The 41,354-nt window shown below is 43.1% G+C and carries 33 protein-coding genes; 32 read left to right on the forward strand and 1 reads right to left on the reverse strand.

The genetic code is table 11. The features are described from left to right. Nucleotides 1-87: 87 nt before the first annotated feature. A complete protein-coding gene (locus J6I68_RS08125) occupies nucleotides 88-870 on the reverse strand; it encodes a formate/nitrite transporter family protein (RefSeq protein WP_292219397.1) in 783 nt (260 codons plus the stop codon). A gap of 152 nt (nucleotides 871-1,022) precedes the next feature. On the opposite strand from J6I68_RS08125, the gene J6I68_RS08130 reads away from it, so the two are divergent. The 32 genes from J6I68_RS08130 to J6I68_RS08285 all read left to right on the forward strand — a co-directional run bounded on the left by J6I68_RS08130 (nucleotide 1,023) and on the right by J6I68_RS08285 (nucleotide 41,272). Next, entirely contained in the window at nucleotides 1,023-3,185 is a 2,163-nt protein-coding gene (locus tag J6I68_RS08130) for an NHLP family bacteriocin export ABC transporter peptidase/permease/ATPase subunit (protein ID WP_292219400.1), read from the forward strand. A 63-nt stretch (nucleotides 3,186-3,248) separates the two neighbouring features. Next, nucleotides 3,249-5,381, forward strand: coding sequence for an ATP-binding cassette domain-containing protein (locus J6I68_RS08135; protein ID WP_292219403.1), 2,133 nt, complete (start codon nucleotides 3,249-3,251; stop codon nucleotides 5,379-5,381). A gap of 4 nt (nucleotides 5,382-5,385) precedes the next feature. Beyond that, nucleotides 5,386-6,330 (forward strand): hypothetical protein, encoded by a 945-nt coding sequence (locus J6I68_RS08140; protein ID WP_292219406.1) that lies wholly within the window; start codon nucleotides 5,386-5,388, stop codon nucleotides 6,328-6,330. A 22-nt stretch (nucleotides 6,331-6,352) separates the two neighbouring features. Then, a complete protein-coding gene (locus J6I68_RS08145) occupies nucleotides 6,353-7,246 on the forward strand; it encodes a hypothetical protein (RefSeq protein ID WP_292219409.1) in 894 nt (297 codons plus the stop codon). Continuing rightward, complete coding sequence (locus J6I68_RS08150) at nucleotides 7,246-8,466, forward strand: adenylosuccinate synthetase (protein WP_292219412.1); 1,221 nt, start codon at nucleotides 7,246-7,248, stop codon at nucleotides 8,464-8,466. Before J6I68_RS08145 ends, J6I68_RS08150 begins: the two co-directional genes overlap by 1 nt. A gap of 101 nt (nucleotides 8,467-8,567) precedes the next feature. Further along, complete coding sequence (locus J6I68_RS08155) at nucleotides 8,568-9,272, forward strand: ABC transporter ATP-binding protein (RefSeq protein WP_292219414.1); 705 nt, start codon at nucleotides 8,568-8,570, stop codon at nucleotides 9,270-9,272. A 40-nt stretch (nucleotides 9,273-9,312) separates the two neighbouring features. Next, the gene (locus J6I68_RS08160) at nucleotides 9,313-10,989 is read left to right on the forward strand and encodes an efflux RND transporter periplasmic adaptor subunit (RefSeq protein ID WP_292219416.1); all 1,677 of its coding nucleotides are present in this window, start codon (nucleotides 9,313-9,315) and stop codon (nucleotides 10,987-10,989) included. 1 nt (nucleotide 10,990) lies between these two features. Further along, a complete protein-coding gene (locus tag J6I68_RS08165; protein WP_292219419.1) occupies nucleotides 10,991-12,199 on the forward strand; it encodes an ABC transporter permease in 1,209 nt (402 codons plus the stop codon). 55 nt (nucleotides 12,200-12,254) lie between these two features. Further along, nucleotides 12,255-15,845, forward strand: a complete 3,591-nt coding sequence (locus J6I68_RS08170; RefSeq protein ID WP_292219422.1) for a DUF5717 family protein — start codon at nucleotides 12,255-12,257, stop codon at nucleotides 15,843-15,845. A gap of 6 nt (nucleotides 15,846-15,851) precedes the next feature. Further along, nucleotides 15,852-17,150: a DUF5716 family protein gene (locus J6I68_RS08175; RefSeq protein ID WP_292219425.1), complete on the forward strand. Its 1,299-nt coding sequence runs from the start codon at nucleotides 15,852-15,854 to the stop codon at nucleotides 17,148-17,150. Nucleotides 17,151-17,154: 4 nt separating this feature from the next. Continuing rightward, on the forward strand, nucleotides 17,155-17,997 hold the full coding sequence (locus J6I68_RS08180) for a hypothetical protein (RefSeq protein ID WP_292219427.1): 843 nt from the start codon (nucleotides 17,155-17,157) through the stop codon (nucleotides 17,995-17,997). Further along, nucleotides 17,998-19,191 carry a hypothetical protein gene (locus J6I68_RS08185; protein ID WP_292219430.1) on the forward strand — a complete coding sequence of 398 codons (1,194 nt, stop codon included), beginning with the start codon at nucleotides 17,998-18,000 and terminating at the stop codon, nucleotides 19,189-19,191. It abuts the gene before it with no gap. Between the two features lie 139 nt (nucleotides 19,192-19,330). After that, nucleotides 19,331-20,764, forward strand: a complete 1,434-nt coding sequence (gene purB, locus J6I68_RS08190; RefSeq protein WP_292219432.1) for an adenylosuccinate lyase — start codon at nucleotides 19,331-19,333, stop codon at nucleotides 20,762-20,764. Nucleotides 20,765-20,937: 173 nt separating this feature from the next. Then, nucleotides 20,938-21,801 carry a methylenetetrahydrofolate reductase [NAD(P)H] gene (metF, locus tag J6I68_RS08195; RefSeq protein WP_292219434.1) on the forward strand — a complete coding sequence of 288 codons (864 nt, stop codon included), beginning with the start codon at nucleotides 20,938-20,940 and terminating at the stop codon, nucleotides 21,799-21,801. Nucleotides 21,802-21,879: 78 nt separating this feature from the next. Continuing rightward, nucleotides 21,880-22,884, forward strand: coding sequence for an AAA family ATPase (locus J6I68_RS08200; protein ID WP_292219437.1), 1,005 nt, complete (start codon nucleotides 21,880-21,882; stop codon nucleotides 22,882-22,884). Further along, nucleotides 22,884-23,765 carry a DUF58 domain-containing protein gene (locus J6I68_RS08205; RefSeq protein ID WP_292219440.1) on the forward strand — a complete coding sequence of 294 codons (882 nt, stop codon included), beginning with the start codon at nucleotides 22,884-22,886 and terminating at the stop codon, nucleotides 23,763-23,765. Before J6I68_RS08200 ends, J6I68_RS08205 begins: the two co-directional genes overlap by 1 nt. Beyond that, nucleotides 23,749-24,246: a hypothetical protein gene (locus J6I68_RS08210; RefSeq protein ID WP_292219443.1), complete on the forward strand. Its 498-nt coding sequence runs from the start codon at nucleotides 23,749-23,751 to the stop codon at nucleotides 24,244-24,246. The genes J6I68_RS08205 and J6I68_RS08210 overlap by 17 nt, the downstream gene beginning before the upstream one ends. Nucleotides 24,247-24,251: 5 nt before the next feature. Beyond that, on the forward strand, nucleotides 24,252-25,352 hold the full coding sequence (locus J6I68_RS08215) for a vWA domain-containing protein (protein ID WP_292219444.1): 1,101 nt from the start codon (nucleotides 24,252-24,254) through the stop codon (nucleotides 25,350-25,352). After that, nucleotides 25,349-26,314: a vWA domain-containing protein gene (locus J6I68_RS08220; protein ID WP_292219447.1), complete on the forward strand. Its 966-nt coding sequence runs from the start codon at nucleotides 25,349-25,351 to the stop codon at nucleotides 26,312-26,314. Before J6I68_RS08215 ends, J6I68_RS08220 begins: the two co-directional genes overlap by 4 nt. 2 nt (nucleotides 26,315-26,316) lie before the next feature. Then, entirely contained in the window at nucleotides 26,317-27,123 is an 807-nt protein-coding gene (locus J6I68_RS08225) for a tetratricopeptide repeat protein (protein WP_292219450.1), read from the forward strand. Nucleotides 27,124-27,323: 200 nt separating this feature from the next. Further along, complete coding sequence (locus J6I68_RS08230; protein WP_292219453.1) at nucleotides 27,324-27,836, forward strand: hypothetical protein; 513 nt, start codon at nucleotides 27,324-27,326, stop codon at nucleotides 27,834-27,836. Between the two features lie 21 nt (nucleotides 27,837-27,857). After that, the gene (locus J6I68_RS08235; protein ID WP_292219455.1) at nucleotides 27,858-28,247 is read left to right on the forward strand and encodes a response regulator; all 390 of its coding nucleotides are present in this window, start codon (nucleotides 27,858-27,860) and stop codon (nucleotides 28,245-28,247) included. Between the two features lies 1 nt (nucleotide 28,248). After that, nucleotides 28,249-29,289, forward strand: a complete 1,041-nt coding sequence (locus tag J6I68_RS08240; RefSeq protein ID WP_292219457.1) for a hypothetical protein — start codon at nucleotides 28,249-28,251, stop codon at nucleotides 29,287-29,289. A 76-nt stretch (nucleotides 29,290-29,365) separates the two neighbouring features. Further along, a complete protein-coding gene (locus J6I68_RS08245; protein WP_292219458.1) occupies nucleotides 29,366-30,346 on the forward strand; it encodes a sensor domain-containing diguanylate cyclase in 981 nt (326 codons plus the stop codon). A 63-nt stretch (nucleotides 30,347-30,409) separates the two neighbouring features. Beyond that, nucleotides 30,410-31,687, forward strand: a complete 1,278-nt coding sequence (locus J6I68_RS08250; protein WP_292219461.1) for a DUF4145 domain-containing protein — start codon at nucleotides 30,410-30,412, stop codon at nucleotides 31,685-31,687. Continuing rightward, nucleotides 31,674-32,537 (forward strand): protein kinase domain-containing protein, encoded by an 864-nt coding sequence (locus J6I68_RS08255; protein ID WP_292219464.1) that lies wholly within the window; start codon nucleotides 31,674-31,676, stop codon nucleotides 32,535-32,537. Before J6I68_RS08250 ends, J6I68_RS08255 begins: the two co-directional genes overlap by 14 nt. Before the next feature lie 13 nt (nucleotides 32,538-32,550). Continuing rightward, nucleotides 32,551-32,694, forward strand: a complete 144-nt coding sequence (locus J6I68_RS08260; protein ID WP_292219467.1) for a hypothetical protein — start codon at nucleotides 32,551-32,553, stop codon at nucleotides 32,692-32,694. A 393-nt stretch (nucleotides 32,695-33,087) separates the two neighbouring features. Beyond that, a complete protein-coding gene (locus J6I68_RS08265) occupies nucleotides 33,088-36,018 on the forward strand; it encodes a DEAD/DEAH box helicase (RefSeq protein ID WP_292219470.1) in 2,931 nt (976 codons plus the stop codon). Further along, nucleotides 36,019-37,026: a hypothetical protein gene (locus J6I68_RS08270; protein WP_292219473.1), complete on the forward strand. Its 1,008-nt coding sequence runs from the start codon at nucleotides 36,019-36,021 to the stop codon at nucleotides 37,024-37,026. Further along, nucleotides 36,995-37,642, forward strand: a complete 648-nt coding sequence (locus J6I68_RS08275; RefSeq protein WP_292219476.1) for a hypothetical protein — start codon at nucleotides 36,995-36,997, stop codon at nucleotides 37,640-37,642. The genes J6I68_RS08270 and J6I68_RS08275 overlap by 32 nt, the downstream gene beginning before the upstream one ends. A 19-nt stretch (nucleotides 37,643-37,661) precedes the next feature. Next, nucleotides 37,662-40,958 carry a tetratricopeptide repeat protein gene (locus tag J6I68_RS08280; protein WP_292219478.1) on the forward strand — a complete coding sequence of 1,099 codons (3,297 nt, stop codon included), beginning with the start codon at nucleotides 37,662-37,664 and terminating at the stop codon, nucleotides 40,956-40,958. Between the two features lie 32 nt (nucleotides 40,959-40,990). Further along, the gene (locus tag J6I68_RS08285; protein WP_292219481.1) at nucleotides 40,991-41,272 is read left to right on the forward strand and encodes a hypothetical protein; all 282 of its coding nucleotides are present in this window, start codon (nucleotides 40,991-40,993) and stop codon (nucleotides 41,270-41,272) included. Nucleotides 41,273-41,354 lie beyond the last annotated feature (82 nt).

Consider the following 41,354-nt stretch of genomic DNA (forward strand, 5'->3'; position numbering starts at 1 on the left):
GACGGTTCTGTTGTCTGCTCCGCTGTCGGTGCCCCAAAGGGGGCGCTGACAGCGGAGCAGACAACAGAACCGTCCCCGTGTCTTGTTTTAGTTCTTGAGATATGCTGCGAAATAGGTGGCGCCTACACAAAGGCTGCCGCCTATTATATTGCCTATAGTTACAGGAATGAGGTTGGTTACCAAAAATCCAAAGATTGAGAGGCCTTCAGCTGGAATGCCATAAACACCGGAAGCTATCATGCCTGCAGGAATGAAGTACATGTTGGCGACGCAGTGCTCGAATCCGCCAATGATAAAGAGCATTACAGGAAACCAAAGGGTAAGGACCTTACCGGCGGCTTCTTCTGCAGCAAAGGAACACCAGACAGCCATGCACACCAGGATATTACACAGGATTCCCTTTAAAAGGCCGTCCATAAAGGAGATATTTGATTTGGCAACTGCAGTGGCTACAACAGCCTGCGCAAGCTTTCCATCTGCAAAGGCGTAGGTGTGGGAGAAATTGGCAAGAAGAGCAATGATAAGTCCCCCTACCATGTTTCCCAGGTAGACAATGCCAAGGTTACGAGCCATTCCTTTTATAGTAGCTTTTCCTGATAAAACAGGAACTATGATAAGGCAGTTGCCGGTAAAGAGCTCAGCTCCGCCAATAATTACCATAAAAAGTCCGATGGGAAAAACAATGGAACTTATGAGTCTTCCTGTTGACGGATCAGGCGCACAGACAGATGCTATCTGGCTTCCAAGGCCGCCCAAGGCAATAAATGCTCCTGCCATGATCCCCAAGATAAAAGTCTTTCCAAAAGAAAGTTTAGTCTTGGCTGTACCTGCTGTTTCATAAGCTGCTGCAATCTGAGCTGGTGATTTCATATAAATACCCCCTCCTGATAAAAATCATATACCCCATATACATAATATAGTATCCCTCAAGACTTAAAAACACAAGATATAGTTTTTGCTATCGCGTTAATATTTAATGTATAATTGAATAAAAGTCTAAACGACAGGGGACTATTAATCATATGAATAAAGTAGTTTCTAATGGTGTAGCAAAAGTACCGGTAGTTATGCAGATGGAAGCCTTGGAGTGCGGAGCTGCGTGCCTTTCAATGATACTTGCCTATTATGGAAGGTGGGTCGCTCTTGAGCAAATGAGGCTTGATTGCGGCGTTTCAAGGGATGGCTCCAATGCCAAGAACATCCTTAAAGCTGCCAGAAAATATGGCCTTGCAGCAAACGGATACAGGCTTGAACTTGATGCCCTCAGAGAAAAGGGCATGTTCCCTTGTATTATTCACTGGGACTACAATCACTTTATTGTGCTGTGTGGATTTAAGGGCAATAAGGCCTATGTAAATGACCCCTCAAGGGGAAATGTGGCAATGCCGATAGAGGACTTTGCCAAGGGCTTTACCGGGATCGCTCTTATGTTTGATACTACTGAAGAATTTGAACAGGGTGGAAAGAGAAAGAGCGTGCTTGAATTCGCCGGAAAAAGACTTAAGGATGCCAGGACTGCAGTTATCTTCACTGTGGCCATGACAATCTTTTCATATGTATTTAGCGTAGTTAATCCATTTATGTCTGAGTACTTTATGGATAACCTTCTTACGAAAAAAGCAAGCGAAAGCGCTCAGCCTTTCCTGATCCTTCTTGGGTGTCTTGCCCTTGTGCAGATCATCGTATCCTGGATATCTGCAGTTCATTCACTTCGAATTGACGGAAAACTGGCTATAAACGGTAGTACTTCCTTTATGTGGAAAGTACTAAGGCTCCCTATGGAGTTCTTTTCCCAGAGAATGTCTGGTGACCTGATGATGCGTCAGACCACCAACGAGGAAATCGCCAGTGCCATCGTTAATACCTTTGCACCTCTGTGCCTGAATACAGCAATGATGCTGTTTTACCTGGTGGTTCTTATCAGGTATTCGATCCCTCTTACGGTTCTTGGTGTGACCACGGTTTTGATAAACCTTATCCTCTCCAAGATAATTTCAGACCACAGGATAAACGTTACCCGTGGGCTTCTCATAGACAGCGGTAAGCTTCAGACCACAACTCTTTCAGGCATCAGCATGATCGAGACTATAAAGGCAAGTGGCGCTGAAAACGGATTCTATGAGAATTGGGTGGAGTTAAAGGCCAAGGTTGATGAAAAAGAAGTTCAGTTCATGAGGGAAAATACTTACCTTGGGGCTCTGCCAAATATGATAAGCAAGCTGGCCAACTACGGAATCACCTTCGCCGGCGTATTCCTTGCAATGAACGGACATTTCACCATCGGTATGATCACAGCCTTCCAGGGAATCCTTACATCCTTCATGGAACCTGCAACCACTCTTACAAACGCCGGGCAGACCCTGCTTGAGATGCGCACAGAGATGGAGCGAGTTGAGGACGTTATGGAGTACCCGACTGACGAGTACGCCGACAGAGAGGACGACGACAGCCACGAGTTCAAGAAGCTTTCAGGAAACGTTGAGATCAAGAACGTTACCTTTGGATATTCGATCCTGGACGAGCCATTTATCAAGGACTTCTCCATGAACCTTACAACTGGTAAAAGAGTGGCCATCGTAGGCGGAAGCGGATGCGGCAAATCCACCATGAGTAAGCTTATTTCAGGACTGTACAAGCCCTGGAGCGGAGAGATCTTATTTGATGGGAAGAGCATTTCAGAGATCGACAGAAGTACCTTTACGGGCTCAGTTGCAGTTGTTGACCAGGATATCATCCTCTTTGAGGACACCATAGAAAACAATATCAAGATGTGGGATGAATCCATTGAGGACTTCGAGGTGATACTGGCGGCTAGAGATGCCCAGATCCACGACGACATCATCGCCAAGCCTTCAGGATATCAGTACAGGCTCTCCGAGGGCGGAAAAGACCTATCGGGTGGCCAGAGACAGCGCCTTGAGATCGCAAGAGTCCTTGCTATGGATCCTTCAATCATCATCCTTGATGAGGCAACCAGTGCTCTTGATGCCAAGACAGAGTACGAAGTTGTAAAGGCCATCAAGGACAGAGGTATAACACTTATCATCATCGCCCACAGGCTCTCAACAATAAGAGACAGCGATGAGATCATCGTTCTTGATAAGGGAGAGATCGTGGAGAGAGGAACCCACGATGAGCTCCTTAAGCAGGGAGGATACTACACTGCACTGGTAACAAATGACTAACTACTTACACTTAGGAGCATGCAATTGGGCTGGTTTGACGAACAAATAAGACAAAGAAAAAGAATGGATGACGAACTTTTCAGGGATTCCTATGACAATATTGCTCATAGGGTGCTTGGAGAGCCTGTTAAGCGAAAAGATCTAAAGACCAATATCAAAAACGCCATTGACGAGATCTTTTACTACTACAACTATCCAAGGATCGAAGTGCCTCACGGCATTTCAGAGCCTTTGGATCAGATTGAGTATGCAGCCAATAGCGTAGGTATGATGAAGGCAAATATTAAACTTGAGGGCAAGTGGTTTACTGACTGCTTTGGACCAATTATCTGCTTCTTTAAAGAGGATAATATGCCAATAGCTCTTTTCCCTCAGGGGTTTGGCAAATACTTCTACTATGACCCTGATACCGGGAAAAAGACCAGGGTAGGCAAGAAACAGACCCTTCTTTTTAAGGACGAAGCAGTGGCCTTCTATGAGCCTCTTCCCCTTAAGCCACTTGGGATCCCTGATCTTATTGGCTTTATGAAGAGACGCCTTACGGCTTTTGATTACCTGTCGGTTGCAGTTCTCTCACTGGCGCTTGTTCTGGTTACCATGATCCTGCCATATGCTTCTCAGATGCTGACAGGCACAGTCCTTGATACCAAAGACTACGGGCTTTTCTGGGCCCTTGTTGTTACCATCATAGTGACGATCTTCTTTACCAGTGCCTTTGATGCCCTCAACAATGCAGTTATCGCAAGGATAAAGTGGAAGGTTACAATACCTGTTGAGCAGGCTGTAATGCAAAGGATCCTTACTCTGCCAGCTCCATTTTTCAGGAAGTACTCAGCCGGTGAACTTTCCAGCAGGTCAAGCAGTGTCAACGAAATCTGTGAGATCATTATAGAAGATTTCTTTTCACTGGGCTTTTCATCGATCTTTTCGCTGGTTTATATGGTGCAGATCTTTAAGTTTGCGCCAAAGCTGGTTGTTCCATCCCTGGTGATCATGCTTCTTACGGTGCTGTTTTCAACCATATCCATCCTGATGCAGGTTGGAATCTCCAAAAGGCGCATGGAGCTCCTTGCCAAGGAGAGCGGTCTTACCTTTGCCATCATTAACGGCATTCAGAAGATCAAGCTTGCAGGAGCAGAGAAAAGAATCTTTGCAAAGTGGGCCAATCAGTACGCAGAAGGGGCTGCCCTTCAGTATAACCCGCCATTTTTCCTTAAGATAAGCGGCGTTATCAATACTGCTATTTCCCTTATTGGAACAGTAGTGCTTTATGGACTGGCCATAAATTCAGGGGTTTCCACTTCAGAATACTTTGCTTTTAACATTGCCTATGCAACTATGTTTGCAGCTTTTTCAGAGCTGTCCATGGCATCTCTTTCAGTTGCCAAGATAAAGCCGGTTCTTGATATGGCAGAGCCAATCCTTAAGGCAGAACCTGAAAAGACCTTAAGAAAAGACATCGCCACAAGAATAAGCGGCGGAATTGAGATGAACGGTGTCTACTTCAGATACAACGAGCAGGCTCCATATATCCTTGAGAATTTCTCATTGAAGATCAAAGCCGGCGAGTACGTTGCCATTGTAGGTAAGACAGGATGCGGTAAGTCCACTTTAGTAAGGCTTCTTCTTGGATTTGAAAAGCCTGAAAAGGGTGCAGTTTTCTATGACGGAAAAGACCTTGAGAGGATCGATCTTAAGTCTCTTCGCCGCAAGATCGGTTCAGTAATTCAGGATGGAAAGCTCTTTTACGGAGACATATTCCACAACATCGCCATTGCCTCTGAAAAGCTCACTCAGGATGAGGCCTGGGAAGCAGCAGAACTTGCAGGTATCGCAGATGATATTAAGGCAATGCCTATGGGCATGCACACCATAATTGCAGAGGGACAGGGAGGTATCTCCGGTGGTCAGAAGCAGAGGATCCTCATTGCCAGGGCTGTTGCAAGTAAGCCCAAGATCCTCATATTTGACGAAGCTACCAGCGCCCTTGATAATATAACCCAGAGACAGATTTCTGAAGCCCTTGATGGCCTTAAGTGCACAAGGATCGTAATTGCCCACAGACTCTCAACTATCAAAAACTGCGACAGGATCCTTGTTATGGACGGCGGAAAGATAGTGGAACAGGGCACCTATGACGAGCTTATTGCAAATAAGGGCTATTTTAGCGAATTAGTAGAAAGGCAGCAATTGTAAGAATATGATAAGTTATAAATGTCCAAACTGCAGCGCCGAGATGGTGGTGCATTCATCCGGGGACCTGGTATGTCCCTACTGCGGAGCAAAAGAGAATTTCTCTGACGCAGAACTTGCTGGTTATAAGGCCTTCAGGATCCACATGCTTGAGTATCTGAAAGCCTGTGCTGACGCAGATCCTGATCCTGACAAGACAGACAGGATGTGGGATAGGGCTGAGCACCTTTCCCTTAAGTCAAAAGATGGAGAAGACGTGGTTATAAGTTACCTCTACAAGGCAAAAGAGGGACAGGTGACATCTTACTTTACCAGGTATAATGTCATTTACCACTTCCCAAAAACTTTCAATAACCACACTGATATCACGGATGAAAGGGCTCTTCATGGAAACCTGACATCCAGGGCGATAAATGGCCTTTCCAAGCTCAATTATCCGCAGGCGGATCTTAAGCACCTTGAAAAGTGCTTTCCTCAGTACCAGGGCACAATTGACCTTGATGATAAGAGCCTGCTTCTGATATTTAAAAAGCCGGAGGAGTTTTATCCCCTTGAGCTTTTTGGAGCTCTTTCAAAAGAGCATGTGGCCTGGATAATATCAAGACTTGAAAATATCTGCTGCGTTCTTGAATACAGCGGACTTGTTCACGGTGACATAAAGCCTGACAGCATCTGCATCAACCCAAGAACTCACGAAGCCATGCTCTTTGGGGCCTGGTGGGATATATCCGAGAAAAAGAAATCTCTTTTGCCAGGAGCAAATAAAGACCTTGTAGATCTTCGGAAAACTGCTAAGATGATACTTGGCTATGATGCTGATCTAAAAAAGGACAGCTTTGAGAGATTTCTTTCTGAAAAGCCAACTCATGACGCCTACAAGGATTTTGAGAATTGGGATAAAGTGATTGAAGACGCCTTTGGGGGAAGACGTTTTACAAAAATGAATTTTTAAGTTTATGGAGGAGTAATTACAAATGGGATACGGAAGTTATACAAGTGCAGACTGGTCTAAACTTAGGGACTCAGCAGGAATTTCAGAAAAATCAACTGCTTCCCAGATCTTTAAGAAGCAGGGAATGGAGGAGAAGTTCAACCCTAAGTTTGTAAATATGCGTGAAGCAATGGATTCTGAGGATCACCCAAATTCAACACCTATCATCATCGGCCTTGATGTTACAGGTTCCATGGGATATCTGTCTGAGGAGATCGCCAAGAACTCCCTTCATGAGACAATGATGAAGCTCTATTCAACCAAGCCTGTGGATGATCCACAGCTTCTTTTTGCTGCCATCGGGGATGTTTCTGACAGGGCACCTCTTCAGGTTACTCAGTTTGAGTCAGACATCCGTATAGCAGAGCAGCTCCTTGATCTCTGGCTTGAGGGAAGGGGCGGAGACTCACCTGAGGACTTTGAGCTTTTGTGGTACTTTGCTGCAAAGCACACCAAGATCGATTCCTATGAAAAGAGAGGCAAGAAGGGATTTCTTTTCACCATTGGAGACGCAGACTGCCATCCAGAGGTAAGGGGAGCTGATATTGCAAACATCTTCGGAGATGACCCTGAGAGATTCACATCAAGAAAGCTTGCTGATATGGCAGGTGAGAAGTACGAGATCTTCCACATCGACCTTTCTGGAAACTTCACAAAGCCCTTCCACTTTAATGGAACTATCCCTGGAAGGATCATTACATTAAGTAAGCAGGACGTATCTGTAATTCCTGAAGTCATCATCACAGTAATGCAGATGGTTAACGGCATGAGCCTTGAAGACGCTGTAGCGCAGTGGAGCAGCTACGCTCAGCCTGTAGTTAGAAACGCAGTTGAAGGTCTTGTTCTTAAGACCAAGAAAAAAGGATTCTTCTTTTAATGCCCACAAAATTTTTCGTGGTTATTGGTAAAAACTTCGGTGATGAGGGTAAGGGGCGAGTGACCCATATACTTTCAGACAGACCTGGTAAGAGCCTTGTGATCCGCCATAACGGCGGCGCTCAGTCAGGTCACACCGTAGTCATAGCTTCCGATACGGACACAGATGATAAACTGCCACTTGAAGGCCCACATGAAAAGAGATTTATCTTTCACGAGGTCGGATCTGGCAGTTTTTGTGGTGCTGACACTTTGTGGATAGATACTTTTTTTCCGGACCTTTTTAAACTGAGGGATGAGTATGATTCTTTTTGTGAGGTATCAGGGCAGGCTCCAAGGATATACGCACTTCCTGACACCAATGTGACTATAGTCTGCGATGTTCTCTTTAACATGGCCCTTGAATCCTCAAGGGGCAGTAAGCGCCATGGCAGCTGCGGAATGGGTATCTATGAGGCGTTTCTTAGAGCTGGGCAGGGCTTTGGGCTTACCATAAAAGAGGTCAAGACATTAAGCGAAAAAGACCTGGCAGAGAAGCTTATACATATCAGAAACTATTATTACAGGCCAAGGATCGGGGAAATCTTTGGCGATGTGGGGGATTCCCAGTATCTTAAGGACATTCTTGACAATGTGGTCCTTAGAAATGCAGCCGCTGTGATGAAGAGAAATTCTGAGCTTGTGGAAATAGTATCAGGAGATGTGAGAACTTTTCTCAATAAGTATGACAATGTCATATTTGAAACAGGGCAGGGCCTGCTTCTTGATGCTGAGAATAAAAAATATGCTCCAAACGTCACAGGTTCAAGGACTGGACTTACTAATCCAGGAGCTTTTCTTGATGGCCTTGGCCTTGCCATAGATGAGGTGGTCTATGTGACAAGAAGCTACGTCACAAGACACGGAGCGGGAGAACTTTCCTTTGAGTGCGAAAGGCAGGAGCTTGGAGATGTGGAGGCTGATTCCACCAATGTGACCAATACATGGCAGGGATCCTTTAGATATGCGCCACATGCCTCTGTATATGACTTTATTGACCCTGTGATATCAGATCTTAAGCAGCTAAGTTACAGACCTAAGGTCACCTTAGTGGTAACCCACCTTTCGGAAACTGGCGGCAAAGTTGTTTTTCAGGACAGAGAAAGCGACATGACTGTCAAGGAACTTGGCATGATCAAGGAAGTTTCCATGGTGTTTGATGGTTTTTGGGAACTATCCTGATGAGTTCACAAAAAGTTTCTTTGATTTTATGTATAAAATGGCATAGAATATAGGGAAGTTGTGTGCAATGTATTTGGTAATTTGTTGTTTTGAGGAATGTTATGAAAAAACTGGTAGAAATAAAGGATGTAAGTAAGATCTACAATCCTGGGGAAAACGAGGTCAGAGCCCTTAATCATGTTTCTCTGACCATCGGAGAAGGGGAATTCGTAGCAATTATCGGACAGTCTGGTTCCGGTAAGTCTACTCTTATGAATATGCTTGGCTGTCTTGATACGCCAACTTCTGGCAAGTATTATCTGCACGGACAGGATGTATCACATATGACAGACGATGAGCAGTCTGAAGTCAGAAACAGAGAAATTGGCTTTATTTTCCAGGGCTTTAACTTAATACCGTCACTGACAGCTCTTGAGAACGTTGAGCTTCCTCTTATATATAGAGGAGTTGGTAAAAAAGAGAGGGAGAGGCTTGCAAATGCCGCCCTTAACAGTGTAGGCCTTGAAAAGCGTAAGACCCACAAGCCCAACGAGATGTCCGGAGGTCAGCAGCAGAGAGTTGCCATAGCAAGGGCCATAGCCCAGGCTCCGCCAATACTTTTGGCTGACGAGCCCACAGGTAACCTGGATACTGCATCTACAAAAGAAATCATCAGGATCATCAAAAGGCTCTACTTTGAGGGCAGAACAGTTATCATAATCACCCATGATCCCGGCATTGCAGCACAGGCCAAGAGGATCATTACTATATCAGATGGAAAGATAACCAGCGATATTATGAACCCCGATTATAAAGATGAGATTTAATGGGGCTTGAGGGCAATAGGTCCAAAGTATGGAGGATGTTATGGAAGAGAACAAGAACTTAGAGGAGAAGGTAGTAACCACGGAAACTTCTTCGACTGATGAAACAGTTAAAGCTAAAGAAGCAGAAAAGAATGAGCCTATTGTGGATACTGCTTCTGAGCAGAATGTGATTAAAGAGACAACCGGTTCAAATGTAGAAATCTACGATGAGGACGACAGCGTTGATCTTTCAGATTCAACAAAAAAGAAGAAAAGGAAGTTCAAGAAGAGATATATTCTTTTTGGAATATTGGCTCTTGGAGTTGTCGGCTTTATCATTGGAAGGATCAATGCCAGCAAGAATTCAATTGTAACAGTTGAGACTCATGAAGTTGCACTTGGAAACATTGAGAATATCCTTTCAATCTCAGGTACTGTTGAGAGTGCTGAGAACAAGAACTACTTCACAGAGATCACAGCTCCCCTTGATACAGTCAACGTCAAGGTTGGAGATAAGGTTAAGGCTGGAGATGTTCTTTGTACTTATGATGCAGATAACCTTGAGATCCAAAAGAAGGGCGCAGAGCTTGCAATTCAGCAGGCAAAGGGCAATTACAGCGCACTGTACAGCCCTGTTGGATCAGCAGACAGGAAGTATGCAGAGGGCATGACTGCTCAACAGATCAACGACAGGCTCGATGCAATAACTGCAGAGATCAAGGCTCTTCAGGATAAGATCACAGAAAAGACAAACAGAGTTAATCAGACTATAAAAGATATACGCAAAGCTCAGAGCGATGTCAACCAGAACGGAATAAGTGATTCTGCAGAAGGCCTCTTTGAAAACGGAAGTGACAGTTATATTTATAGAAATGAGAGTGGAAATAAGAATGACGAAGGTCAATACACAGAACCTACAGAGCAAGACAGACAGATGAGTCTTGCTATGTCTCAGACACTGCTTGATGTTCAGTATGCACTTGAGACAGATGCAGAGATCAAGAGCTGGAACGATCAGATCACTACTTTAAAGGAAGAGCAGTCACACCTTTCAAGCGCCAAGGCAGCCCAGGTAAATCCAGGTTCAGCTTCAGCATCCAAGGCTTCAATGGAAGCTACTGAGCTTACACAGGAAGATACTCTTTCTAAGATCGAGGCAGCCAAGGAAGGCATCAAGGCTGACTTTAACGGCGTTATCACAGCTATGCCTGCTACAGTTGTTGAAGGAGCTACAGTGGCAAGCGGCTCACAGCTCTTTACTATAGCCAACCTTGACGATGTACAGGTTTCTATTTCGGTATCAAAGAGTGACCTTCCTAAGGTTTCAGTTGGTGAGAAGGTAGATATCACAATTAACGGCAAACAGTATCAGGGAGAGGTTACCAAGGTTTCAGGTACTGCAACCAAGAATGCCAACGGCGTTGCAGTAGTAGCAACCACCATCAAAGTTACCAATCCTGATTCAGATATCATCCTTGGAGTAGAAGCGAACAACAAGATCCATGCTCAGAAGGCTGATGATACAATAGTTCTTCCTTACGAGCTGATCCAGACAGATTCTACTGGAGATTTCGTATATGTTCTTGAGAACGGCGTTGTAACAAGAAAAGACGTTACAATCGGTATCTCAACCAGCACAGATGCTCAGATCATAGAAGGTCTTTCAGTTGGAGACCAGGTTATTTCTTCAGATGTATCTCTCCTTACAGAGGGAATGGCAGTAGTAGCGGCACAGTAAAATGGGAAAATTCGGCGAGTATTTAAAAAGCGCAATCAAACAGATCCTTGGTAATGGCTACAGGACAGCTATGACCATGCTTGGAATAGTCATAGGAATTGCTGCGGTTATCGCGGTTGTGGCTCTTGGTAACGGAATGAGTGCATATGTTACCAACTCCCTAAACGACCTTGCTGGTAACTACGGCATATTTATCATGGATACCAGTAAGACCTCTGAACGCTTTAACCAGGACGACATAGATCTTGTACAGGAGTATCTTCCTGATATCAAGGGAATGTCCCCGAACATAGAGAGCTACGCCAAGGTCAAAGGCAGGAAGGAAACTTTTGAGTGCTATATAAACGGCGGAACCCAGGCTTTTGAGTACGCTTTCAGCAATGGAATAGTTAAGGGAAGTTACTTCACTTCCCAGCAGGTAGAGACAGGTTCAAGGGTATGCGTAATGCTCCTTGATGATGCAAAAAAGATCTTTGGAACTGAGGACGCTGTGGGCAGAGAGGTTGACATTACCGCCAATGGCAAGACTGCAACCTACACTGTAGTTGGTCTTCGTGACCACATGAACGATATGTATCAGTTCATTATGGAAGGCCAGGATTACTTCGCTCAGATAGAGGTTCCTTACACCGCCATGGGTGCTGACTTTGACATGAAGACCGATGAGTTTACCCAGCTCATCCTCTTTGATGATCAGTCCACATTGGATGAATCTGTTACCAAGGCAAAAGAGATCCTGACCAACAAGCACGGTCTTCGTGGTACCACAGCTCTTTCCGGTTACAGTATGGCAGACTTTTCTGATCAGCTTGATAAGATCCTTGGCTACGCTCAGGATTTCCTTTTACTTGTATCAGTAATATCCCTGATCGTTGGTGGTATCGGTGTTATGAACATCATGCTGGTATCAGTAACAGAAAGAACCAGGGAGATTGGTATACGAAAGTCCATCGGAGCCAGCACTGGAGCTATCCTGACCCAGTTCCTTGCTGAATCAGCCATCCTGACACTTCTTGGAGGAATAGTCGGTATCATTCTGGGAATCATCCTGGCCGTTGTCATCTGCTCCGCCATAGGCTTTGATGTTATCATCACACCTACATCAGTTCTTGGCGCAGCTCTATTTTCCATCCTTATCGGTCTGTTTTTCGGAATCTACCCTGCCAGAAAAGCAGCCCTCATGAAACCAATCGACGCACTGAGACTATAATGAGATGCCATTGTGTGGTATAATATTGTAGATTAATTGTTTTTTGGGGTGTGTCGTGAGAGAGATTATAGATCAGCTTCTACAGGGAAAATATGTTTATACGCAGAGAAATTTGGATTTTTCTACTGCCCGTATAGAGATAGGTCTTGGACCCGGTGAGGCAGCTACTGGTTCTTTTACGATTTTTGGACCTGAGAATGCTCTGTTAGAGGGCAAGGTGACTTCATCTGATCTTAGGATGGAGGTCATTACGCCAGAGGTTTCAGGTTCTCCTTATGAAGTATCCTACAGATTTAATGCCCTTGGAATGTCACATGGTGACGTTCTTAAGGGGGATTTTCGCATAATATCTAATCAGGGAGAGTATGTTCTTCCCTTCGTTGTCACTGTAAGGTCGCAGGTTGTTGCAAGTAGCCTTGGTGATATCAAAAATCTATTTCATTTTGCAAATTTAGCCAAGACAGATTGGGATGAGGCGGTAAACCTCTTTTATTCTGCTGACTTCATATCGGTACTTAAGGGCAATGACGCCCAGTACGAGAGCCTCTACAGGGGCCTTTCTGAAAATCCTGACAACGAGCAGAACGTTGAGGAGTTCCTTATTTCCATCAACAAGAAACAGCCTGTGTCTTTCGTTATAGACCAGGAGTCTTTGCAGATAGACTTTACCGGCCTTAATGGCGACCACGGCATTATCATAACCAAGAACGGATGGGGATATACTCATTTGTTTGCAGATGTAGATGGTGATTTTATTAGCCTCGACAGATATGAGATCGGAGAGGATGACTTTACCGGCGCAACAGCCAGGGTCAAAATGCACCTTATTTATGAGAAGCTCCATGAGGGCAACAATTACGGCCGCATCCGCTTCTACAATAACTTTACAGAGGTCATATTCCCTGTAACTGTGGCAGTTCACTTATCTGATAATCACTTGACCGGGGACTATCAGGAGATGAAGAGGCTCACAGTAGACCTTGTGAGAGTCTATGAGAACTTCAGCTGCAAAAAGATAACTTCAAGGGCGTGGCTTTCTGAGACAGGCAAGATCATCTCCAAGATGAACGCCATCGACGACAAGAACCTGGAAGTAAGGCTCTATACCGCCCAGTATTACATAACAGCAGGCAGAGTCAATGAGGGCAAGTGGATCCTTGATCAGGCGGAAAAAGAGGCCCTGGATACCGATGGTGATACTCTTTACAGCTACTATCTGTACCTGTCCACACTTTGCAGCAGAGAGGATGCTTACATAAACGACATCGCTGAAAGGCTTGAGGGGATATTCAGGCGAAACCCTGATAACTGGCGCATTGCATGGCTTCTTTTATATATTTCAGAGGAGTACACCACAAGTACGTCCCGCAAATGGATGATGCTTGAAGAGCAGTTCTCCTATGGCTGCAGAAGTCCGATCCTGTACTTGGAGGCCATGAATCTTTTAAATGATTCGCCTTCAATACTTACACATCTTGATAACTATGAGCTTTTTGTCCTTGAGTACGGGGCTAAAAAGCAGATCATATCTCTTAACCTCATAGACCAGATAGTATATCTGTCCATGAGAGTAAGAAACTTTGACATGAGGCTATTTAGGATCTTAAAGGCCTGCTATGAGATAAGGGAAAACAGCGATGTGCTTGAGGCAATCGTATCTCTCCTTATCAAGGGCGGCAAGACAGCACCCTTTGCCTTTGAGTGGTACCAGAAGGGCGTTGAGAGTGAGCTTCGCATAACAAGACTCTATGAGTACTACATGATGAGCATCTACACCGATGAAAACGGGCTTTTGCCTTGCGACATCAACAAGATGGTCCTTATGTACTTCTCATATCAGAGTGACCTTGAATACGACAAAAATGCAATACTTTACAGATACATCCATGAGCACAAAGAGGACTATCCTGAGCTCTATGATTCCTATGTTCCACAGATAGAGAAGTTCCTTATGGCCCAGCTTGACAAGGGCAGGGTTACCAGGGATCTTGGCTATCTTTACAAGAACATGCTCACAAGGCAGATGGTTGATGCAGCCAATGCCTCCAAGGTTTTGTCAGTTCTTTATACCTCAGAGATCAGGGTTTCGGATCCAAGGGTAAACGGCGTCTGTGTTGTGTATGACAAGTGCGAGGGCGCCATGAGATTCCCTGTCATCGACGGAGTCTGCTACGTGCCACTATATGGCAGTGATTACACAGTTCTTTTAACTGACCACGATGACAACAGGTATGCGGGAAGTATCCCTTACACCAACACCAAGCTGATGCTTCCGGGTAAGCTCGCTTCCTATGCGATCCCTTATATCCAGAAGGGAAAAGAGAACCTGGATCTGTTTTTGTGTGATCTTGGAAAGAACGCTTACACCATCGACATGGACAATGTGGGCAGATACAGAGATCTTGCCGCTTCTGAGCTTGTAAGAAAGAGCTTCAGGAACGAGATATCAGGAAACCTCATCAGGTACTACTACGACAACGATTTTACAAGGCAGCTTTCAGAGTATCTTGTAAACATTGACCCTACGGACCTTGACAGCCAGAAGAGGGCGGAGATCCTTGAGATCATGGTAATGTCAGGCCTCTACGACAATGCCATGGAGTGGGTCAAGACCTTTGGATGCTTCTCAATAGATGCAAGGGTAATACTTAAGCTATGCGTAAGACTCCTTGACAAGGGCACCCTGGAGCCAGGGGAAAAAGAGCTTGAGATAGCAGGGTATGCCTTCAGATCAGGCAAGTACGATGAGCAGCTCCTTAATTTCCTCATTGCTCACTACAACGGAACCCTTAAGGAAATGAGGGATATCTGGAGGGCGGCAGAGTCCTTTGGACTTGATACCTATGCCCTTTCGGAGAGGATCATCATTCAGGGGCTTTACAGTGGCTCCTATATTGGCGAGAAGATGGAAGTCTTCAAAAACTACGTAAAGAGCGGTGGAGTAGCTGACGTTGAGATGGCCTTCCTGTCCCAGAGTTCCTATGACAGCTTTGTAAAGGGAACAGTGACAGACAGGTTTGTCTTTGACAGGATTGAGAAGCTCTCCCTTGAAAACATGCCACTTTCTGAGGTGTGCGAGCTTGCATACCTGCGCTACTATGCTACAGACAGGAAATCGGAAGAAGAGGTCAACGAGGAGGTTGCGGCAAGGTTCCTTCGCCGCCTTCTTTCAAAGGACGTGTACTTTTCTTTCTTCCAGGAATATTCTGGCATTTTGCCAGATATGGTGCAGTTTATAGACAAGACTATGCTGGAGTACAGGACCCGTCCTGATGCAAACTGCAAGGTGCACTACAGACTTGATAACGACGAAGGCAATGAGTACAAGGTGGTTACCATGCGCCAGATGTACGATGGTATCTACGTTTCAGATTTTGTTCTGTTCTTTGGCGAGCAGATGCAGTACTACATCACTGAGCAAAGCGGCGAGGAGGAGATCCTTACTGAGAGCGGAACCATTCAAAAGAGTGACATCATTGGCGGTCAGCTCCCTGGAAGGTTTAGCCTTATCAACGACATTATGATCGGGGAGACGCTGCAGGACTACGATACAGTGGACAACCTTATTGGCGAGTACTACAAGAAAAAGTTTATTTGCGACAAGCTCTTTTCCGAGATGGATATGGAAGACAGCAAGGAAGGATGATAGACAATGCTTTTTGGTAATTCTGACTCAAGGCGATTTGTCCTGGGGTATGATCTGGGTGAAAAGGTATCTCAGATCAGCTACCTGGCGTCAGATGCAGATATGCCTGAAACTCTGTCAGTTCTGGCAGGGAGTGAACTTTATAATATCCCTACTGTCCTGTGTAAAAGAAAGGACGTCAATCAGTGGTTTTACGGCAAGGAAGCTGTAAGACACATTGAGGACGGCGATGGCACCAGGGTGGACGGGCTTATTGCTGCCGCCAAGGAAGGTAAGCCTGTAGTGGTTGGAGAGACAGAGTACGACCCCATAGCACTTCTTACACTGTTTGTGAAAAGAAGCTTATCCCTCCTTTCACTTGAGGTTTCCATGGACAACGTGGACGCCATAATGTTTACAACAAGAAGCCTTGATCACCGCATGGTACAGGTACTTAACGCAGTGACAGCGGCTCTTGAGCTTAAGACTTCAAATATCTTTTATCAGAGCCACGAGGAGAGTTTTTACAACTACATGCTCTACCAGCCGGATGACCTGGCCCGTCACACAGTCCTTGCCTGCGACTATGATCTTGAGGAGCTCTCCGTGTTTAAGATGACACTTAACACCAACACCAAGCCTGTTGTTGCGACGATAAACGTTGAGAATTTTGATGACCTTATGCTTCCAACTGGTTTTCCTAAGGATGCAGCTCTTTTCCACAAGACCTGTGAGAGACTTGATGACGAGTTTCTGACCATCATGCAGAAGGTCTGCGAGGAAAAGATAATCTCAACGGTATTCCTTCTTGGAGATGGCTTCCATGAGAAGTGGACCAAGAGGTCCCTTGAGTTTTTGTGCAGGACAAGGCGCGTGTTCCAGGGCAACAATCTCTTTAGCAAGGGCGCAAGCATTGCAGCAAGAGAGAGGGTGGCTCCCACAGAAAATGGCAGCAGGTTTGTATTTCTTGGAGAGGACAAGCTTAAGGCCAATCTTGGAATGAAGCTTTTAAAGTGTGGAACCGAGGTTTATCATGCACTTTTAGATGCAGGTGTCAATTGGTACGAGGCAGAGACAGGTCTTGATATCATCATGGACCCCAGCGGAATACTTAATATCGAGGTTACGCCGCTTACCGGCGGCCGCCCAAAGATTGTTCAGCTCTATCTTGACGGCCTTGTGAAAAGACCTGCAGGCACCACGAGACTTCACATATCCATGAGCATGAGCAGTGTAAATGAAGTTAACGTCAAGGTGACAGACAAGGGCTTTGGAGAATTGTTCCCGGCTACTGGCAAGGTGTGGGAGCAGACTATAGAGGTATAGACCAATGAGTAAACCGATTTTGTGCATAGGAAGCTATGCTGAAAATCCATATCACATAGAGAAGATAGGCAGAAACGTCTATTGCATCGAGGAGCTGTGCTACTGCATAGTCAAAAACGCATTTCTCCTTGATGAGGAGAGCTTTGGCAGTTCGCTCTTTGACTGGATCGAGGAGGAGTGCAGCCTTGTTAAGCTCTCAGACGAACTAAGGAGCATGTACGCAAAGAAGTGCTCCATGGCTGCTCTTGCAGGAACTATCCTTGATTATGTTGGCTACAACACCAGAAAGGAAGTGGACAAGACTGAGGAGATTCTTCGTGGAAATGCCGGAATGGACGTTTACCAGAAAAAGCTAGCAAGGGCAAACTTCCTTCTTAAGAATGGAAGATATGCCATGGCTTTCAGGGAGTACGAGTTCCTTCTTGCCAACACTCCTTCAATTGACAGGCAGCTTCGAGGAAGGATCGAGCACAACGAAGGTGTCATGTATGCAAGGCTCTTTTTGTTTGACAAGGCAGCAAAAATGTTCCTTAAGGCCTATGAAGACAGCGGAGATAAGGAGTCTTACTACCAGTACTTATCTGCTGTCAGGATGGATCTTTCAAACAAGGAGTATGTTTCTTTTATAGCTGATAATGACGAGGCCTACGAGGCTTCCATGGAAATAGAAAAGAGAATGAAGGAAGCTGAAGATCTCTATGCTTCCAGCGATGAAAACCACAGGCTCGGTACTCTTTCTGTCTACAAGGCAGAGGGCAAGATGCACGAGTACTACGAGCAGGTGAGCGAGATAACTGACAAGATGAAGCAGACATACAGAGAGCTTGTAAAAGACAGGGTGAAATAAATGGGCTTTTTAGACATCTTTTCAAACAATCACAGAGACGAGGACTGGGCGGAGCAGACAAGGCTCCAGGACTGGAACGACATTGTCTACACCAGAAAAGACGTGGACATGGACGACCCCGTCCAGAGAAGAGAGTACATAGGCAGCTGCCTTCTTCAGATGCAGGAGGCTGCCAGGGAACTTGACGCCCTGGAGTTTGAATACAACGATGTCACAAGCCACCTTCGTGACATGGAGGAGATCGATGCTCTGCCACCGGAGCAGAGGGCTGAGATTGATGAGTGCGCCCAGAAGATTGTAGACTCTCAGGTAGCCAAGGAGAAGTTTGGCAAAAGAAAAAGCAAGATGACCGATGCTGAATTTGAACGCATGGAGAGACTCCAAAAGGATGCAAGGTCAGGAGCTGGTAAGCTCGCTGAGGCTGAGAGCTATCAAAAGAAGATCCGAAACGACTTAAAGCGCCTTGACAGTGAGCATGAAGCTTACATGTTCCAGGAAGAGGAGCTTCTTGGAACCATAGAAAATACAAAGAGACTGATAATTGCAATTGGTGTAGCACTTGTGGTGATACTGATATTTCTTTTGTCACTGCAGTTTGCCCTTGGGCTTAACGTGGTATATGGCTACATGGTGACGATCCTGTTGTCTGCCATTGCCATTACGGTTTTGTATGTTCAGAATTCCAATGCAGCAGTTGAACTTAAAACAGTGACAAAGTCCATCTCAAGGCTTATAATGCTTCAAAACCAGGTTAAGATAAGATACGTAAACAACACCAACCTTATTGATTACCTGTGTATCAAATACGGCGTAAACTCTTCAAAAGAACTGACAGATCTGTACGAGCGCTACGAGCAGGAAGTAAAAGAAAGGGCTAAGTTCGAGGATGCAAGAAAGCTTCTTGATTCCAACGAAAAAGACCTTATCTACATGCTGCGCCACTACAGAGTCAAGGACCCTGATATCTGGATCCACCAGGTTGAGGCTCTTTTAAATCACAACGAAGAGGTAGAGATAAGGCACAGCCTCAATGTCCGCAGGCAGTCCCTTAGAAAGCGCATGGAGTACAACAGGGATGTGGTTGCTGGAAATGCCAAGCTTGAGATCGAGGATATGGCTAGGCAGTATCCCAAGTACACCCAGGAAATTCTTGATATGGTTTCAAAATATGAGGACAAGTACCCTAATGTTTGATATAGTATTGGGTAAAAGTCCGGCTCGGTGGTTTAAAAATCGCAAAATATTGTGCATTTTTGCCATGCAGGCCACCGAGCCGGACTTTTACCCCTATATACATATGTGAATATATTCAAGAAAGAGGAGATTGTGAAAAATGAGTACAGACCGCTATGTAAGCCCATTGTCAGAGAGGTATGCAAGTAAGGAGATGCAGTATATTTTTTCTCCTGATATGAAATTCAGGACCTGGAGGAGACTTTGGATCGCCCTTGCAGAGATAGAGCAGGAACTTGGACTTCCTATTACAGATGAGCAGATTGAAGAACTCAAGGCTCACAAGGACGACATCAACTACGATGTTGCCAAGGCCAGGGAGAAGGAAGTTCGCCACGATGTAATGAGCCATGTTTACGCTTATGGAACCCAGTGCCCTAAGGCTAAGGGAATCATCCATCTTGGCGCAACAAGCTGCTACGTTGGTGACAATACAGATATCATCGTGATGACAGAGGCTCTTAAGCTTGTTCGTAAAAAGCTCATCAATGTCATTGCTTCTCTTTCTAAATTTGCTGAAGAGTACAAGGATCAGCCGACTCTTGGATTTACACATTTCCAGCCCGCACAGCCTACAACAGTTGGAAAAAGAGCGTGTCTGTGGCTTCAGGACTTTACCATGGATCTTGAGGATCTTGACTACGTCCTTGATAACATGAAGCTCCTTGGATCCAAGGGAACAACAGGAACTCAGGCTTCCTTCCTTGAGCTCTTTGACGGAGACCTATCTAAGGTTGATAAGCTTGATCCAATGCTTGCAGAAAAGATGGGCTTTAAGGGATGCATGGCAGTTTCAGGACAGACCTACAGCCGCAAGGTGGACATGAAGGTTATCAACGTCCTTGCAGGCATCTGCTCATCAGCAACCAAGATGGCTCAGGACATCAGACTTCTTCAGCATCTCAAAGAGGTTGAGGAGCCATTTGAAAAGAGCCAGATCGGTTCTTCAGCTATGGCATATAAGAGAAATCCTATGAGAAGTGAGAGGATCTGCTCACTTTCAAGATATGTCATCATAGATACACTTAACCCTGCTATCACAGAGGTTTCCCAGTGGTTTGAGAGAACTCTTGATGATTCAGCCAATAAGCGCCTTTCAATCCCTGAGGGATTCCTTGCTACAGACGGCGTTTTAGACCTTTGCCTAAACGTTGTTGACGGACTTGTGGTTTATCCTAAGGTTATTGAAAAGCACATGCTTTCTGAGCTTCCATTCATGGCAACTGAGAACATCATGATGGATGCAGTTAAGGCAGGGGGCGACAGACAGGAGCTCCATGAAAAGATCAGAGAGCTCTCTATGGAAGCTGGCAAGACTGTCAAGGTAGAAGGTAAGGACAACAACCTTCTTGAGCTTATTGCAGAGGACCCTGCATTTCCACTTACCCTTGAGGAGCTCAAGGCATCAATGGATCCTAAAAAGTACGTTGGATGCTCTGCTCACCAGGTAGAGAAGTTCCTTTCAGAAGTGGTGGGGCCTATCCTTGATGCTAACAAGGAAGACCTTGGAATGTCAGCAGAGATAAACGTGTAAGATATAGGGATTCAAAGTCAGACAGATTTCATGCTTGCATGATAATCTGCCTGACCTTGAAGACCGAACGAACATGAGGAAGTAGCACGATAGTGCGGATTCCGAATGGGCGAGGATTGCGCGAGCATAAGCGGAGCAATCCGCATATCTTACAAAATAAAAGGAGTGACAGCATGAAGATTACTGATATATTCAAAAATAAAGAAGTGACCCTGTCCTTTGAGGTATTTCCTCCAAAGACTGACGCCGGATATGCTGCAGTTGAGCAGGCAGCAGCTGAGATAGCAGCTCTTAAACCTGATTTCATGAGCGTAACCTATGGCGCAGGCGGCGGAACCAGCAAGAACACAGCTGCCATTTCTTCAGACCTTCAGGACAAGTATGGCGTAACTGTTTTATCACACTTAACCTGTGTATCCTCCACCAAGGATACAGTAAAGGCCATGATCTCTGAGTACAAGGAGAGGGGCATTGAAAACATCATGGCGCTTCGCGGCGATATCCCAAAAGAGGGCCGCATATGCTATGACTACGACCATGCTACAGAGCTTATCTACGACATTAAGTCCATAGATGAGAGCTTCTGCATCGGCGGAGCCTGCTATCCAGAGGGCCACGTTGAGTGTGCTCGCCAGTCTGAGGACATTCAGCATTTAAAAGAGAAGGTTGATGCAGGATGCGATTTCCTTACAACCCAGATGTTTTTTGACAACTCAACTCTCTATCAGTTCCTGTACAGAATAAGAGAAAAGGGCATTGAAGTACCTGTTCTTCCAGGCATCATGCCAATAACCAATGCCAAACAGGTTTCAAGGAGCGTTGCTCTTTCAGGCTCTACCATTCCTCAGAAGATGAAGATCATGGTGGACCGTTTTGCTGACGACCCAGAGAAGATGAAGGAAGCAGGCATCATCTACGCCAGCGACCAGATCATCGATCTTATCTCTAACGGTGTAAGCCACATCCACGTTTACTCCATGAACAAGCCTGACATCGCTGCAGGCATCATGAGAAACCTGGCAACCATAATCAGATAAAACCAATGAAGTGGTAGGAGTCGGCAGATCATCTGACTCCTGCCGTTTTTAAAAGACTCTAAAAAATGGAGAAATACTATGGAAGTAACAAGTGCTAATAATAACATCACCGAAGAGGAGTTTACCTACTCCCAGGAGGTTTTAAAAAAGCTCTCTGACTATTTTGAAAAGAAAGTGGTTGGTCAGTCACAGCTTAAGTTTTCCCTGGTGGGAGCCATTGTGGCAGATGGCCACATCCTTATTGAGTCAGTTCCTGGTCTTGCCAAGACAACTGCAGCCAAGGCTATTTCTGATGCTGTTGATGGCAAGTTTGCAAGGATCCAGTGTACTCCGGACCTTCTTCCTGGAGATATCATTGGAACACAGATCTACAACCAGGCTACAGGCAAGTTTGAGAACATACTTGGACCTGTCTTTGCAAACTTCGTTCTTCTTGATGAGGTCAACAGGTCAAGTGCCAAGACTCAGTCAGCCATGCTGGAAGCCATGCAGGAGAAGCAGGTAACTATCGGCGGAAAGAGCTATCACATGCCTGAGGATATCTTCATCGTTATCGCAACTCAAAACCCAATTGAGCAGGAGGGAACCTATCCTCTTTCAGAGGCACAGACCGACAGATTCCTTATAAAGGAAGTCATCACCTATCCAACAGCTGGGGATGAAGTAGAGATCTTAAACAGGATCGAGTCCGGAGCAATTTCAAAGGTTGATCCTCCAGTGCTTACCATCAAAGATGTCGACAGGCTTCAGGATATCGCAGAGAGAGTCTATGTTGATGACGCCATCAAGTGGTATATCTCAAGCATAGTTGTGGCATCAAGAAGAGCTAATCAGATACAGGGAATGGAACTTGCCAAGTACATCAGGATCGGAGCAAGCCCAAGAGCTTCCATATCTTTCCTTAAGATGGCCAAGGCAGCAGCTCTTATCCAGGGCAGAACTTATGTAACTCCTGAGGACGTCAAGCAGGTCAGCCACCAGGTACTTAGGCACCGTATAGGTCTTAACTATCTGGCAGTAGCTGACAACGTGCCTGTAGAGGCAGTTATAGACGCCCTTGTTAATTCTGTGAAGGCACCATAATGAAGATCGATTACGAGTATCTGTCAAAAATAAGAAGGGCAGTAGCCCTTTATACAAAGAGAAAGACGTCAAATATCCTTGACGGTGATTTCCACTCTGTTCACAGAGGCCGCAGTATGGAGTTTGATGATCTTAAGGAATATACCTATGGGGATGATGTCCACGACATCGACTGGAAGAGTTCATCCCGCATGGGCTCTATTCTTGTGCGCAGATATGAGACATCCCGCCGCCACAACGTGATGTTCATCTGCGACAGAGGCCTTAAGATGCTTGGAGACACCACTTCTGGTGAGAGCAAGGCGGAGCTTATGATGATGACCTTTGGAACCCTTGCTTATATAGTGGGCAGGAACGGCGCTGATTTTGCTCTGTCCTATTCAGGAAGCACCCACGCCACCACCAGTATCTTCAAGTCAGGAACGGACCACCTGGAGAGCCTTCTTTATGACTATGAAAAGAGTGTGGACTCTGACAGCACTGTTTCCCTGACGGACACCATAAAAGAAGTCCTTAACACAGTCCATAAGAGGATGATCATTTTTATCCTCACAGACATAGAGGGACTTAGCGAGCTTGACCCAGGCATAGTCAGGAGTATCACTGACAATAATGACCTCATGATCATAAACATTGAAGATGCCTTTCTTACTGGAGACCAGGTCTTTGACAGTGACCTTAAGGTCTACGAGAGATTCTTTTTATCCCACTCAAAGGCTCTCCATGAGGAAGAAGTAAGACAGAGACAGGAGATAATTGATGGAGTGTCCCATACCTGCAAACAGCTGCGGGCAGCCATGACAACAATCTCCAAACAGGAAGATATTATTGAGAGCGTGATCGCGCTCCTTGAAAGGTATAGAAATGGTTACTACGGTTAAACTTCAGGCGCCATTTGAATACAGCTGGATCGTCACACTAGCCACCATCGTTCTTGGAATTATCGCTGCGGTGATCCTTGTGTATGTGGTAAAAAAGCTTTTGGACCTTAGGGAAAAAGCTACCGCCAAACGGCCAAGATATCACAAGATACACCTTACCCCTGAAAACCTTGCCAAGATGAAAAAGGACTACATCGGAAGGGTTTCTGTGCTGCTTAATGGCTATCTGTCAGGGAAGCTGTCAAAGAGAGATGGCTACCAGAAGCTGAGCGGTATCATCAGGAGCTTTGTCCATGAGGTAACCGGCATAAATGTTGAGTCCTTTACTGTCAAGGAAGTTAAGGCTCTTGGCATAAGAAAGCTGGACGAACTTATGGAAGAGTACTACGTTCCTGAGTTTGCCGAGGATGAGAAGGCTGAGAACAAAGATTTTGCTGCTTCCTGCAGAGTAGCAATGGGAGTGATAAATTCATGGAGCTGATGCTGATGTATAAAGAGGTTGTCATAGTAGGCGTATGTGCCCTGTTGGCAGCTCTTTTGATAATCTATTTGGTTCATAAGAAGAGGACTGAGAGCTTTGAGGGTGGTCTAAAGGCAGCCAACACCGCTAGGATCAGAAATTCCAAGCTCTATAAGTCCTTAAATACCAGGTACAGGATCCTGCTTTCCATTTTTATGGCAGGAATGGTCCTTGCGTCTGTGGCAGCTCTTTTCCTGGCTGCCAGGCCATACAAGACCGACGATGTGGTAAGCGGTGTTAAGAAAAGAGATATCATACTGTGTCTTGACGTTTCCTACTCGCTCTACGACCTTAACGCTGAGATCGTTGACTACTACAAGGGCGTTGTGGCGGGCCTTGACGGAGACAGGTTTGGAATAAATATCTTCAACACCTCATCTGTAACTTACGTGCCTCTGACTGATGACTACGACTACATCCTGGACAGATTGGATGAGCTGGATGTTTATTTTGCCATGCAAAAAGAGTACTTCGAGGAGTATTACACTGTCTATGACAGCTTTACATACATGCCTGATGACAAGTATGCAAGGTACGCTGAGCTTCAGGATAAGCTTGATTACTTCGAGGCAGGGACACTGTATGAGAACTGGTACAGAGGATCTTCCCTTATCGGAGAAGGCCTTGGCACCGCTCTTTACTCTTTTCCATACCTGGGCAATTCCGAGAGGACAAGAGTTATCATCATGAGCACCGACAATGAGAATAACTCTTTCGTCAGAGAGGTTCTCAACTTAAAGGAAGCAGCTAATTACTGCAAAAAGAACAAGGTCACTGTCTTTGGCATCTTCCCATCGGAAGAGAAGTTCTATCTGCCAGAGGAGTACGACTATTCATCCTGCCTTGCTGGCTTTAAGGAGGCAGTCGAGACAACAGGGGGCAAGTTCTACATAAGGACCAGGTCCCAGACTGTTGAAGAGATCGTCAAGGATATCCAGAAGCAGGAGGCCATGCTTGTTAAGGTTGTTATGACAAGACAAACAATCGACCTTCCAAGGGTTCCATTTATCATAATGCTGGGGTGCCTCGTTGCTGGGTGCCTTGCGGGATTGGTATTACAAAAATGAGCATTAAACCTATACTTCCAATTGGAGTGCTGCTCCTTGTTATAGCTGCACTATTTGGCGTTACAGCACTTCTTATTATCAGGAATAAATTTAATACAAAAGAAAAGATAACGTCCCTCCTTAGGATGAGCGCTATCTACGTGCTGATCCTGGTCATTGGCCTTCGCCCTGTGATCCCTGAAACTCAGTATGAGTTTGCAACCAAGAACCTGGATGTTTTGTTTATCGTGGACAATACCATCAGTATGTGGGCTCAGGACTACAACGGCAAAAGGGAGAGGATGAGCGGCGTTATAAAGGACGCAAACTCCATCATCAATGAGCTTGCAGGCAGTAACTTTGGCCTTGTGACCTTTGATGACACTGCTCATGTGTTGTCGCCTTTTACCCAGGATATGCAGTACATCAAGGATCTGTTTGACACTTTCAAATCTCCTGACAGCGACTACGCCAAGGGAAGCAATCTGTCTATTCCCTATCAGGACATTGACGCACTGCTACGTTCTTCAGCAAGAAAAGAGAACCGCAAGACCATTGTGTTTTTCATAAGCGATGGTGAGATCACCAATGGAAAAGAGCTTGTGGACTACTCGGAGCTTGCCCAGTACATCGATGCTGGTGCTGTGCTTGGATATGGAAGTGAAAATGGCGGCAAAATGAAAGAGGACTTTGGCTATGGGTATATCTACGACTATAGCACCCACAAGGATGCCATCTCCAGGATTGATGAGGAGAACCTTAATAAGATCGCCACGGACTTGGGTCTACAGTACCTTAACATGAACAGCGGCAGTTCCGCCCTTGACGGCGCTGTTGAGATCATAAAAGAGAGCAGCAAGACCATCATTGAATCAGGAAACGGTGCAGAGATAGAAAGAGATATCTATTTCTTCTTTGCGTATCCGCTGATCTTTATGCTGGTGCTTGAGATCGTGCTATTTGTAAGAAGAGGGAGGCTGTGATAATGAAAAAGATTCCTCTGAGAGTAATATTTGCGGCGGTTTGCGGGCTGTTTTTGCTGGCCGTTACGGTGGTGATGGCAAGGCGCCTTATAATAAACCACAGTTTTGTAAGTGCCTATGAACAAGGGGATTATCAGGTTGATAAAGTGAAATCTCTTTTGACCATGAATTTCCCTGAGAGCTATGTGCCACTTTACAACCTGGGAAATGCATCCTACAAGCTTGGGGACTACAACTCAGCCATATCCTATTACACCAAGGCCCTTGAGATGTATCCTCCTGAGGCTAAGGAGTGCGACATCAGGGTTAACCTGGCGCTTTCTCTTTGCGATACCATAGACTTTTATCACCTGGATTCACAGGACAAGATAGACACAGCTCTTTTCATCCTGTACAAGGCAAGAGACGTGCTGACAGAAAAGGGGTGCGCTGCAGAGGCAGAAGGAGAGAAGGGCCATGACCCTGAGGCTCAGCAGCTTAAAGAAGACATCGATGAGATGATCAAAAAGCTCCAGAACCCTGACCAGAACGGCTCTAATGGGCAGCAGGAGCAAAACAGCTCATCTGATGATAGCGATAGTAGCTCCGGCGGCGGCTCAGGCCCTTCCGAGAGAGAAAAGAAAGTCCAGGGCGAACTTGAAGGCAAGAAGAAGGACGCTATGGAGGACCGCAAGGACCAGCAGGGCACACTAGAAAAGTACTCCGACTTTATCGGCGGCGATGAGGAAGGCGGCGGAAACGGCGATCAGAGTAGTGATGGCTCCGGCGATGGTGAAGGGGGCTCCGGCCAGCAGGTTAACCCCTGGTGATGGGGACTAAACCGTAGGTTTATTGTACTATCTTCCGAAAAATATATAATTAGCTCATAAGACAAGAAACAAAAGAATAACAGATTGAAATTTATAACAGGTTGAACATATTGAATGGCAATAGCGGCGCTATCACTATGTCCAACCTGTTTCTTTGTCTTATGAACCTTGAAAATAACATATTTACGGAGGGTAAGTACATGAAAAAGATTGTAAAAACCTACACAGAAATAAAGCTAGAAGACGGAAAGGGACTTGATAAGTTCTACGTTGATCCCATGACCAAAACTTACCAGTATGAACATGCGCTCCTTACCATAGTTTCAGACCTCTTTAAGGAAACAGAAACCTCATCTCTTTTGCCTGACAGGCTAAAGCTCTTCTTCAATGAACTTCCAATCAGAAAGGAAGTTCAGGAGGAGGCAAGAAAGCAGAAGGAGGCCATGGGGCAGGCTTCTGATGGGAAGGAACCCTGCCATAAGAAAACCCGTGACAGCGTCATGGAAGATGTGAGGGCTCTGGTAGAAAGAGACGTTGTGGGAAACGTAGACTTTCCCATGATGCACCAGTGCAGAGCCCAGGTAAGGGCCCTTCCAAGACAGGACGGATCTCACACTTTTCTTTTTACAGATGGTGTGTACAGCTTCTCAGTAAGGCTGGACTTTGGAGCGAAACCCAAGGGCCAGAAGCCAAAGAAAGTCGTTGTGATATAATCCAGAGAGGGGGTAAACAAAATGAGAGTACTAAACATCGAAGATACACCAACTAAACACAGAGCCATAAGGGATGTGCTTGAGAGCTGCAGGATAACTGACATTGATTGCGAACGCAACCTTGCAGATGGCGTTGCAAGATATAAAGAGGCCCTGGCAGCAGGCAATCCCTATGACCTGCTCATCACAGACATGTGGTACCCACCCGAGAAGGGCGTTGGGGAAGATCGGTGCGGCGACAAGCTGGTTGAGATGGCCATCAGGGAGCACTGGGATGTGCCGATCCTTGTGTGTTCAAACCAAAACTACAACTACCCAGAAATCCTGGGGACGCTGTTCTATTCAGAAAATGTAGATTGGGAAGGGCAGCTGCGGGGATATGTTGAGCAGATAAAGAAGGAAAAGAGCTAAAATGATTATAAGTGAGGATGAAAAGAGTCTTATAGAAATGTTTAGGGCGTCAGATGATGTTCAGAGAGTAATGATTCTGACCTATGTTAGAAATCTGGCGCCTAAAAATGAACATGATATTATTGAAAGGCCCACTGAGAACTCAGGCAAGCAATATGATGACAATCTAAAAAACAAGAAAATGCTCTGTAAGAGATTGCGGAGACTTGCGAGACTGGACAGAATAAGACTTGATGAGTCGGAACATACATCTGCGCTTAACCGGCATCTTTCTAAGTACTTTGACTATCTTGGCGTAGATAAACTGGAGTATGTCAAAAAATATCTTGAGCATATTCAGCCTTTTATGATAAAGGAGGTTAAAAGCCAGGAGAAATTCGACAATGCAATATATGTTCTTGATGAGTATTACAGGATAGCTGTGTACATCAAGGCAGATGCCACTCGCGGAGAAGAAATGATCATCTCTTTCCACGAGAACAATAAAAATGGCATTGCCAAAAGAGAACCAGTAAGAAAGAGTACCAGTGAAGTGTATGTATTTCCTGAGACTATTAGCGCTCACGTTTCCGGTACTGATCTGTATGATATCAATCTCTTTATTACAAGAGGAGTGACAAGTCTGCCCATTAGCGTGTCTGCAAGGCGGTGCGACGACGAGGGATTTTGGGTGAGGCTTGGTGATATTGAGAGAGCACTGGTGGAAACTGCCAATAGCTACTTACAGGATCTATATACGGCAGATCTGGACTATTCGGAGGTTGAGCCCTTTTACTCCCTTCAGCAGATATCGTTTACTTCATATGGCACAGATGTCTTTTCCAGCATATCGCTGCTGATTGACAGCCTTCTGCTTCAGATGAGTCCCATAAGCAAGCAGGTCGCAGATTCTGCACTTTGTATATACTGCAGTACAATTGAACTACCTGATAAGTCCAGAAAAGAACTGATTGAAACCATGAAGGAGAGATATAAGGTAAACTCTGTCAGGATACTGCCAGAGATATTGAAGAGGGTTGAGATGAATCTTGGACAGTGTTAAACCAATGAAATGATATATTTAGGGAAAATAGCGTGATATAATTGATATATCGATTATTTTCATATTGAGGGGGTCTATGGATAGCTATTTGACTGGGGCTAAAAAGGCTTCGATTGGCAATGCTATAAAAAGCCTCTATCAGCTTATCGTTTTAGTTGAAGAGGGGAGTTTATCATGCCATTTGGTTGACTGTAACAAAGAACTTGATACTCTTAATGCTTCAAACGTCAGAGTCTATGACGATTTGTTTTCCTCGTTATATAAGAATACTCATCCGGAAGACAGGAATAGTCTGTTATTGCTTAGTAATATCGATGATCTTAATAAAGCTCTTTCTGGGGAGGTTTACATATCTTGTGAGTGCCGCATCAGGCATACTGATCTGGGATATTATTGGTCAAGGATAACAATATGTAATGCTAAGGTGGAAGATAGTCCAACAGGCCACGAATATCTGATCTTATTAGAGGATGTCCATACTCAGAAGAATGTTCTTTTAGCTGATCGTAACGAACTTCTTAAAACTATCAGTACGCTGGAAGATAAGTACAACAAGCTCTTTATCGAGAACATGACTGATGCCCAGACTGGCTGCTATAACAGAAAAGGCCTTAAGTATTCTGAGAATATTGCACTTCAGGATACCCGTGATAACAACAAGGATATCTTTGTATGTGTCCTGGACCTTAACGGTCTTAAGTACATGAATGATACCTTTGGACACAGCGCAGGAGATACCGCCATAGCAACAGTTGCTGATGCACTCCAAAAAGCTGCTCCCAAGGGCTCAAGCATAATCAGGACTGGCGGAGATGAGTTCCTGGTTTTCTGTCCACTGGAAAAGGACAGTACTGAATATGAAAGCTTTGGAACTGTTCTTGAGTCAGAGCTTAATGATTATAACGCTAGTCACGACAATCCCTTTGAAGTATCTGCAAGCTATGGATATGTCTTTTTACCACTAAAAGAGGGAATGGATACACTGGATGAATACATTGAGGTTGCTGATGAGAAGATGTATCGGATGAAAGAGGAAACGGATCCGCATAAGAGGTAGATGTATCATTAAATCATCTTTAAAGCATTACATACACTGAACGATGACAACTGGAGTATTCTTATGAATTTTGATGTTTTTGATGATATTGAATTTGATAGGAAAGATCAGCTTCTTAGAAATTGTAAGGCTGCGGAGCGATATATTATAGTATCGCCTTTTATTTCTGTAGCGCATGCAAGAGCCGCTCTTGAAATACTGTGCAAAGGGATGATAAAGGAACATGCTGTGAAGCAGATTATACCATCGGGAGATGGTAAGCCAGGGAATCCAAACCTGGCAACAATGATAGCTACTTGTGTTAAAAATGGAATAATTACAAAGACTGAAGATGCCGCAGTGATCAGAAAGAATGGCAATGATGCTCTGCATATCAATAAAGGATCGCAAAAGATACAAGTGGTAAATGAAAAGAGCGTAAAGAAAGCCATGGACTCAGTGGAGGCTCTTTTTCATGTTTTTCAGGATGTGTTTCATACTCATACAGATATTGATTTTGATAAGTTGAAGGTTCCATTTGGCTTTTTTGAAATTGTGCGTGCAGTGCCAAAAGCCCCTAATGAAGTTATTTTTGGTGAATTTAATTATTTTGTGAAAGATCCACAAGAAAACTATTATTATCTCCAGATATATCACAGAAACAGTGAAGAGGAGATAGGAAATACTCTTGGTGAAAGGGGAATGCTGGCTGGTAATAGAATTAAAGGAAACAAAGGTAGAACGAGTTATCTTTTGGATGTTTACTATCCAAGTAATTTACTTGCAGAGTCTGATAGGGAGTACATAGCATATTCTGTATATAACGATTCGTGCTTGCTTTCAGAGATGCAAGGAGGTCAATTAACAGACAAACAGGTAGTTATGATAGCTTTGGATATTACCAATGCTCTTTTGGAATTAGAGTCAATTGGTGAGGGAATTCATTTAAGAAATCTCCAGCCTGGAAATGTTATCATTACGCCAAATGCTGACGGTTACATGGCAGGAGTAGTCAATATGGAAACTGCCAAGATCACTGGGTACGAAGCAACTGTAATTGGAAGCATGAGAGAACTAATTACACAAAATCCATATATGCCCAGAGAACTAAGAAATTTCGCTGAAAATGGACCACTTGATATAAACTGGGAAAAAGTTGACGTGTATTCTCTTGGTAAAATAATGGTTTATTGCAAGGACCCGTCACTGGTTAAGGAAGAAATAGACGATTCAGTGCTATATGATATTTTCCCCGATGAAATAGCAGACATTCTTTATGACATATTTACAAGCTCAATTAACATGATATACAGTCCCATGGAGTTAAAGGAGAAACTGCAGGATGTTGTTGACCAGTATTAACACTGGAAAAGAGTATAACGTAGAGGGACCAATTTATAGTAATGAGCTCTCAAATATTTGGTGCGGAAAGACAAAAACTAGTGAAAACAAAGAACTATTTGTCAAAATACTAAATTATGGGAAAATTGAAGACTCTAAAGTGGCCAATAGCCTATTGGAAGTGAGCAAAGAAGAAGCAAAGACACTAGAGAAGGTCTCTAAATGTACGAAGAGAACTCCAAGAGTTTTTGATTCTTGGGATAATCGCAAAGAAAAGCAATTTGTGATCGTCATGGATATGGTGCCGGGATGCTCTCTAAGACAGTGGATGAATAAACATAATAAAGAAACATTAACTGGGAAGGATGTTTTTGTTCGCAAGTGCATCATAATCCAGATCTGCGAGATAATGAGAGATATCAATCGAAAGTATTCTTCCTTTGTACACAGAGACCTTAAGCCAGAGAATATTTTCATCAATTTTAATGCCAAGACAAAAAGATGGGATGTATACATTATTGATTTTGGATGTGCAAATCTAAACCACATCAGAAATGTTGGTACAACAAATTATCAGGCACCAGAGCAGCTCGGACAAAAAGCCTTTAGTGTCAGTATTACTAATAGGACAGATATTTTTGCAATAGGGCAGATTTTTTATGAGATGCTGTTTGGTTATGCACCAAGAATCGGGTTTGAGTATCAGTATAGAGCCAGAGAAAATAAATGGTGTCAGATTCCGCAACCTCCGGAATATCTTATGGGGATTACGGGGATGGACAAGTTACTGGCGCTAATAGAGAAAATGACTAGCTTGGATTTAAGGGAAAGACCAGGATACGAAACAATAATTCCTAGATTAAAGAATTGAAGGTGGAATAAATATGGCGGATATAATTCAGGATCTGTTTACTAGTCAGGAGTGGGCATTATTAGAGTATTTCAATAATGATGATTTGGAACATATAAAGGATTTTCCAGTACATCTGGATGCGGATCCAGAGAGGATGGAAAATGATGATAAATAATTATAGTATTAAGCTACATCCGCGCAATTATAAAGAGTTAGATGGAAGACTGATTTTTTATTTCCGCGAAAAGATGGTAAAAAGTGAAGACTTTGAGGCCATATTACACGAAATAAGATCTGCCAAAACGCTTGTTATAACTTCTTTTAAGAAGAATGAATTTTCAGAGAGATACTATGCCTTGTACATAGGAAGATATGTATTGTATTTTGATCGTAGCGACAACAATAACTTCCGATGTACTAAGGTCCTTTTTGGAAAAAAGCCGCTGAAAAAAAAGAGAATCTATATAAGACAAAGATTTTTACTATTATTCCGGCGGGGGGAGTCTTTGCCATTTTTAACGGGCAGATGTATCCCAAAAATCTATTAACTGAACATGAAGCCTGGCAGATGGACTCCGATCTGATAAATGATCTTCAGGATTCTATGGAGAGTTATTTTGATTCAGATGAGGATGAGCCTGAACAGGAGAAAAAGGAAGATTCAGTAAAGGTATCTGAGAGGTTTAAAAGAAACATTCTTAAGCCTTTTCAGGATTATACTGCAAAAGAACAGTGGGTTGAAGACAATAACCAGGCCCAGGGTGAAGGAGTTTCTTTTTTTAAGCGAGAATTTAGAAAAGCAGGGGCAAAAGGTCCTAGTTATGCGTTCTATTCCATAGATACTGAAGCAGACCCAGAAAAAGGCATGTTTCAGATTGGAGAACAGGCAACAATAATAAGTGAAATTGAATCAGAGATTGTGAAGATAAACGGTGTTATCACTGACATTGACTGTGAGAGTGAAGACGCTGTAATTTTCATGATCTCTTTATTTCGTCAGGAAGATGATAGTGCAATTCCTCAGGAAGGAAAAATAGCTAAAGCGGTAAGTCAGGTACAGACTTCTGTCAGAACTCGCGTCATTAGAAATATGGAGCGCGGAAAACTCGAATCAAAGTACATGTACAAAGACTTTGAAGACTTTTCTGTAAAGGGATATGAAGAGGCGCAGTCTGATTTAAAGGATTATCTGATATCAAAAATGGCAGATGATTGTCCACCAAATCAGATGCAGCTGGAGGCTATCATAAAGGGAATACTGACAGAGGACGTGCTGCTGGTTCTGGGACCTCCGGGAACAGGAAAGACTACTGTTATTAGCTATTGGGTTGAGTATTTCATCAAGAAGGGACAGAGAGTCTTAATATCCTCACAGAATAATGCTGCAGTAGATAATGTTTTGGCTCGATTTGGGACAATTGCTGAGACAGTAAGACTAGGAAGAGAAGAAAAGGTCCAGGAGAATTGCCAGGATTATCTTCCTGAAAAAAAGATTGCTTCTATGGAGAAGTACTTTAATGACAACCACAGTAGAGTCATTGATGACATTAAGCATAATCAAAATGAGTTAGAGAACTACAAAACGAGACTTCAAGAATATCAAGATAAGTTGAATGAACTGAGCAAACTCTCGGATGACATAAAAAGGCAAAACGAGAAAGTTCGATCAGTACTTCGTAATATTGCCAATCACTATGAAGTGATCAAGGCACTTGAGAAGGATATCGATAATATTCGTTGGGCAAGAGCACATAAGGAAATTTTCCTGGAGGTATATGAGACCAAGAGTTTTTTGTGGAGAATATTAAATAGGAGGTATGCAAAGCGAGTAAAAGGCGATCTGTTAAAGTCTGAAGCTGATCTGAATAATAAACGTAAAATCTATGCTGAAACAGTGAATGCTTATAATACTTCCGTCGGATTTGTCAAAACAGAAATAGAGAAGATCAACGAGACAGATTCTGCTAAAAATTTCTTTGAAAAGTTACATGAGGTTGAAGAAAATACGCAAGAGGCGGTGCAGGAAGCATTTCTTCCGGATCTTAAGGGAGAATCAGCTGCGCTGTTCAGGAAACCAGATTTTTCTTCAAAGCCACGTGAGAATTATTCTGTAATACGTGAACAGCAAAACCATGTGAAAAATGTCATTGTATCGATCAAGCTGGCTGAAAATGCCTTAAAATCATGGAATGATCTTGTCAATAATAATAGAAATGATATTTTCCAAGATGCCCTCCTTGAAACGTGTCAAATTGTTGGAGCTACATGCATTGGCATTAATTCAAATAAGAAATTTGCCAATGTTAAATTTGATGTAGCTATCGTGGATGAATCTGGGCAGATACAGATTCATAATGCACTTATTCCTATGACAAGAGCAAGGAAAAATCTGCTTCTTGGAGACTATAAACAAATCCCTCCTTGTGCAAATGATGATGTAGTTGCCGCTTGTAAAGCTGATGATATAGATACAAAACTGCTTAACATGAGCTTCTTTGAATTCCTGTTTGAGTCGATGAGAAAGAAGACTATTCAGCAGCTTGAAGCTGAAGGTAGGGATAAGAGCGAGTTATTGCGTCCCGTATTATCTGACTACCAAAGAGTACCACATAAGAAATTTGAACCGGATGTGGTAGAGGATATGATTGAGAGGGTTACAAATGACCCTAAAAAACTGGTTAATCTTAATAGTCAGTTCAGAATGCCAGGCAATATTTCAGATATTATCTCGGAATGGTTTTATGAAAGAAATTATCATTCCAGCTACAACATGGAGAACTTTGAAATATTGGTGCCAGGTACTGATAAACCTTTGGTTGTGATTTCTACAAGTAATGCAGCAGGACGAGAAGAGAGTCAACCAGAAACAAAGATGGGATATCACAACCATTATGAGGCAAAAATGATTGCTGATATTGTCGAAAAAGCCATTAATCTTCAGCCTGATGGGGCACGTGAAAAATTTGTGAATGAAATTGAAAATAAGATAGGCATTATATCTGCCTATGGCGCGCAGGTCAGACTTATCAGAGAATATCTAAGAAAAAAGAAACTTGGAATAGGAGAAAACCAGATAAGAAGTATGGTGGCTTCTCTTGACAGTTTTCAAGGGCAGGAAAGACCGCTTATTCTGTATAGCCTTACAAGGAGTACCAACTATAAGAAGCCGGATATGGGCAGGGTTGGTTTCATGAAAGAGCTTCGGCGTCTCAATGTTGCGTTTACAAGATGTAAGAAGCAGCTCGTTATCATTGGAGACATTGATTACCTTTCTGAGTGTATGAACATGGAGAAGGTTCCTGAAGGTGAGAACGAGTGGCCATGCTCTGGTCAGCAGGAAAATCAAATGATAAGTCAGGAGATGATAGATCAGTGCGCTGAATGCCCTGCTGTATGTGAACGTAAATTTGCCAGATTTATGAGACTACTTATGCAGCATGTTCATGACGGAGCTGGAGATTTTATTCAATCTGAAGATTATTTGAAAAAGGATGCGTAAATGAAGAGTACAGCAAAGGAAATTCGGGAAGAATCAAAAGCTCTTTTTTTAGAGCGGTTTGGAGGAAATACACCACTTAAGCTAGTGTATTTTCATACTTTTCTGTGTCCAGTGGCATTTGCAGAGGCAATGGTCAAAGAGCACATTATAGAGGATTACGATGCTTTAGAGTTATTGGTTTTGCGCTTGTATAACGCTGGGTTCAGAACGACAAAGGAAATGGCATCGCTTTCAGGTATGAAAGAGGTGATGATTGAAAGAGCGTTAATTAATGAAATCAATGTATATCATCATATAGATCCTGAGATAGATGATCTGACAGATATGGGTAAAAAAACATTTATTGAAAATGAAATTAGTAATTCAGTAAATCATATTTTATACACAACACCAAGACGACTTCAGATTGAAGCTGTGACAGGAACGGTGGTTCCTGCTTACCTTGAAGAGAATAATATCAAGTTTTTAAAAACTGTGTTGGAAGAAAAGGCTGATGGTGTTGTCCCCAGAGAATCCGTAAGATTTGATGAAGAGCTCAAGCGGGAAATAAACGATCGTTTGGCTGAATACAAGCATATGGATATATTAAATGAAGGAGATACTATCGTAGGAATTGAATCTATAAATACTAATCAGCTGTATTACAGGTGGGCATATCTTGCTAAGTTTGAAGGAATGAAGTATCCAATGATTGTTATGCAAGGGAAAAAGACAGTTGGAAAGGTTAATTCTGAATCCATAAAAAAGAGAGAATATGGGAAAAGAGTGGCAGTTCCATTAGCTATTTCCAGGAGTGACAGTAGTTTGCTTGAACAAAATGGAATGAGCTTTGATGACGTTCTGATAAGGGATGATTATTCCTTTGATTATCTGTTGGAAAAGATTGAGAACTTTAAATTCCATGAAGAGCAGGATGATATTTCTCTTGAAAACGAAAATGCAGTTTATGAAGATGAGAGAATAATGGAGACTATAGATGAGTCAGAATTTAAGCCTGAAGAAGAGTGAAGAACCTTTAATAACCAGAACCTGGACGTGTGAATGTGGATGTGAAAATCCAACGTATCTGAAAGCATGCAAGAATTGTTCCAGCACTGTGCCAGATTCTTTAAAGGAAACAATATTCAAAGAGGAAATTGAATATCAGAATAAAATACATGCATATGAAGAAAAGCAGAGAAAGGAAGTATTTATACTTTTTGGATTGCTTGCTGTATTCTTCTTGCATGAGCTTATTTTTGCATTTATAGCTTTTTTATTAAAAGTAATTTTATTTCTATTTGTGGTACTGGCGATTGCCATGGGAGCTCTTAGTGTTTTTGTCATGGTTAAAGGTGTTGTAAAGAGAACAGCCATGGAGCAAATGGGGTATGGAATTTATGCTGCATATTTGGTATTCATGGTTTTGACGTCAATCATTATTAAGGTAACCAACACTTGGGATATGGTACTTGGAATTGCGATGACAGTATGTACCGGAGGCTTTGCCTTATCTTCCCTGATCGAAGCGATAAAGAACAAAAGACTGGGAATTGCCATAACTTTGTTTATTACGGCATTGATAACATTTGGTATAGGCTACTGGATGTATAAATCAGGCGCTTTATTGATTCTACATAACTAAGTGTGTTGAGGTGTAAGATATGGAAAAGCATGAAAAGCAGGAACTGCCAGCAAATATCTATAAGATGTACGATGCTTATGAGAATGAAACAAGCACCACCAGAAAAATGGAGCTGATCCTTGATGTATTTAAGCAGACCGTGCAGTTTTTTGGATGCTTGTTTTTGAGTGAATACTTGTGGGATGAAGAAAAGGTCAATTCCACAGTAAACGGATACATTAGACAGATGGGCAGACCAGCACTTGGTACTTGGGACGGGCTGGTGCGCAGTTATGCAAAAGAATTCTGCAGGAAAAAGAAATCATGGTTTCAGGGATTTTGGGACTGTTACAAAAGTGTTAGTGAGAAAAAAGTTAGTTGTGTTTATGTGGGCCGTTTTAGAGAAGAGAACAGTGAAAAAGGCAACGTTTTTCAAGAACTGATAATGCTAAGAAATCAAATAGCACACGGGGCACAGTATCCAAACAGTGAAGAGGCCTCAGCAATTTTGAAGGTTTATGCACCTTATGTAGAAGCTATTTTGCATGCCTTTGTTCCGTTTTTCACTAGATATAAAGTCGCAAAATGTATCAATATTGATACATATGATGAGGAGTTGGATGAAGATTGCTATATTGCAACCTTCGATATCTTTAATTATTCAATAAAAGAAAATGATAATTATGTTGTTAAGTGGCCTACGGACACGCAGGAACTTGGAGACGATCCTTCTGAGTTTTTTAAAGACCAAGAGGCCAGGAGCCCAGAGGAGGAGGGGGTCCAGTTCTACCTTCTTGATATGGAAAACACTCAGAGAATTTTGAAATTCTCTGAAATTCTTGTGGAAATACTTGAGAGTGACATCCATGAAGAATATATGATTTATGATGGATATGGAAATAGTGATGTTACATATGTTGGGGTAAGAGAACGCCGTAAATTGAAATTGTACCTTCAGGCAATTAATGCAAAATTTACTAGCCGTGGAATCAGGCAGCATTGGATGCATCATGATTTCAACATGGATGGATTCAGACAGTATATTAATGAGCTTTCCCAAATTGCTATAGATAATCATAAGGAAAGTTTAAAATACGTGCCGGATTTGTATGTCCCAAGAGCTTGCGATGAAACTATAAAAGAGTTTTTAAACTCTGATAAGACAACTATTTTGATTAAGGCTGAAGCTGGTGTTGGAAAAACATGTTTTTTGTGTCACACCGCTGAAATGCTTATGAGTGATCGTGAAAGATATGCGGTTTACTTTTATCAGGGAGAAACCCTGACTGAGGTTAATAGAGAAGACATTCTCTTTAGAAGGTTAGAACAGGAATGCCTTGAAAAAGGTGATTTTTTATCTTCTGAGAACTTCTTGAGTTTTATGGCGGAGCATAATGAGGAAAACATCCAGCTTGTCATGATAGTTGATGCTGTTAACGAGGCTTATGACACTGAAAGAGTTCTGAAGGAAATTGATGCAATAACAAGTCGCGGAAAAGATTATCCCTGGCTAAAAATAATCGTCAGCATCAGAGGAATAAGTTATGATCTGCTCCAAAAGCATACGGTGAATAAAGGTAAAAAATTCCAATTTATGACTAGCCGTGACAGGTTCTTCTCTGTTGTTGAGGATGGGGAACCCAAATATTATCTTGGAATTGACAGATGGAATCTGCTTCAGGTTGAAGAGGCCTATGATAGGTATAGGAGCAAAAGTAAGAGGAAGCTTAGCATTCCCAAATTCAGGATGCTTGATAATGAACTTAAACAAGTTCTTTCAAGTCCGCTTTCAATGAGGGTTTTCTTTGACCTGACAGAGCTGGTAAAAGGTATTAGTATCCATTCTGATTCAGATCTGTTTGCTGCATTCGATAAGGAAATTAGTAAGGGAGATGAGGTCATCTCCAATAATCCTGATTTTGTTACTAGTACTCTTAAAAACAGTATTGTGGAAGCGATGCTGGAAGAGAAAAGTAACGCCATCGATTCTGATCGTATTGAAAAGATTAGCGATGGCCTTATTAAGAAAGCCGATGATGACTACAGATTTGTTATCCTTACTCCATTAGAGAGATTATTGGATGCAGGTATTGTTTGCGAAAAGGAGTCATTGATTGATAATACCTCATTTAGAAGTATTTCTTTTGTGTATCAGAAGTACCTTGAATACCTGATCTGTAGAAGAATTGATAAAGAAAAACCATTAGAACAGGTAGCAGATGAGCTTATAGAAACTATTGGATGGGAAGAACTTCCAGAGGCATTTTTAGCATATTGTTCTGCACTTGATAGATATAAGAACTGCGCGGAAGTTGTGGACTTGGTAGTAGGTAAGCTCAGAGACAAGAAACAGAATCTTGATGCCTTCAAAACTGTCCTTATTCCCTACTGTGTCAGACGATTTATTGAAAAAGAATCGGAAGATGACAATGACATGATGACTCAGTTGATGAAAGTGCTTGAAAAGTATGAAGTTGTGGAATGGGGCGTTGACATCGTTGAGTCCTTCAGACATATGGTTAAGTCTGACCTGGCAAATAAATTTGCTGATGTTATTTTGGAATGCGAAGCTATAAACAATGAATTAAGGAGCAGAGTTCTTTTCCATAAATCTATGATATGCCAGAACAGGTCTCAGTATCAGGAGTCCATCAGTCTTCTTGAAAGCGCCAAAGATGGAGAACTGAATGAGGCACTGAACAATCAGATAATTGTTCAGCTTGCTAAGAACCAGAGAAAGAATGGTTCAGTTCAGGAAGCAGAGACTCTTTTGGAAAAGATGATCAGTGATAGCTCAGAAGACACGCCTTTTTATCCATATGCGCTGATCCAAAGGGGACTTTGCAGCGTTGAAAGAAATAAATATGATACGGCGTTAGATGATTATGAGAAGGCATTAGCAATTTCCAGAACTCAACATGATTATCACACTGTGGCTTATAACCTGCTTGGTATCTCCCATGTCTACAAACAGAGAGGCGATAGCGAGAATGTGAGAAAATCTCTCATGGAGGTTTATGAGCTCTCAAGTCGCTATGGCTATTTAGATCTTTTATCTGATTGTCTTCATGCCCTGGCTGGACTATATGTGGATGAAGGCAAGTACGAGGATGCTGAAAAGTATACGGATCAGACTATAGCTCTGTGGGAGAGCTCAGGTCATTACGAGGGACTTTCTATCATGTATATCATGCGTGGAATCGTGCTGACCAAGAAGGGAAAGAATAAATATAGTGATGACATAAAAGCTGCGGTTGACAGGGCAGAAGAACTGCATGAATTTATCAAAAATGACGCAGTGGAGAGAGAGTATCAGAAGTACAAAAGTATGCTATAAACAAAATATTAACTGAGAGGGTAAAGATTATTATGGGCGATCCAATTAAAAGTTATGTTTCCAGATATGTTATACCTTTTTATTTCGATAATAGTAGCAATGACTATTCAAGAATTCAGGATAGTCTTTGCGATAAATCTTATTTAAGTAAATTAAAGGAAGATAAGGTCAATATTGCATTGCCTTCAGACGGAGAGTGGATTAAGGCAGGCTTTTGGGAGAATTATAGGTATAAAGATAGTAATAAAACTAAAGAAAGGCTCTTCGTTAGTTTGTGTGGGTATATAAAACGCTATAACCCTTGTAAATATTGAAAAAGCATACATTTTCCTGTACGATTTTTTTTGCGGAAAAAATCTATAGTACAGAGAGGTAAATGTATGCTCACCAAAAAGA

This window comes from Butyrivibrio sp., assembly GCF_017940685.1.
In the GTDB taxonomy this organism is placed as follows: domain Bacteria; phylum Bacillota; class Clostridia; order Lachnospirales; family Lachnospiraceae; genus Butyrivibrio.

What these genes read in the sequence shown, in the direction of transcription:
- J6I68_RS08125 (WP_292219397.1), bottom strand. Translation starts at nt 870, where the DNA reads ATGAAATCACCAGCTCAGATTGCAGCAGCTTATGAAACAGCAGGTACA.
- J6I68_RS08130 (WP_292219400.1), top strand. Translation starts at nt 1,023, where the DNA reads ATGAATAAAGTAGTTTCTAATGGTGTAGCAAAAGTACCGGTAGTTATG.
- J6I68_RS08135 (WP_292219403.1), top strand. Translation starts at nt 3,249, where the DNA reads ATGGATGACGAACTTTTCAGGGATTCCTATGACAATATTGCTCATAGG.
- J6I68_RS08140 (WP_292219406.1), top strand. Translation starts at nt 5,386, where the DNA reads ATGATAAGTTATAAATGTCCAAACTGCAGCGCCGAGATGGTGGTGCAT.
- J6I68_RS08145 (WP_292219409.1), top strand. Translation starts at nt 6,353, where the DNA reads ATGGGATACGGAAGTTATACAAGTGCAGACTGGTCTAAACTTAGGGAC.
- J6I68_RS08150 (WP_292219412.1), top strand. Translation starts at nt 7,246, where the DNA reads ATGCCCACAAAATTTTTCGTGGTTATTGGTAAAAACTTCGGTGATGAG.
- J6I68_RS08155 (WP_292219414.1), top strand. Translation starts at nt 8,568, where the DNA reads ATGAAAAAACTGGTAGAAATAAAGGATGTAAGTAAGATCTACAATCCT.
- J6I68_RS08160 (WP_292219416.1), top strand. Translation starts at nt 9,313, where the DNA reads ATGGAAGAGAACAAGAACTTAGAGGAGAAGGTAGTAACCACGGAAACT.
- J6I68_RS08165 (WP_292219419.1), top strand. Translation starts at nt 10,991, where the DNA reads ATGGGAAAATTCGGCGAGTATTTAAAAAGCGCAATCAAACAGATCCTT.
- J6I68_RS08175 (WP_292219425.1), top strand. Translation starts at nt 15,852, where the DNA reads ATGCTTTTTGGTAATTCTGACTCAAGGCGATTTGTCCTGGGGTATGAT.
- J6I68_RS08180 (WP_292219427.1), top strand. Translation starts at nt 17,155, where the DNA reads ATGAGTAAACCGATTTTGTGCATAGGAAGCTATGCTGAAAATCCATAT.
- J6I68_RS08185 (WP_292219430.1), top strand. Translation starts at nt 17,998, where the DNA reads ATGGGCTTTTTAGACATCTTTTCAAACAATCACAGAGACGAGGACTGG.
- purB (WP_292219432.1), top strand. Translation starts at nt 19,331, where the DNA reads ATGAGTACAGACCGCTATGTAAGCCCATTGTCAGAGAGGTATGCAAGT.
- metF (WP_292219434.1), top strand. Translation starts at nt 20,938, where the DNA reads ATGAAGATTACTGATATATTCAAAAATAAAGAAGTGACCCTGTCCTTT.
- J6I68_RS08200 (WP_292219437.1), top strand. Translation starts at nt 21,880, where the DNA reads ATGGAAGTAACAAGTGCTAATAATAACATCACCGAAGAGGAGTTTACC.
- J6I68_RS08205 (WP_292219440.1), top strand. Translation starts at nt 22,884, where the DNA reads ATGAAGATCGATTACGAGTATCTGTCAAAAATAAGAAGGGCAGTAGCC.
- J6I68_RS08210 (WP_292219443.1), top strand. Translation starts at nt 23,749, where the DNA reads ATGGTTACTACGGTTAAACTTCAGGCGCCATTTGAATACAGCTGGATC.
- J6I68_RS08215 (WP_292219444.1), top strand. Translation starts at nt 24,252, where the DNA reads ATGTATAAAGAGGTTGTCATAGTAGGCGTATGTGCCCTGTTGGCAGCT.
- J6I68_RS08220 (WP_292219447.1), top strand. Translation starts at nt 25,349, where the DNA reads ATGAGCATTAAACCTATACTTCCAATTGGAGTGCTGCTCCTTGTTATA.
- J6I68_RS08225 (WP_292219450.1), top strand. Translation starts at nt 26,317, where the DNA reads ATGAAAAAGATTCCTCTGAGAGTAATATTTGCGGCGGTTTGCGGGCTG.
- J6I68_RS08230 (WP_292219453.1), top strand. Translation starts at nt 27,324, where the DNA reads ATGAAAAAGATTGTAAAAACCTACACAGAAATAAAGCTAGAAGACGGA.
- J6I68_RS08235 (WP_292219455.1), top strand. Translation starts at nt 27,858, where the DNA reads ATGAGAGTACTAAACATCGAAGATACACCAACTAAACACAGAGCCATA.
- J6I68_RS08240 (WP_292219457.1), top strand. Translation starts at nt 28,249, where the DNA reads ATGATTATAAGTGAGGATGAAAAGAGTCTTATAGAAATGTTTAGGGCG.
- J6I68_RS08245 (WP_292219458.1), top strand. Translation starts at nt 29,366, where the DNA reads ATGGATAGCTATTTGACTGGGGCTAAAAAGGCTTCGATTGGCAATGCT.
- J6I68_RS08250 (WP_292219461.1), top strand. Translation starts at nt 30,410, where the DNA reads ATGAATTTTGATGTTTTTGATGATATTGAATTTGATAGGAAAGATCAG.
- J6I68_RS08260 (WP_292219467.1), top strand. Translation starts at nt 32,551, where the DNA reads ATGGCGGATATAATTCAGGATCTGTTTACTAGTCAGGAGTGGGCATTA.
- J6I68_RS08265 (WP_292219470.1), top strand. Translation starts at nt 33,088, where the DNA reads ATGGACTCCGATCTGATAAATGATCTTCAGGATTCTATGGAGAGTTAT.
- J6I68_RS08270 (WP_292219473.1), top strand. Translation starts at nt 36,019, where the DNA reads ATGAAGAGTACAGCAAAGGAAATTCGGGAAGAATCAAAAGCTCTTTTT.
- J6I68_RS08275 (WP_292219476.1), top strand. Translation starts at nt 36,995, where the DNA reads ATGAGTCAGAATTTAAGCCTGAAGAAGAGTGAAGAACCTTTAATAACC.
- J6I68_RS08280 (WP_292219478.1), top strand. Translation starts at nt 37,662, where the DNA reads ATGGAAAAGCATGAAAAGCAGGAACTGCCAGCAAATATCTATAAGATG.
- J6I68_RS08285 (WP_292219481.1), top strand. Translation starts at nt 40,991, where the DNA reads ATGGGCGATCCAATTAAAAGTTATGTTTCCAGATATGTTATACCTTTT.